This window comes from Desulfosoma caldarium (assembly GCF_003751385.1).
Taxonomy (GTDB): Bacteria; Desulfobacterota; Syntrophobacteria; order Syntrophobacterales; family DSM-9756; genus Desulfosoma; species Desulfosoma caldarium.
In genome coordinates this window covers 113,841-168,927 of the sequence record NZ_RJVA01000011.1, presented here as the reverse complement: position 1 = coordinate 168,927, position 55,087 = coordinate 113,841, and the positions used below count along the sequence as shown (strand labels likewise).

Sequence of the window (55,087 nt, the reverse complement as noted above, 5' to 3'; positions counted from 1 at the left end):
GTGCGGTTCGCACCCGACGGCCACATGGAACGCCAATATCCCATTCTTCAAGTCCAAGGCGGCGCGGTGGTGCGGGTGGATTGATAGGCCATGACCGCACCATCCGCGACGGCACCGCAGCTTCAACGTCCGGTATCCGTGACGCCGGCTTCCTCAAAAGTCTTGATGTCCCGAAGGACGCGCGCCGAAGCTTCCACCAGGCTTATCGCCAAGGCCGCTCCCGTGCCTTCCCCCAGCCGCATGGACAGGTCCAACAAAGGGGAAAGTCCCAAGAGCTCGATCATGGCCCCGTGACCCACTTCCTGACTGCGATGGGATACAAAGAGATAATCCTTGGCGAACGGCGCGAGCTGACAGGCGATGAGCGCCCCCGCCGTGGCAATGAAACCGTCGCAAACCACGGGCGTGCGCACCGCCGCAGCGCCGAGAACCGCTCCGGCAAGCCCGGCGATTTCATATCCACCCACCTTGGCCAGAACATCCACCGGATCGGCGGCATTCGGTCGGTTAACGGCCAAAGCCCTTTCCACGGCCCGCACTTTACGATTCCAGGCGGCATCGTCAATGCCGGTGCCTCGCCCTGTGAGGTCCTTGACGGGCTTCCCCGTCAGGGTCGCGACGATGGCCGTGGACGGCGTCGTGTTGCCGATGCCCATGTCCCCTGTGCCCACCAGATGAAAACCTTCGTCTTGAACGGCGTCCATGACCAGGCGAGCCCCCTCCACTAGGCCACGAACAGCTTCATGGCGTTCCATGGCCGGTCCTTTCGTTATGTTGCGCGTCCCTTTGCCGATCTTACGTCGAATCACGGCCCAGTCCTCAGGAAGATCGGAGGCCACGCCCAAATCCACCACGCGCACCTCAGCCCCCACATGATCCGCCAAGATATTGATGGACGCCCAGCCCTTGAGAAAACTAAAGACCATCTGCGCCGTGACTTCCTGCGGGTAGGCACTGACGCCTTCTTCGGCTACACCGTGATCACCGGCCATGGTGAAAATGATTTTTCTGCTCACACTGGGCGACACGCTTCGGAAGATGGCTCCCAGTCGCGCGGCCATCTCCTCCAGCCGTCCCAAGGAGCCTCTCGGCCGAATTTGAGACCGCAGTCTTTCCCAGGCGAGCTTTTCCCAGTGCGAATCCGCCGGTTCAATACGGGCCACAATGCTTTGAAGCTCTTTTTCCATAGGCATGCCACTCCCCTCTTGATTTGTCGCTTTTCCAACAAAAAAGCCTTCGAGGTCCCAAGACCTCGAAGGCTTACCTTGAGGCGCAGGTAAACTTTCGGTCCACTCATTGTCCGGGTGGCAGGTCTTCTGACTTGCGGATCTTCTGACTCTTCGGGCCTTCCCGATTCACGACCGGAATCAGTGGCTTTTTTCCGAAGGCATCCCCGCTTACAGCGCCGGCCCAGCGTGGCGGCTTTGCACCGCCTTCCCTATTCTCCCCGTGCTCTTTTCGGGGCACCATCCCGGACGTCGCCCAGCGTACTTAGAGTCAATGCAAGCGGGCCTTTTCTCTCCTTTCCTTAATTTTCCCCAGAAACCGTCGACGTGACTTCGTGTTCGAGAAGGTTTCTCTCGACCGCTCTTGGGCCCTTCGAGGAGTTGCCTTCCTCGGCCTGCGCTCAGCCGTCCCGCTCACCGCTCATGAAGCCCCACACAGCCACAGCGACGCCTCGCCCCGCTCAAACTCTTTTCTGTAGAAAACCCGCAGGGCGCCATCTAGCCGGGCCGGTTGCGCCGCGATGACCGGTGGCCCGGTCGAACCAAACCTAGGGTTTCTTCGATGTTCGCCGCAAAAGCTTCAACGCCTTTTTGGTCTCCATCACCGGCACCACTTCGGCCACGCCTAAATCCGTCCACTGAAAGACGGCCGCCGCGAGATGCGTCTCATCTTCTGCTTCGAAAAGCCGAAACACGCGATGCCCCGTCACATCGAACCACTCCCCCTTCATGGCCGTTCCCGGCACTTCGGGAAGTTGTTCCGTACGCTGAATGACGCGGTCGCGATCTTCCGGAGCGTAGCTATAGATGGCCATAAACAGCATCACAAGCCTCCTCTTGAGAGATCTGCCCAGCACATCTTTTTTGTCCTATATACTCCAAGGCGTTCCTGATCTGTCAAGGAACGATTTGAAGGCCAAAAAGCCTTGACGGCTTCATGACATGCTCACTAGAATAGCGGGCGTGAATGGAATCACAAACTCAAACTGTATGAGGGAAAGGAGGTGACACCGTGAAAGGAAAACGTTGGTTTGGCCCGTCGGTTTGCGTTGCCGTGGCTCTGTTTGTGGGAGCCCTCATGGCCGTGGCGGCGGACGCTCCGGATGTGATGACCATGAATTCCACCCTGTGGCCCAGCCACACGAAGGCCCTCGTTGAGTTCGCGCACAAGAAGCACGCCGAGGAGTACAAGATCGCCTGTACGGAATGTCATCACAAGTACGAGGGTGGCCAGAACGTATGGAAGGAAGGGGATCCTGTGCAAAAGTGCCAGGAGTGCCATAATGAGCCGACCATTAAAGGGGAAAAGAAACTGCCTCCCGAACAGCAAAAGCTCAACTTGAAACTGGCCTTCCACAACAATTGTCAGGGTTGTCACAAGAAACTGAAGGCCGAAAATCCGCAAACCACCGCTCCGACCACGTGCGTGCAGTGTCATCCTAAGAAAGAAGGGTAGAAGTAAAAGGCCTCTCGTAGGCCACCTGCCGCCAAACCCTTCTCCTTGGGCATTTTCCGATTCGGTGGAGAAGGGTTTGGTCTTGACCAAAACCATTTCAAAGAGGGGCTCACCCTTTGAATCAAAAGAAAACCCGAGAGACACATATCTCCCGGGCCTTTCACTCACTCGGCCGCTTGCCTCCACGTGCCATACACTCTGCCACGCCTTGCACCGGTTCTGATGCACAGAGCCGCATGTTTACACTCGAGGCATTCAGTGCGGTTTGTGGCGTACGCTGGCGTTTCTGGCCCTCAAATCAAGAGCGCCTCAACACCCTTGTGAAAGAAGCGGGGCGAGAACTGCGGTAAGTTCTTAAACCTCTTCCACCGTGATGGCATCGTTTTCGCAAACTTCCACGCAGCTTTCACACCCGAGGCATTCGTCTTCATTGACGGGCTCGGCTTTGCCGTCCACGAGTTCGTACACGTCCACGGGGCACACATCCACGCACTCGCCGTCGCCAGTGCACTTGTCCTTGTCTACCGTCACCTTAAACATCGCTGATCATCCTCCTCTTGTGATCGTGTGGAATTTAACCGACTAGCCCAACATCCGTCCGTGTCGCAAGGCCTACGCCGCCTAGGCGTTTACTGACTGGCCAGAGCAAAGTCAAGAAAAAAGGCAGCACCTTGATTGGGGCGTGGCCACTCGTGATTCTTTTCTCATGCTCCAGGACCAAAAAAGCCCGCTGGGCTCCTCCGGGTTATGAAACCTTCCATCAAGGTCTTTCCGAAGGGGACTCTGCCCCCTCGGCATGCAAATCGTGATTACACACAGCCCGTTGGCTTCGGCAGGCCGGCCATCTTACAGGCACCCTTGCCCGGTCCGCTCGGAAACAGCTCGTAAATGTATTTAAGCTTGTAGCCGGTCACTTTCGTCAGAATGCGCACCATGGGAGCGATTCCGTGTTTTCGGTAATAGTCCTGCAGAACGTGGATGACCTTCCAATGCTCTTCCGTCAGCTCCTGAATCCCTTCCGATTCCTTCACGTACTCGACCCATTCCGGGCACCAGTTGTCAAAGCTGTCAATGAACCCATCTTCGTCCAGATTGAAGACCTTCCCTTTGTATTCGATCTGTGCCATAGAAACATCCTCCTTTGTTTTTTAATCTTCCGCCGATAACTCATGCGGAACTTTGTCCAACCAGCGGCCGAGAAGCCTCACCCTTGCTGGAGCTCAGCATATCTCGACGCACCCGGTATTGCCAAGCCGCTTCCACGAGCCCCGGCGCCCACACGGCACACCCCATGGCATGAATGTGCGTGTACGTTGCAAGTACATTTTTATAACACACCCCGTCTCGCCCCTCCAAGACCCCGAATCCCTTTTTGATGCGAAAAGCCCATTCCAATGGGCCGTTCACGTCCACGACGCGCGAATAATGAAATTCGTGCCCTCTGAGCTCCGTTCCCGCCTGGAAGAATGGGGTGTCACGGACGACGTCCACGAGGGTGTAACCGTGCCCTTGAGGCTTTTTGCCCATGGTAATGTAAAACGGCAGAACCCCCACCATGGGATACTCGCTTTCGCCCCTTCGAACACCACGGCTGAGATACATCAACCCGCCGCACTCTGCATAAACGGGCAGTCCGTCTTCCACCGCTTGGCGAACCGATGCTCGAAGCGTCTCATTGTCAGCCAGCTGGGACAGGTGCATCTCCGGGAACCCTCCGCCCACGTACAGAGCGTCCACATCGGGCAACGTGGGCGTGTGCATACTGTCAATAAACACCAGCTCGGCGCCGGCTTCTTGAAGAGCTTCAAGATTTTCCGGGTAGTAGAATTGAAAAACGCGATCCTGAATCACGCCGATGCGCACCCTAGGCCGAAAACGGCCCCGGCGCCTGGAACCATCGTCCACAGCGGTAGGGCGACCCAGAGGCTCTGCCGATTTTGCGATGCCCAGCAGTGCCTCCACATTCACATGACGCCGCATGGACTCCGCCAGCAAATCCAGTGTGCCCTGCAGGCACACGTGCTCGTAGACCGGCACAAGGCCCATGTGTCGCTCGGGAAAGGGAATGCCCACATCCTTGGGCAATGCCCCGAGTACAGGAACATTGCACACTTTTTGAACGGATTCAACAAGAACCCTTTCGTGCCGGGCGCCGGCCACCCGATTGAGGATGACGCCCGCAACCCGGACCTGGGTATCCAAATGCTGGCATCCCAAAACCATGGCGGCCGCGGTGCGCGTCACCTTAGTGGCATCCAGCACAAGGATCACCGGCGCTTTGAGCAGTTTGGCCAGTTCAGCCGAAGAACAGGTTCCATCGGCGTCCAGACCATCGTAAAGACCCCGGTTGCCCTCAATGATGGCCACGTCGGCGCCTTGGGCTCGGTTCACAAAGGATCCGAGCAGTCTGCCGGCGGACATCATGTAGGAATCCAGGTTGTAGCAGGGCGATGAGGCCGCATGACTCAGCCAGCCCGCGTCGATGTAGTCCGGGCCCTTTTTAAAGGCCACCACGCGCATCCCTAAGGAGCGGCTCATGACGGCGGCAAGGCCGGTCGCCACCAGCGTCTTGCCGGCCCCTCCTCGAAGGGCGGCGATCATCAAGCGCGGCGTGCAATGCAGAATCATGGCCTCACCACGGGCCGGCCGATCCTTGGCAGGATCGGCCGGCCTGTTTAGGTTTAAAATTTGAACTGCGTTGTGGTTCGCCACGTGGTCATGGCGAGCCTGTAGTCGTCGATGTGTTCGTGGCGGAATTCCAATCCCGTCTTTTCAAAAAACCTTTCCCACCCGATACGTTCAATCCATTCACCAACGCGCTCATACCGGCGCGCGTCGGAGGCGTAGGTCTCAAGGATCTTCTTGATCGTCTGGACCGTGGTGGGCCAACGCGGCGGTTCATTGGGAATGTAGGGCACCGCCAGCTTGGAGAACATGGGCGGGACTCGGGAGTTGGACACCTTGCCGCCAACCCACAGGGCGATGCCGTCGCCTTCCCCGTCCGCCAGAGGCAGGGCCGGGCACATGGTGTAGCAGTTGCCGCAGAACATACAGCGGTTCTCGTTGATTTCCACGCTCTTATAATCCCCCACCTTCTTCGGCTTGATGGCCGCTGTGGGGCACGCGGCGATCACCAACGGGATTTCGCAGACGTTCTGCACTCGTTCATGCTCGATGATGGGCGGTTTGCGATGCACACCCAGGATGGCAATGTCCGAGCAATGGACTGCGCCGCACATGTTCAAGCAGCAGGCCAAAGAGATGCGCACTTGGGCGGGCAGCTTGTGTGAGCCGAAGTATTCGAACAATTCATCCATGACAGCCTTGACGATCCCCGATGCATCAATGGCAGGGGTGTGGCAGTGCACCCAACCCTGGGTATGAACGATGTTGGTGACGCTGGCACCGGTCCCGCCAATGGGGAACCAGTTCCCTCGACTCTTGAGGTCGTCCATGAGAGGTTTCAGTTTGGACTTGTCGTCCACCATGAATTCCACATTGTTGCGTGTGGTCCAACGCACGTAACCGCCGCAGTGTTTGTCGGCTATGTCACAGATTTCGCGAATGAGGTCCACGGACATAAGCCGTGCGGCCCCCACCCTCACTGTATACACTTCGGCACCCGTCTCAGAGACATGGACCAAAACCCCAGGCTCCAAGATCTCGTGATATTTCCACTTTCCGTAATTGTCCTTGATGAAGGGGGGGAAAAACTTATCATATTTCGGAGGACCGATATCGGTAAGGCGGTCTTTCATGATGTCGGTGGGATCAAAAGGCATGGTATCACCTCCTATGCATGATGCCGTTCACGGAATGACTTTGCATCGCGTTCCCAGCCGCCAGGAACATCCGCAGGATCGTAGAAGATATACGGGTTATAGCGCGTGGTGTTGACCATGCGCGGATCGGGCTGCACTTCCACGGCCTTGAGGAACTCACGCAGGCCAAGCCGCTGAATCAGCTCACCCAATCGCTCACGGTTCTTACCGTGTTCCATCCACCAATCCCACATCTTTTCCACGAATTCATGGAATTCCTCGTAGGGCGGCTCCATCTTCATAAAGGGAATGATAACGCTGGACAGCTGCGCCCCTTCCAGAATCGGCGCTTTGGCACCACACAGGATGGTGGCTCCCACGTCGGTGCCCGGCCTCAAAGCGCGCGGCATCACGTTGATGCAGTGCATGCAGCGGGTACAGTCTTCATCCCAAATCTTGAGGTTTTTGCCGTCCCATTCCATGCACCGTGTTGGGCACAAATCGATCACTTCTTTTTGAATGTCCAGTTTTCGTTTTTCAACACCGTGGGATCCCCCATTGGGGACCAGTTCGCCACCGACATAGGCGCGCACGGCTTCTTGGTCGATACGGATTTTATCCCGCCAGGTACCGATGATAGAGCAGTCGGCGCGGGCGATGGCCGCCACGCAGTCGTTGGGGCATCCGGAGGCCTTGAACTTAAATTTATAAGGGAACATGGGCCGATGGAGCTCATCCTGGTAGCGCATGGTAATGTCGTAGATGATGTCCTGGGTATCTAGGCACGACCATTCGCACCGGGCTTTGCCCACGCAGCCTTCAGGCGTCCGCATATTCGACCCTGACCCCCCCAGGTCCATACCCAGTTCATGGGTCAGCCGATAGAAGACGGGTTCCAATTGGTCCGTCGTTGTCCCCAACAGGATCAGGTCACCTGTGGAACCGTGCATGTTGGTCAAGCCACTGCCGTGTTCTTCCCAGATGTCGCAGAGCTTCCTCAGCACTTCCGTCGTGTAAAACTTGCTGGCCGGCTGGTTCACACGCATGGTGTGAAAATGGGCCACGTTGGGGAAAAGATCCGGCCGGTCACAATAGCGCCCGATGACACCGCCGCCGTAGCCGAACACGCCAACAATACCGCCATGTTTCCAATGACCTTCCTTGTGCTCGTAGGACATTTCCACGAGTCCCAAAAGGTCTTCACACATGGGTTTTCTGGCCGCCACTCGCTTAATGTCGGTGACAAAGCTCGGCCATGGACCCTTTTCCAGTTCATCAAGCATTGGGGTCGCATGCTTCAAAGCCATTCCTTTACCTCCTTAGAAAGAGTGAAACAAACGCGAGTGATCCATCCTCTGGTTCCCGGTGGGCAGGGTTCGCCGACACCCAGCCGTGTGCCCACTTCCGACTCACAGCTTCGCCATGCAGGAGCGCACACACACCCCTGAGCCCTATTTCATTTTTTCCTCTTCGACCGCTACGTCGTCCTCGCCCGGCAACATATAGAGGGTCGTGCTTCCACTGGACCAATATTTCACCTTTCCTTCTTCTACAAGCTCGTTGATGACCTTCTTGGCTTCGCGCATCTTCAACTCCGGCACGGCCTTGCAGAGGTCGTTAAAGTAGAGTTTGGTCTTTTTTTGACTTTTCATGTACTCAAGGATCTTTGCTTTGGCCTCTTCGCTCATGGTTCTCTCCTTTGTCTTAGACAGCCGCAATGAGGGCTCCCGAGCCCTCACGAATCATTACCCTCACCATGGGCAGATGAGAAAGTGAATCTATTCACTCGCCGCTCAACCCTCTATAAACTTGGGCTTTAAGCTTTGTCAATAAAAAACCCGTCGGATCGCCCGCGTATCATGGGCACTGTCCCTGGGCTGTTGCGGGTGTCCATCTCCATCTGAAAAATCGAAAACGTAACCCCGCCATTGCGACATCGCAGCAAGCCCCTACCATTTGGAACCGCGTCTTGACACCGCATGATGGCCTTGTTAGGCTCCTCGGGTCAAGCCGAGCCACAGCGTCTTTGAGACGCCGTGCCATGCCATTGATAAACCAGTGTCCTTTGACGGATCACCCTTGGGACCGAGGATAACCATGGGCGAATCTTCCCGTGACGTAAAGACGCAGGAATTGGAACTCAATCGGTATATTCGATACCTTCGAGAACGCCTCTTCTTTGAGCCCGATTCCCCCATCTTTCATTACAACCTCGGTTTGGCGTATGCGCGTAAGGGACAGCGTGCCGAAGCCATCGCAGAGTTTCGCCAGGCCATCGCATGCGATCCCTCTATGGCGCAAGCCTACGTCAACCTGGGAGGGCTCTATTTTCAGGAAGGGGATCTGGACAAATGTATTGAGGCCAATCAAAAGGCCGTGGAATTGGACCCGACTCTGGCCATGGCTTACAGCAATCTCGGCTTTGCGTATCTTCAAAAGGGAGACCCCGAAGCCGCCATTGCCGCCTGTCAAAAGGCTGTTGCCTTGATGCCCGAACTCTTGCAAGCCCACAACAACTTGGCCGTCGCCTATTTGCAAAAAGGACAGTGGCAGGAAAGTATCGCGGCCTCCCGGAAGGTTTTGGACATCAAGCCCGATTTCGCCCCGGCACATTTCAACCTGCATGTAGCCTACGAGGCCCTGGGGGAAAAGGACAAGGCGGCCACGTATCGCCGGCAAGCCGAAGCCTTAGGATACCCCATGGCGCCATAGAGGCCACCCGGGACTCCAAATAAATTGTGAGACACCGTAAATAAGGAGAGGCCACCGTGATTTCGGCTTTGGAAGAGCCGCTGGAGGTTTTTAAAGACCGCTGGGTCGTTGTGGAATACCATGTAACCCTTGAAGATGGAACCGTGGTTCTTGGGGGAGATGAACCGGCAGCGCTGAATTTCGCCGTCGGTTACGGTCACGTTCTGCCGGCTCTGGAATCCCGCCTGCTGGGACACAAGCCCGGGGAAACGCTTGAGTTTGTCATTCCCGCTGAAGAAGCCTTTGGCCCCTATGATCCTCGCCAGGTGAAGCGCCGCTCCTACGAAGAATTTCCTCAGGGTCGAACACTGCAGCCTGGTAAATGGGTGGTGGCTTCCAATGACCGCACGGGCGCGCAATACTGCTATTACGTTCGGTCGAAAGATGCCGACGGCATCGTTTTGGATTTCAATCATCCGCTGGCCGGAAAGGATCTTTACTATCACCTGCGCATCGTTAAAGTTCGGGACTTGACCCCCGATGAATTGATCGAGCTTCGGCCTTGCCAAAGCACATCCTGAAAATGCGCGCAGCCTCCTCGAAAATGGCCTTGAAGGGATCTTGCGCAGTCACCGAGTGAGAGCGTCGCGCGGGGAATTCTGTCTCACAACGGGTGCCGGTCCTTCAAAAGCTATTGTCGGTCCGGCTCTTACCGGCGATGCCCTTTGGCGTCATGCCCCCTTGGAGGCAGACTCCGCAGGTCTTTGCGACCCAAACCTTTCAGCCTCTTTCCCATCGCGTGCGTTCAAACCAGCAGCAAAACGCCTTGACAGCCATGGCCCTCGGGTCTTGGCGCAGCAAACCACGACACAGATCTAGCAGTTCCTTGTGGTGTCTACGCAGCCGCTCATCCTGCTCCTGGCTTTGAAAGAACTCCGCCAGAATCATGCCGGCTTGCAGGGCCGTGGCGCTGCGGATTTGTTCCCGAGGGTCCTTGGGTTCCTGAAAAGGGTCCCAGTTTTCATAGCCCATTCTCAAAATGCGCTGTTGGCCGCGCGGAGACATTTGATCGAAAATGGCTTTTTTGCGGCGTTCGTATTCTTGGCGATCTTCCATGAACGAAGCTCCTGTCATGGCTCATTCCAAAAGAGTTTGAGTCGAATTTTTTTGAATTCTCGTGTGCTGAAAAGGATGCGATATTGGCCGAGATCAACGGCCTCTGCAAGTCTATGGGCGATTTGGTGACACTCCTCTTCGGTTTTTCCATGGATCATGGCGTAGAGATTGTAAGGCCATTGGGAATGGGCCGGCCGCTGGTAGCAATGGCTGACTTCGGGAAACGCCGCCAGAATGGTTCCCGCATGGTCGATTCGCAAAGGGTCGCATTGCCAGACCACCATGCCGTTGGCACCAAAGCCCACCTGCCGGTGATTCAGCACGGCAGCGAAACGCCGGATCCAGTGGCGAGCGAGCCATTGGCGAATGAGGGCCATCAGATCGTCACCGCCCATGTTCAGATGCTGCGCCATGCTGTGAAAGGGCCGGGACTCCAGGGGTAAATCTTCCTGAAGGCATCGCACCAGCCTTATGTTTCGTTCGCTCACCTGAAAGCCCTGGGCGCCTTCCAAAGAAATTTCCGACAACTCGGTGGAAACGAGGTCGGTTTCGCCATCTTCCAAAACATCCAGCACCACGGCCAGTTTGTATTTTTTGACCGCAGGCAAAATAAGGGTCGGCCATCCTCCGGCCTCATGGCTCAGCCGGGCCACAACCTCGTTCAAACTCTTTCCGGGAGGCACCGCAATGGTAAACCACAGGTTAAACGGTGCCGGTCGAAGGTAATTGTGGCTCACTCCCGGATAAGCGTTCACCGCCTCGGCCGCCCGTTCCACATAAGATGTGGGCACGGCCATGGCCACCAGGCTGCTTTGGTAGCCAAGGGCCCCCGTGTTGAAGATGGCGCTGATCTGACGGACCATCCGCCTGGCCTTGAGGCTTTCAATGCGCCAAATCACCTCATCTTCTCGAAGCCCAAGCCTTTCTGCCAACACGGCATAAGGGCATTCCTCGATGGGAAAAGAGCGTTGGATCTGGTCCAAAAGGCGCCGATCGATGGTGTCCAAGAAATCCCCTTTCAGGATAGGCATCTCGTCAAACACACCTGGGCAACTTCAGTTTCTCATGATAAACATTTTGAGCCGTTCACGCCAAAACCTTTCACGCTCGGGAGACACCCATGTCGCTGAAAATTCTTTTCTGCGCTTCGGAAGCCATCCCTTTTGCCAAGACGGGCGGCCTGGCCGATGTGGCCGCATCTCTGCCCGAGGCTCTCAGTGCCCAGGGCTGCGACGTGCGGCTCTTTCTGCCGCTTTACCCGTCCGTCGAACGCACCCCTGACGCCCTCAAGGTTGTGGCCGAGTGGATTCCCATCTCCGTGGGCGTGCATACGTACCATGTGCATTTTTGGCAATGGTTGGGACCGTCGCCATACCCCGTCTATTTCATGGAAAAGGATGAATTCTTTCACCGCCCTCATCTCTACGTGCATCCCCTTCGCGGCGACTACGAAGACAACGCGGAACGCTTCATCACTTTTTCTCGTTCTCTCTACGCCCTGTGCAAACATCTGGACTGGATTCCCCACATCGTTCACCTGCACGACTGGCAAACAGCCTGCGCAGCCGCCTACCATTACTTTCACTGGCGCTACGACGCCGCCTTTTCTCGCGTCCGCACGTTGCTCACCATCCACAACCTTGCCCATCAAGGCCTCTTTCCGGAAAGCTATTTCGGCCTCACAGGGCTTCCTCTGGAAGCCTACACCATCGAGGGCATGGAATTCTTCGGTCAATGCAACTTCCTCAAGGCCGGGATTGCCTACAGTGATCGCATTTCCACCGTGAGCCCAAAGTATGCCAGGGAAATTCTTGACCCCAAACAGGGCTTTGGCCTGGATGGTCTCCTGCGCCGTCGCCGGAACGACCTCATCGGCATCCTGAACGGCATCGACACCACGCGATGGAATCCATCCCACGACCCCTATATTCCAGCGCCTTTTGATGCCGAGCAATTGGACGGCAAGCGCGTGTGCAAGGAAAAAGTCCTCGAAGAGCTCGAGTTTCCTGCGTCGGTTCGTCAAGATCCTTTGTGCGTGGTGGTCAGCCGTCTGGTGCATCAAAAAGGCATCGATCTGATTCTGGAGGCGTTGGACGACATGATGGAGCTTTCCGTGTGCCTGGCCGTCCTGGGCACCGGTGACCCTCACCTGGAACGGCTTCTCCTCCAAGCCCAGTCGCGTCATTCTGACCGTATTCGTGTGGTCTTGGATTTTGACGAAGCCCTGGCCCATCGACTGGAAGCCGGGGCCGACATCTTTCTCATGCCTTCTCGATACGAACCCTGTGGTCTGAACCAAATGTACAGTATGCGTTACGGAACAATCCCTATTGTGACTGCCACGGGAGGTTTGGACGATTCCGTGGTGGACGCAGCTCAAAATCCCCAAATGGGCACCGGCTTCAAATTTTATGAGCACACCAAGGAGGCTTTTCTCGAAGCCCTAAAGGCGGCCTTGGAAGCCTATCGTGACTCGGAAACGTGGCGCCGGCTACGGCAAAGGGCCATGCGGGAGGACTTCAGCTGGCCTCGAGCGGCGCGATCCTACATGGCCCTCTATGAGGAGATGCTTGGCGACTAGCTACGCTGCGGACATTGGTTCCAAGGCCTCAATCGATGGGAACGTGTTCAAGCGCGCACCGTTCGCCAAATGTTTGCGGAAAGGTCCCAAAAGTTAAAGAGAACGGGCGCAGGCTTCTTGGTTTCAGACGCCGTGGGTCAGAATACGGTCCATGAACAGGGTCGCCAGCCCGAGAAAGAAGAAAAAGCCTCCCGTGTCTGTGGCCGCGGTGACAAAGATGCTGGATCCCAATGCGGGATCCAGTTTGAGTTTTCGCAAAATGATGGGAACGAGCGCACCCAAACACCCCGCCACAATCATGTTGAAGATCATGGCCAGCCACATGATCAGGGCAAGCCATGGATTGTGATGCCATGCCAAAGTGATCATGGCGAGCAGTGCCCCGCACAGCGCTCCATTGAACAAACCCACCGTCATTTGTCGGAGCACGACCATCCACTTCCCCCTGTCCTCAATCTCTCCCAGGGCAAGGGCGCGAACGACCACGGTCAGCGACTGCGTTCCAGCATTGCCTCCAAGACCGGCCACCAAGGGCATGAGAGACGCCAGCACGACGAAATGCGCAATGGTTTCCGAAAACAGACTCACCGTGTAGGACGCAATGAGGGCCGTGCCCAGATTCACAAAAAGCCATGGGGAGCGAAGTTTGACGGAGCGCATGATGGGCGAGGAAATCCGCTCATCGGTGTCCAGGCTGGCCAGCAGATACATGTCTTCTGTAGCTTCTTCCGTAATGACGTCAAAGATGTCGTCGTAGGTGATGATTCCGACGAGGCGATTTTCATCGTCCACCACGGGCATGGCCAAGAAGTCGTAATGCCGCATTTCCTTGGCCACCAATTCAATGTCCATGTCGACGGGAACGGAAATGACTTGGCGGGACATGATGCGCTCCACCGTGCTTTCCGGCCGGGCCATGATGAGGTCTCTAAGAGACAGGATGCCGATCAAATGACGCGACGCATCCACGACATAGGCATAGTAAATGGTTTCTTTTTTGGGAGCCTGCAGGCGCAATTCGTCCAAGGCCTCTCGAACCGTTTGGGTGGCCTTGAGGGAAGCGTAGTCGGTGGTCATGTACGCTCCCGCGCTTTCTTCCGGATAGGTAAGAAGCTTTAAGAGATTTTGCCGTTCCGCCTTAATGAGCAGCGAAAGCAGCTGGTCTTGAAAATCCTCGTCCAGCTCCTCCACCAGGTCGGCTCTTTCGTCTGGTCGCATCAAAGAAATCAGACGAACGACGGTATCTCGGCTCAGATGAGGCAAAGTCTCTTTTTGCACTTCAAAAGGAAGAAACTCAAAGGCGGCCAAAACCTGATGGGGGCCGAGAATCTCCACGATGTGAGCGATGTCTTGCGGTTTGTATTGGGCCAAGAGCACGGCGGCATCGGCCGGGTGCACGCTATCCAAAGCCTGCTGCACCACTTCCCACGGCTCCGTGATCGCTCCCTCATGGAGCAGACCGTCGGGACTTCCCTGCAAACTCATGAAAACCTCTCCTCGGTTTTTTCACCGTCGGCATCTTCTGAAAAAGCCTCGCTCTGCTAACAGAATCTGCGCCTCTTTTCAATGGCTCTTCCTCAGTATTCCCCCAAAAGTGCTTGACAGAACCTGGGCCCCCTTCTAATGGCAGCGTGTCTGGCAGAAAGACAGCCCATGGCGAAAGGGCTTTGATCCAAAGCTCAACCCAAAGTTTCACAGACAAAGGAGACGTGACGATGAACGACATCAACGCCTACGAAAGGCTCGCCCGCCATCTTGACCGACTGCCCGCAGGATTTCCTCGCACAGAGTCCGGCGTGGAATTGAAAATCCTACAAAAGCTCTTCACGCCCGAAGAAGCCCAACTGGCCGTGCTGCTTTCCTTGAAGCCTGAGCCGGTGAACGCTATTGCCGAACGCGCCCAAATGCCCGTCCAAGAGCTCGCACCCAAATTGGAAGAAATGGCTCGCAAGGGCCTCATCTTTCGCTTGCGCAAAGACACGGAAGTCCGTTACATGGCGGCTCAGTTCGTCATTGGCATCTGGGAATACCACGTGAATGCCCTGGATGAAGAACTCATCGCTCTGGTCAACGAATACATCCCGGTCTTTTTCAAAGAAAGTATGGCCCTAAAGACGCCCCAGCTGCGCACAATCCCCTTGCCCCGCTCCATCACTCCAGAACAGCACGTCATGCCCTATGAAGAAGCACGCCGCATCATCGAGGAACAGGACAAGATCGTCGTGGCGCCGTGCATCTGCAGAAAAGAACACGCGCTGGTGGGCAAAGGCTGCCAACGCCCTCTTGAAACCTGCCTGGTCTTCGGCACCGGAGCGCAATATTATGAAGACAACGGGTTGGGACGCCCCATTGACCGAAAGGAGGCGCTGAGGATTTTGCACATGGCCGAAGAACAGGCCCTGGTTCTTCAGCCGTCCAACGCTCAGAAAGTGATGAATATTTGTCTGTGCTGCGGCTGCTGCTGCCAGATTCTTAAGAACCTGAAAAAGCTTCCCACGCCTTCCGAGTATGTGGCGAGCAATTATCGGGCTCGAGTTCGCCCGGAGGACTGTATCGGCTGCGAGACCTGTGTGGAGCGCTGTCAGATGGAAGCCATTTCCATGGTGGAAGGGACGGCCCACATCGATTCAAAACGGTGCATCGGCTGCGGAGTGTGCGTGCCCACATGCCCTCAAGAAGCCATCGCCTTGGAATCCAAACCGGAAGATCAGAAAAAAACGCCGCCAGCTCATCCGTTTGACTTGTACAAAATCATGGCCATGAAGCGTCTGGCATCATGACCTGGGCCCATGGCCAACGAGAATTTTTTCGGGGCACGGTGCGCCCTGCCTCGAAGCCCTTTCACATTTTCGGCACAGGCCGCCCGAAAAGGCACGCCGCAGAACGGCACGGTGGCGTCATCGGATGCTCCAGGAAGTGGAGGGGGCTATGGATTCGAGGGCTTTTTCTCAAAACCCGAGTCCTCGAAATCTTTCTCGAACGTCTGTAGGGCACAAGTGTGTGGGAGCGACACTCTGCGGTTTCACCGCTCGCATCGCTCCCACAACGAAGCTTCTCGGGCAGACATGAAAGGTTCAATGCGTCAAAGAACGCCGATGGCCCATCAGAGGGGATACACGTTTCCTGACTCTAGAATTCTCCAGCCGCTTCGCGTTTCGCCCAACAGCAGGTTAATCTGCCAACCCACCTTGCAATGGTCCGTAATGATTCGCGGAACCTTGACCTCCAGAGGGCCGGTTTCCATCGTCACGCCCGAAAGAACAAGAACACCAGGCCGAATCTCTTCCACGACAAAGTAATCGTCCAGCTCATCGTGCCAGGTGCGGGGCGGATGGGTTTGGGAAAAGTCGTAAAGGAGCCGAGCCAGTCGTTCGGCGGCGGGAAGCTCCCGGGATGCCTCGCTGGCCAGCTCCATCGCCTTGCGAGCCTCCTCCTTTGGAGCGTAACCCTTGGACACCAGCCATTTCATGAGCGCCTTGGTCACCGTTCCCGCCGCTCGCAACAGCGACTCCGACGCCATGACCTTGCGAATCATGAAAAAGGTCAGAAACGTGGAAACCCCAGACGGAATCTTTTCGGGGCCGAAGATGACGCAAAAGGTCTGGTCCTTATAGTCCGCCAGGCGCCGATACAAAGTGTTTTCCCCGGCCGTGGGCAGTTCCTGATAGCCGTAAAGATTCAACGACGTGTGAAACAGCGAGATGACCTCCTCATAGCGTCGAAATGTCTGAGGTTTCAGCCGCCTTTTTTGGTCCGCAAGGAACTCGGCAAAAATGTCCTCGATATTGGGCTTCGCCATCGAGGGAAAGGAAATGATGTTACCTTTGGCATCTACTTTGTTTTTCATCGACACTCCACACCGGCTTTGGGAAATGACAACCTGCCCGTGAGGGCTAGCCGCTTATACCTTTCTTCCACAATAAGGGCAATACGCAAAAGAAGGTTCCAAGGTTCGACCGCACGATGGACACCGAATCGTCACAGGCGGTGGCGGTGCCGTCTCGGTCGGCCTTCCATAAAAACCCTCTTCCGGTGGGGCCGCGTACCCGCACCGATCGCACATGAGCAAAGGTTGACCTTTTTTGACTGGAAAAAGAGGAACAAAAAACAGACTGAGGTAATGGTCGATGCGTTTCAGGCGCGCTTGAGCCAGCCCACAGGATGGACACAAACGCGGGGTCTCATCCAGCATCTTGGTCTTGGGCTGAATACCTCCAATAAAGAAAAACACGATCCTTCATTCTCCTTGAATGCCTCATACATTGAAACGAAAGTGGATGATATCCCCATCTCTGACCGGATAATCACGGCCTTCGAGGCGAACCAGGCCCTGTTTTCGCGCGGCGGCATAGTCGCCGACTCTCTTGAGATCTTCGTAGGCCACCACTTCCGCACGAATAAAACCCTTTTTCATGTCCGAGTGCACCACGCCGGCGGCTTCCACGGCGTGAAGTCCACAGGGAATCGTCCAGGCCTTGACTTCGTCTTCTCCCACCGTAAAGAAGGTCCCAAGGCCAAGGAGCTGAAAAGAGCGCCGAATGACACGGTCCATGGCCGATTCACCGATGCCGTAATCTTGGCGAAAAATGGCCGCATCGGCTTCGCCGAGTTGGGCCATTTCCATTTCCAGGCGCCCTCGAACCACCAGGACGTCCTCCATGCCTTTCAAAGCCTCGGGAACATCGGCGGTGTCATCGTCGTTGTTGACAATCACGAGGACCGGCTTGGCCGACAGGAACGTGTAGCCCCTGAGTTCCGGCGCCGTCGCTAGGCTGGGCTGCGTTCGTAAGGGCTTCTCCTGGTTGAGCAGCTCGGCACATCGCTGAAGGAGCTCCATTTCCATGGCGGCCGCTTTTCGTCCTTTTTTCATTTCCGCCTCGATACGTTCCAGGCGTTTTTCCACCGTGGCCAAATCGGCCAAGAGAAATTCCTCCTCCAATTCGCGAAGGTCACGAGCCGGGTTCGGTGCGCCGAGCATGGGATCGGAAAAATTACGTACCACCACAAGAAACGCTTCTACCGGCCGCATGTGCGTCAGCAACAGAGCCATGTAGTCTTTTTTCTTTTCGGCAACGCCAGCGATTCCTTGAAGGTCCATGTAGGTCACCTGCGCCGGCGTTGTCTTGCGGGGCCGATACAGGGCCGTCAACCATTCGAGGCGGGCATCGGGAACCTGCACAACGCCCATAACCGGTACAACCCGGCCGGAAGCGGCACCGGATTCGCCGCTGCGCTGCGTCAGCGCGTTGAAAACGGTGGTTTTTCCGGATCTACTCAGCCCCACAATGCCCAGTTTCATGTGCATGCCTCTCGATCTTGCCCATCCAGGTCCTTTTTTGCATAATTCCTTGTATGAAAACCCGTGCCCTATTCATACACCTTTCACCGGACTTGAGCAATGCACTGCTCAGAGCCGCCGCCGTCATGGAGGTGGAAGGAACCCTGGACGGCCCAGCTCGACACCAACAATTGGACGCGCTGGTCCACGAATGGCACCGAAACGCAAAGACCGACCCAAAAGACAAAGGAAAAAGCTTTGCCCACGGCATGGCGACATGGCCATCGGTATCCCCAAGAACTCGCGCCAGAGTAGATGCCTTAGTTCACACTTGGAAAACCCTGGACCTGCAGGTGGTGAGCTGCCATTTTCCTTCCGGCCATGCCCTGGAAACCTGCCCGAAGTACCTCTTTACGTTGGGAACGCTTCCAAAACCCACGCCCCTTCTCTGTGCAGCCTTCAATTCCCGAAAGGGCAAGCACACATGCCGCCGGGATTCGTGGGTGGAAGCTTTGAGGCAGGCCTTTGACCAAAATGCCAATCAGCCGGTCGGTTGGGTGAGCAGCCTCGGCACTCCAGTTTATGATTTGACCTCCTGTTGGGCGCATAGACAACGAAAACTCGTTGTCTTGGTGGCCATCCCATCTCGAACACGACCTGCCGTTCCCGAAGGGTTGGGCTATTTTCCCAGTCTCAAACCCTCCTGGATCCTGTGTTGTCTGCCGGGCCGACCCGCCTGTTCCCCCGCCCGTTACGCGGTTTGTCGGGATCGCCTCGTCGCCGCCATAGCGGATCAATTCTTCGTCTTGGCCGTCCGTCGTGAAGGAAATCTTTTTCAAGTCCTCAGCGACGAATTGAAGACCCAATCCAAACCCACCTGGGTCTTTTGTAGCGCACAGGAATCACCGGAAACCGAAGGGAACCGAGCGCTTCTTCACTCCTTTTCTCACTGCACGCCTCTACGGCTCGGAAAGGTTGCATCCTTTGCTCATGGCCACCGCCGGGAACCACTGCAGGATGCGCCGCATACCTTGCCCTTCACGGAAAGTGGCTTTCTTTATCATTACACCCGTTCCTGTCCCGGGCCGTGGCCGGGCCAGACCCGTTGTGAGTGGGCCGAAGATCTTTTGCAAAACAGGCCGTGGGCCGACCACACGGCTCTGGACACCTTGTGGCACATACTATGGGAAAGGCGTCTTCGCGCCAGTGGACGTTTGATTCGGCAAGGCATTCCCGTGGTGTCCTGGACACAGGTCGCTCCCTTGAACCTATCGCGGCTCACGCGATGGAATCCGGCGCTCATTCGATGGACCTTTGAACCTTACGGCGTAGCGGTGAGAAAAGACGTCCTGAAAAGGCTTGGAGCCAAACCGGTCATTTATGCCTCTGATAAGGACTTCGCCAAGATTGCCCCAAAGGATCGCTTTCGGTTTCAGTTGCACCGGCCCGGCCAGGTTTCATGGAAAGTGGAGAAAGAATGGCGGCTTCCTCGGGACCTCCTGCTGGATGCGCTGGCCCCCGACACGTGGTGGGCTTTTGTGCCAACGGCCCAGGAAGCGCGTCAGCTCGAAGAGAACCTTGGTTATCCGTGCCGCATCGTGCCCTTGACAGCCTTCAGCACAACGTCTTCGGATCGGCGCAAAAGGTGAAGGACGCTGTGTTCTTTGTCCCCGCGCGTCGTACCCAAGGCACGGCGATACCTTAAGGAAATCAGGGGACAAGCCAGGGAGGGGTCTTCTCCAAGGGGGCTAGGGGTTCGGAATCGTCCTCCTTTTCCGCACGGCGTCGCGTCAGCTCCAGGACCTCAACGATGGCCTTCAGAAGATCATCGAGCCCTTGTCGCGTGAGCGCAGAAATCGCCACGGCTGGGTGTCCCAGGCTTTCATAGATTTGAAGGAGCCACTCACGATCCCTGGAATCGCTGACCAGATCCATTTTGTTCAGGGCCACCAGGCGCGGTTTGTGCGCGAGTTTTTTAGAGTACTGCAAAAGCTCTTTTTCAATGATGTGGTACGGCTCCAGGGGATCATGCCTGGGCACAGCCGCGGCGTCCACCACGTGAACCAGTACGCGGGTTCTTTCAATGTGCCTCAAGAACCGAATACCCAAACCCGCTCCTTGGTGCGCTCCTTCGATAAGGCCCGGAATGTCGGCCATGACAAACGGGGAAGCATCCCCATAGGCCACCACGCCCAGATTGGGCACCAGTGTGGTGAAAGGATAATCGGCGATTTTCGGGCGAGCAGCTGAAACGGCGGCAATCAACGTGGATTTACCGGCATTGGGAAATCCCACAAGGCCCACGTCGGCGAGCAGTTTCAATTCCAAAACAAGATCCTTGGACTCCCCTTCTTTGCCTTCTTCGGCGATGCGAGGCGCCTGCCGTGTGGAGGACACGAACCGAGCGTTGCCTCGCCCGCCTTGGCCACCTCGAGCCGCCGTCCATCGCATTCCCGGGCGATTCAAGTCCGCCAAAACCTCTCCTGTGAGGGCATCCTTGACCAAGGTGCCCACCGGAACCTGCAAGACGAGATCCTCTCCACTTCGGCCGTGTTTGTCTTTGCCTTGTCCGTGTCGCCCTCTTTGAGCTCGATAGGACCGCTTGTAGCGAAAATCCAGCAGGGTTTGTTTGCGATCCGTGGCCTCAAAGACGACGTCCCCGCCCTTGCCCCCGTCGCCGCCATCCGGTCCGCCTCGGGGCACATACTTTTCCCGGCGAAAACTCACGCACCCATTTCCGCCGCGTCCGGCGTGCACTTCTACCCGGACTTCGTCCACGAACTTCATGGCCGGCTCCTGGCAAAAATACAACGGGGGAGCCACAGCCCCCCCGTTCGATGTTTCTTATCGTTCAATGAAAAAACGTGGTCTTTGACCCCTTTTCAAAAGCCGAAGACGATCTCTCGGCGCCCCGTCGTGTGCTTTCGCAAGTCCTGGTCGCGCCATGATCGAGAGAGAGAATCTTTGAAACAATCCCAGAAGCTCAACGCGGCCACACCAAAGGGGCTTTCTTGGGGGCGCCCTTCTCACCGCCCTAAAGCCCCCTTCTTGCCGTGCAGCGGCCTTTGAAGAAGGGATGCCATCCTATCTGCACGCGTCCAGTGCCCTGCAAGCGGCCTCGTTGCGGTTCGCGCCGCCCTCGAACGTTTCCTCCAAAACTCCCTTGTCGTGCAGCCAGCTAAGGGGTCTGAGCCGCTACGGGGTAGACACTGACTTGTTGTCGCCGCTTGTCCTTGTACTCAAAGGCCACCACCCCATCAATCAACGCAAACAAGGTGTAATCCTTGCCCATACCCACATTTTTTCCGGGATGGAATTTGGTGCCCAGTTGCCGAACCAAAATGTTGCCGGCACGCACACGCTGTCCACCATACTTCTTGACGCCTCGCCGCTGCCCGGCGCTGTCTCGGCCGTTTCTTGAACTCCCGCCTGCTTTTTTATGTGCCATGGCTTAAGCCTCCCCATTCCCGGCCGCCTTTGGTTCCTCACCGGGGTCCTGCGATGCCATCGGCGCACGGTCTTCAATGCCTTCAATCTTCACTGCCGTATAGGCCTGCCGGTGCCCCTGCCTTTTCCGGGAATCTTTGCGCCGCTTGTATTTAAAAATCAAGATCTTGCCGCCCCGACCTTGCTCCACAATGCGCGCACGCACCACCTTGGCCTCCACAAGGGGACGCCCCACATGAATTTGGTCGCCATCGGCCACGAGAAGCACACGATCCAAAAGGATCTCATCGCCGGCTTCTCCGGGCATTTTTTCCACCTTAAGCAACGCTCCGGGTTCGGCTTTGTACTGTTTTCCTCCACACTCTACGATTGCGTACATCGGCTCGTCCTCCGCCCTCAACCTTATTCAGCGTCTCCGCTTTCGGCCTGCCACGACAAAAAAAGCGGCCCAAGGCCGCTCGGTGACCGGCGCACGGAGCGCCTATCTATACTCGAGCGCGCGTGCCTTTCCGTGTGAGCCTCTCTTGAAACTCTCTCAGCTTCTCACAGTCTTCCAGGCACTTGTTCTTGTCCTGGTCCTTCTTGTCACAGTCCAGACAAGGGCTTCGCGGTTGCATACCGTGCGGGCTCCTTCCAGAAGCGACGTAACGAGGTTTTATAAATGGCCTTCCGGGAAGCTGTCAAGGCTTTTCCCACAGGCGGCGTAAACACATTGGCCTTCACAAACGCTGCGGAGTGGCATAAAGAAACGTTAGTTTTTGGGAAGAACAGGGCATGGCGACTTCTAAAAAATCAGCAAAGGGTACTCCATGATGATGGAACACAGAAGCTCAGAGCATGTCTTTTACCGAAACCTTCGCAAGACTTATCCTGTGGTCGATCGCGGGGAAGGAATTTTCATTTGGGACACGGACGGCCGTCGATACATCGACGGTTCCGGTGGCGCGTGCGTGGTCAGCATCGGCCATGGGGTGCCGGAAATTTTGGAGGCCATGAAGGCGCAAGCGCAACGCATTTGCTTCGCTCACAGCAGCCATTTCACCAGCGAAGCGGCCATGGAATGCGCCGAGCTTTTGACCCGTATGGCCCCGGATCCTTCCCTCAATCGCGTCTACTTTCTGTCCGGCGGATCGGAAGCCGTGGAAACGGCCGTTAAGGTCGTGAGGCAATACTGGAGGGAGGTGGGCAAGCCGGACAAATACAAGGTAATCAGTCGCTGGACCAGTTTTCACGGCAACACTACAGGCGCTTTGGCCCTCGGTGGGCATACCGGCCGGCGGCGCCATTACCTGCCCCTGTTCCTGCACACGCCTCACATAGAACCCGCCTACTGCTATCGGTGCCCTTTCGGACGAGAACCCGCCTCGTGCCATCTGGAATGTGCCGATCAATTGGAACGGACCATTAAGTACGAAGGTCCGGATGCCGTGGCAGCCTTCATCGCCGAGCCTGTGGTGGGCGCCACAGCGGGGGCTCTGGTTCCTAAGGACGGGTACTGGCAACGCATTCGCGAGATATGTGATGCCTACGATGTCAAGCTTATTGCCGATGAGGTCATGACGGGTGTCGGCCGCACGGGTCGGGAGTTTGCCTTAGATCATTGGGGGGTGATCCCGGACGTCATCGTCACGGCCAAGGGACTGAGTTCAGGCTACACGCCTTTGGGCGCCGTCGTGGTCAAAGAAGAAATCCACGAAGCCATTCGGCGCGGAACAGGAGCTTTCGTGCACGGGCATACCTACTGCCAGAACCCCTTGTCCGTGGCCATCGGTGCCGCAGTTCTGCGCTACATTCAGGACCACAAGCTCGTGGAACGATCGGCGGCCATGGGCGAAGTGCTTCTGAAGCACCTTCAAACACTTCGAAAACATGCCATCGTCGGCGATGTGCGCGGCCTCGGCCTGTTTGCCGGCATCGAACTGGTTCAGGACCGCGACACCAAGCACACTTTTCCTCCCGCCCTCAAAGTCAATGCTCAACTGGCCCAGGAAGCCTTTCAGCGAGGCCTGATCACCTATCCTGGATCCGGAGGAGCCGACGGAATTCATGGGGATCATCTGCTGCTGGCGCCGCCCTTTGTCATCGACGAGGAGGGCATTGATCAAATGACACGCATTCTCGATGAGGCCCTTGCCGTCGTTTCTTCCCGACTCCTCTGACCACGGCAAACCTCCGCCCACTTCCGTGCAGGTTCTCTAAGGGGGCACGCTCAGGTCGTGCCCCTTTCCCATAAGGCATCCCGAGTCACGGCATCGCGTCCTAGAGCCCCATCCCAGGAACGCCTCGTCTTTGAGCCTCGCTCTTGGCAGCCGACACGAAGGGTCCTTAGATTCTGTGGAATTCAAATCTGGGAAGGCTAAGGCGTTTCTCTAAGGCTTTCAAAAGGCCGGTGGCCAGAGTGACGAGCAAGAGGTACACAACGCCCAGGGCGGCAAAGACTTCGGTGTACTTAAAGGTGGACGAAGCGATGATTTTTCCTTCGCCCGTCAGTTCGATGCAAGTGATCATGTAGGCCAAAGACGAGTACTTGATCAGGTAAAACCATTCATTGCCGCAGCCGGGCAGAGCGCGCCACACGGCCTGAGGCAAGATGATCTGCACGATGGTTTGCAGGCGGCTCATGCCGATGGCTTGCGCGGCGAGAATTTGCCCCCGTTTGATGGATAACAAGGCACCTCGAATGTACTCGGAATGATAGGCCCCACTGCAGAGCGTAAAGCCCAGAACCGCCCCTTGGTAGGGTGTTAGGTAGAATCCCACGCGAGGCATGCCGAAATACCAAATGCAGCGCTGAACCAGCAAAGGAAATCCTCTGAACACGGCCACGTATATATCCGCCAACCAGCGCAGGGGAGGCGCCGCGTACGCACGGCACGAACCGGCCAGCACAGGCAAGGCCCAACACGACCGAAGGAAGGAACAGGCACAGCGACACGGCGGTGCCTCGAAGGAGGGTCGGGATCAGTTCAGAGGAAAGGAAAATCAGTTCCTCGGAAATCACGGCCTGGCACCCAACTGGTCAATCTTGGCGCAGAATTCCCGCGTGCGGGCGCACCGCGCCTCGTCCAGAATGGCGTTTGGCGGCCCCTGTTCCACGATACGGCCGTCTTCCATGAAGATCATTTCGTGAGCCAGAGCCCGGGCGAAGCCGATCTGGAGTGTGGCCATGATCATGGTCATGCCGGACGCGCCCAAATCCCGAATCTTCGCATGCACCTCTCCAATCAATTCTGGGTCCAGGGCCGAGGTCGGCTCATCCAAAAGCATCACCTTGGGGTCCAAAGCCAAGGCTCGGGCAATGGAAACCCTCTTTTTCTGCCCGCCGGAAAGTTCAGCCGGATACTTCCTAGCGTGATCCGCCGTACCGACCCGTTCCAGTTCACCCATGGCGCGCCGATGTGCCTCTTTGCGGCCCATTTTCTTCACGCGCACCAGGCCGATTTCCACGTTTCCCAGGGCCGTGAGATGATCAAAAAGGTTGAATTCCTGAAAAATCATGCCGACCTGCTGCCGATAAGCGCACAGTTCTTTCCTGTTGCCGGAATCAATGCGCCGCCCCTCCAAAACGATGCTTCCTGCGTCAGGCATGGCAAGAAAATTGATCATCCGCAACAGGGTGCTTTTGCCTGCACCGGACGGGCAGATGAGGACCTTGATTTCGCCGCGCCGCACCGAAAGGGAAACGCCCTTGACGAGTTGTAGTGCTTGCAAACCTTGCGCACCTCAAGAATGGTATCTCATCACTCGTAGCCCTTCATGCGCACCCTTTTGTGCACCGCAGCCATAAGACGAGTTCCCACCTAGATAAGAATCATGACCAGAAGGCCCGCGCTGATGTAAATGGCCAGATGTTGATACGTACGAGAGGCCACATGGTGGGCGCGCGCCATAATTTACGCGACCCCCAGGGCATAGGTCACGGCGGAATCTTTGTGCAAAATCGCATACTCATTGGACCAGCACGGAACGGCCAGGCGCAGGGCCTGCACTAGAACCACAAACACCACCGCCCGAAGGTCGCTCATGCCCATGGCCCGCGCCGCTTGCATTTGGCCTGTGGGCACCGACAAAAGGGCGCCTCGAAGAATCTGGGATTGATACGCTCCGCTGATGCACTCGAGAACAATGATGGCCACGGAAAAGGCGGAGAGCTCCAGCACCAAAGAAGGAAAAATGCCAAAATAGAAAAGAAACAAAAGCACCAGGAAAGGAACGCCTCGAAAAAACCACACATATAAACCGATGAGCCACCGAAGCCACTTGGGGCCGTAAACCAAGCCTACAGCCAAAGGCAACACGACAGGGAACCCAAAGGTCAACGCCCCCCGCAATCACCACCGAAGTGACCTAGGCGCCTTTGAAAACGTAGGGAAGCCCTTCCTTGAGGACTGCTAAAGAATCCATGACCCTTGAAAGCCCGCATCTTTAAGGGTGATCGACCCAGCCGGCGCTCCTGGGGTAAGGGAGTACGCGGATGAAAAAGCGGCTTCTGATACCATTGTCTACATGCTGTTTCAAGAAATCCGAATTTCCAACGATCCGTCTCCGGTTAAGAATCCACGGTGGAAAGATGATCGGCGGGCTTGTGGCATTGGGTTGCGCAAAATCTTATTTTTTGTTAATAGCTGAAAAGCTTTGGCGAAGGTACAGGGTGTCTGGCTAATTGGGAAGGTATTGGGGGTCGCGTTCCTCATCGCCCAGCGCCGGGAGCTTGTCTCAAAGTGGAATGTGGATGAGCAGCGCTCTAACAACGGTCCACAAGGCACCGTTGTCCCTTAAGGTTGAGCCAACTGGGTACAGTCCATCAAGCTCCCAAGGCCGGCCGCACAAATGATGCACTTCGCCAAAGGAAAAGGCACGGGGTTTTCATCGTGAACGATCGGTTATCGAACAAAGGAGGAAGCCCATGAAGCGTACCGGAATGTTTCTTGCCTTGGTCTTGTTGCTGGGAACGGCTTTGGTTGCCGGGGGGGCGGTACCTTGTCAAGCCAAAACAGTTTTTGTCACCATCGGTACAGGCGGCATCACCGGTGTGTATTACCCGACGGGGGGTGCTATTTGCAAAATGATCAACAGCAAAAGGGACACCTACGGCATTCGCTGTACCGTAGAAGCCACGGGAGGGTCCGTTTTTAACATCAATGCGGTCCTGGCGGGAGACCTGGAGTTCGGCATTGCTCAGTCGGACCGACAGTATCAGGCCATCAATGGCGAGGCGGAATGGAAGGATAAGGGGCCGCAAAAGGATCTCAGAGCCGTGTTCAGTCTGCACCCTGAATCGGTGACCTTAGTGGCCGCCGAAGACGCCGGCATCAAGACTCTTGCGGATCTCAAAGGCAAACGCGTTAACATCGGAAACCCCGGCTCGGGACAGCTGCAAAACTCCATCGACGTGCTGCAAGCATTCGGGATGGACTGGGAAAAGGATATTAAGGCAGAACAAGCCAAAGCAGCCGAAGCCCCTGGGCTGCTTCAGGACGGCCGCATCGACGCTTTCTTCTACACTGTGGGACACCCCAGCGGCGCCATTAAGGAAGCCACGGCGGGCCATCGCAAAGTGCGGTTCGTGCCCATTGAAGGCGCCCCCGTCGACGCCTTGATCAAAAAGTATCCCTACTACGCTAAGGCCACGATCCCCATCGCCTTGTACGAGGGAGCCGGCAATAAGGAAGACGTGCCCACAGTGGGAGTCAAAGCTACGTTTGTGACTTCCGCGAAAACCCCCGATGATGTGGTTTATGCCATTGTCAAGGAAATCTTTGATAACCTGGAAAGTTTCAAGACCTTGCATCCGGCCTACGCTGTTTTGACCAAATCCAATATGTTGGAAGGTTTGTCCGCTCCGTTTCATCCGGGCGCGGAAAAATACTTCAAGGAAACAGGCCTGCTGAAGTAACCCGGTGCCTGGCGGTGGCGCCAATAGGCGTCACCGACTTTGGGTTTTCAGATCCCGTTGAGATCTTCAAGACCATGGCACAATCCGACGGGCGGTTCAAGGATGTTGCATGGCGCTTGATCCCATGAATACGGATGGCGGTCTCGCTCTTGCCCGGAAACTGGCCGAAGAAGAAGCCGGCACCGGCCGCGCTCAACGCGGCGTTGCGAAATTCGTGGTCAGCACCGTCGCCGTCTGCTGGTCCCTTTTTCAGCTGTCCATCGCCAGCTGGCTCATTCTGGACTCCTGGTACATTCGGGCCATTCATCTGGCCTTTGCCATTTTTATTGTCTATGCTAGTTTTCCCATGTTTCGAAAACCTCGCTTGGGCATTCGGTACTGGGCCGCTACGGACCGAGTCCCCATCATGGATTGGGTTCTCGCCGTCACCGCCGCCATCGCCTCCCTCTACGTTGTTCTGGACTACCAAGGCATCGTGTACCGCTACGGCGCTCCCATTCCCCGCGACATTTTCATGGGCATCCTTCTCGTCGTCTTGCTTTTGGAAGCCTCACGGCGCACCATCGGACCGGCCCTTTCAGTCATCGCCACGCTATTTATTTTGTATGCCTTTTTGGGGCCCTACATGCCCGACGTCATCTCTTTTAAAGGGGTGTCTTTGAATCGGTTTGTGGGTCAAATGACCATGTCCACCGAAGGCATCTATGGCATACCTTTGGATGTTTCCGCCACCATTGTCTTCCTGTTCGTCCTTTTTGGCTCCATGTTGGAGAAGGCCGGAGCCGGGCAATTTTTTATTCAACTGGCCTTGAGTCTACTTGGAGGGTTTAAGGGCGGGCCTGCCAAAGCGGCCATTTTGAGCAGCGGACTCACGGGAATGGTTTCCGGATCCAGCATCGCCAATGTGGTGACCACGGGCACCTTTACCATTCCGCTCATGAAACGGGTAGGCTATCCGCCTAAGAAAGCGGCAGCCCTTGAAGTGGCGGCGAGCACCGACGGCCAGTTGGCCCCTCCCATCATGGGCGCTGCTGCCTTTATCATTGCAGAATACGTAAACCTCCCCTACATTGAAGTGTGCAAGGCCGCAGCCATACCTGCCTTTGCTTCCTATGCGGCATTGCTGTTCATCTCGCACCTTGAAGCGTCCAAGCTGGGACTTCAGGGTCTTCCCCGAGAGGAACTGCCGCCTTTTTTCAAAACGCTTCTCGGTGGACTGCAGTACCTTATTCCTCTCGCCATGCTCATCTACGAACTTGTGATCCTGCGGCACACGCCCCAAAGGTCCGCCTTCAACGCCATTTGGGTTCTCGGTCTGCTCATGATCGTGCAGCCCTGTGTGCGAGCCTACAAAAGCAAGGAGTCTGTAGGGGCCGCTTTTAAAAAAGGTTTGCTGGACATTATCGCCGCCCTGAATGCGGGGGCTCGCAACATGGTCTCTGTGGCCATGGCCACGGCGGCCGCCGGCATTATCGTGGGCGTGGTGGCCATGGGCCTGGGCGGATTAATCAACCAGGTCGTGGATGTGTTGGCCGGCGGCAACATCTACTTGCTTCTCGGCATTACGGCCCTTGCCAGCCTCATCATTGGCATGGGGTTGCCCACCACGGCCACCTACATCGTGATGGCTTCCTTGACCGCCCCGGCCATCGTCATGGTCGGCGGGTCCTACGGCTTTGAAGTGCCGCTGATTGCCGCTCACCTCTTTTGTTTCTTTTTCGGCATCCTGGCCGATGACACGCCTCCCGTGGGTCTTGCAGCCTATGCCGCTTCGGCCATAGCCAAGTCCGATCCGATTCGCACAGGTTTGCAAGGCTTCACGTATGACATTCGCACCGCTATTCTGCCCTTCATGTTCATCTTTAACCACGACCTCATTCTTTATGGCATCTCCAGCTGGTCGCAAGGGCTTCTGATCTTCGCCATGGCCTGCCTGGGCAACTTTGCCTTTGCCGCCGCAACGCAAGGCTGGCTCATCACTCGAAACCGCATTTATGAAGTGCCGCTTCTGCTCGGCGTCACCCTTATCATGATGCGGCCCGATGTGATAGCCCCTCGGCTGGGGCTCGATTACGCCCACCGCCATTGGGCATATCTCGTCGGTTTGGCTCTTTTCGGGTTCATTTATTTCCTTCAGAAACTTCGAAGCCCACGACAACCGGCCTAACATGTCGTCTCAAAGGACCAAAGAGCGTACACCATGGAAAAACTCATCATCACCGTCGCTTTGACCGGGAACGTTCCCACAAAGGCCATGAACCCCCATGTTCCCATGACACCGGAAGAAATCGCTCGGGATGTGCGCCGATGTGCCGATGCGGGCGCCGTGCTCTTTCACGTGCACGCCCGAGACGACAACCAACGCCCGACACTGGATGTGCGTCGTTTCAAGGAAAACGTTCGGCGCATCAAGGACCTCGCTCCGGAAGTGATCGTCCAGCTGTCCACGGGAGCGCGCGCGGGTAAGGACTGGGAAGCTCGAGCGAACCCCGTCAGGCTGCTTCCGGAAATGGCTTCTTTTACCACGGGATCTAACAACTTGCCCGGCATTGTGTATGAAAATTCTCCCCAGTTCCTTGAGTTTCTTGCGGGGGTTTTCAACGAAACGGGGGTGAAACCCGAGATCGAGGTCTTTGAAACGGGCATGATCAACAATGCCCTTTATCTGCAGCGCAAAGGCCTCATTCATCCGCCGCTGCACTTTGACTTCGTGCTCGGCGCTCCGGGATCCATGCCCGGAACCGTCAAGAATCTTCTGTTCCTCTCGGAAAGCATTCCTCCCGGGTCCACGTGGAGCGTCGCCGGCATTGGCAAGGCAGAAATTCCCTTGGCCACGGCTGCCATTGTCATGGGCGGCCACGTGCGTGTCGGTTTGGAAGACAATCTCGTTATGCCGGACGGTTCTCCGGCCACCAATGCCAAGTTGGTAGAAAAAATCGTGCGGATCGCCCGAGAGACGGGACGCGAGATCGCCTCACCAGACGAGGCCCGTAGAATTCTTTCCCTGGACCCAGCACGAAAAGATCTCATTCTGAGCAACCTGGACTGAGCCCATGTCCTTTTGGGGGCGTCGACAGGCCATGGGATGGGCCGCCGCCTTGCTGGGCGGCAGCGTCTTGGCGTCCCGTTTCATGGGATTGGCCCGGGACAAGGTTATTTCCTATTATTTCGGGGCCAGCGAAGAATCGGACGTTTATTTTGCAGCGTTCGTCATTCCGGATTTCATCAACTACCTTCTGGCCGGTGCCTATTTTTCCATCACCCTCATTCCCTTACTTACGGAACTCTTCCGAAAAAGTGATGAAGAGGCTTGGCGTTTTTTTTCGGCAGTAACCCTTTGGACGGCGGTGACCTGTTCCGTTTTATGCGCTTTGGTTATCCTTTGGGCCCATCCGTTGGCCCACTGGGCGGCACCGGGTTTGAGTCCTCAAGCGGCAACGCGACTGGCCTTTTTTCTGCGCATTGTCGCTCCAGCCCAGGTGTTTTTTCTCCTCGGCTCCTGCTTCAGCGCCGTCTTGTATTTTCGCAAGCAGTTTCAGGCACCAGCCCTGAGCCCGCTCATCTACAACGCCTTCATTATCGCGCTGGGCTTGCTCATGCGCCGATCCGGCATGAGCGGTTTTTGTTGGGGCGTACTGGTCGGGGCCTTTGTGGGCAATTTTTTGCTGCCTGTGATGGCCGTCAGGTACGGAGGAGGTTTTCGGTGGCAATGGACGGTGTGGCATCCGGCGATGAAGAAATTCTTCGCGCTGGCCTTGCCCCTCATGGTGGGTCAGTCTGTCGTGGTTCTCGACGAACAGTTAATGCGCGTTTTCGGATCCCTGGCCGCCATCGGCGCCATCAGCTGGCTCAATTATGCACGACGCATCATGCTCGTTCCCGTGGGCGTCGTAGCGCAGGCGGCCGGCACGGCATCCTATCCTTATCTGGCCGAAACCTACGGCTCGGGAGACATGGACAGATTTTTTGAAACACTCAACACCGCCTTTCGAAATACCCTTACCATCCTTATTCCCTTGTCACTTTGGATGATCCTCACCGCCAAGCCCATCATCGTGCTCGTCTTTCAACAAGGTCGATTTAACACGGAAGACACGGTCCAAACCGTGTGGGCCCTTCGCATTCTTTTGGCTGTCGTTTTTTGCTGGGGTATTCAGCAGATTTTGGGTCGCGCCTATTATGCACGGCAGGACATGGTCACCCCGGCGGTCATCGGCACCCTGTGTACCGTGGCCGTGATCCCCTTCTACTATATCGCCGTGGTTCAGGCGGGCGCACGAGGCGTTGCGGCCGTGAGCGCATTTTCCGTGGCGCTCTATACCACCCTGCTTTGCCTATGGTGGCGCCATCGATTGGGGTCTCGGGCCTTTCAAGGCCTATTGATCTCATCTCTCAAAGTCACCTTCGTGACTGTCGCTGCCGCCGTCCCCTCTGCGGCAGCCTTGTTCTGGACGACCCAATGGAACCTGACCAACCCTTATGCTCAGGCTCTATGCCAGTTGGCCCTTTCCGGTTTGGTTTTTGCCTTGGCATTTCTCGGCTTGGGCAGGCTCTGGGCCAAGGACTCCATCAGTCCCCTCTGGGATCGTCTGCCTCACGCCATGCGGCGCCGTTCCAAATTCCCACAATAGTCCCCGAGTGGGAAGGGTCGTAGCCGCCCATGGCCTCCACAAGTCGGCGAAACCTCTCAGACACGATAACTCGCAGAAGGGCCTGAATCTTCGCGTCGTTCCAGCAGGCTTCGGGCACCACCAGGTCGTAGCGTTCTTCGCACACGGGAACAAAATCCAATCCAAGAGCCTTCGCCGCAGCATAGATGGCCATGCCGCAGTCGGCACTTCCACTGAGCACGTTCACCGCCACGGCCATGTGCGTATACTCTTCCCAGTCGTACCCTTGAAGACCCTCCGGGCTCCTACCGATTTTTGCCAGCTCATAATCCAAAAGAATGCGCGTACCCGACCCAGTTTGGCGATTCACAAAACGCACGTCGGGTCGAAACAGATCGTGAACACTTTGAATCTTTTTCGGATTTCCCGGCGCAACCACCAGACCTTGGCGACGCCGAACGAGCTGCACCAAACGTACGGGAATTCCCTGAAGGTGCCGTTCCACATAGGATCGATTGTAGTCGCCGGTTGCCGTGTCCAGAAGATGCGCTCCGGCACAGTGCGCCTGGCCTCGCTTCAGTGCCAGAAGCCCACCAAGGCTTCCCACGTTGCTGGATGAAAGATGCAGCCTCGAGTCCACCCGTTTGAGTTCCGATGCCATCACATCCACCGTGTTGTCGTGACTGCCGATCATGACCAGGGTGTGTTCCAGGTCCTCTTCGGCACGCAACAAGCGAACTCGAACGGCTTCTCCTTCGTTGATGCCTTCAGATTCCTGCGGAATTTGCACCAGCCCATCTGCGCGAACCAACGAGGTGATGACCCCCGCGCCCCGCTGCAAAGGCATGGCCACAAGGCGGTCCTGCACACGGCCTACAACGACGCGAAGGAATTCCTCCAAGCCGAGTTTGGATGGCATCTTGCGGCCCATTTCGGCTTCCACGGTGGTCCAACCCGGTTCGGCCAACCCCTGCATCCAGTATAGGAGGGGACGAACGAACTGCTCAAAAGCCACAATGGCCGATACAGGGTAGCCGGGAAGCCCAACGAAAGGCTTTCCCTCAAGGATTCCCAAAAGCACGGGTTTTCCCGGCATCATGGTCACGCCGTGGACAAGAAGCGTGCCCAGATCCTGAACCAGAGAAGCCGTATAATCCTCCGAACCGGCGGATGATCCCGCGTTAAAGATGATGAGGTCGGCTTCTGAGGCTGCCGCCTGCTGCATGCTAGCGCGCAGGGTGGATGGATCGTCGGCAATACCGGCCTGCAACAGGGCAAGGCCTCCTTCCTGCGTCACCATGGCGGCAATGACCGTGCCGTTGAATTCCACAATCTGTCCCGGTGCCGCCTTGGCCGCGTCCTGAGCAGGAACCAGTTCCGATCCCGTAGGTTGAATCCACACGCGTGGCTTGGCATACACGGAAACCGTGGAAACGCCAGCCGCCAGCAAAGCGCCAAGATCCGCAGGGCGCAGGCGGTGCTGCTGAGGCAGGAGCAGTTCCCCGGCCACGATGTCTTCACCCACCTTGCGCACATGCTGCCAGGGAAAAGCCGCACTGCGAATCTCAAGGGTGTGGGCATCCACGGGGTCAACGTGTTCAATCATGATGACCGCGTCGGTGCCTTGAGGCAAGGGGTCACCCGTATCCACGGCAAAGGCCTGTTGGCCGATGGTGAGGTGCTTAGGGCGCACAGCGCTGGCCCCGAAGGTGTCAGAAGCTTTGACGGCGTAACCGTCCATGGCCGCACCATGGTAATGGGGCACCGACAGGCGGGCGGTGACAGGCCGCGCCAAAACGCGCCCCAATGCAGAAATCACGGGCAGTTCTTCCACTGCCGTTCGCCGATCCTGCACGGCGCGGCGCCACTTGTTCCGCGCCTCCGCAAGGGTATGCATCTCCAGATAAATTTTTCTTTTCATGCAAAGCTCTTCAATTGCTGCTACACGCGTTGAAAACCAAAACGATTCCAGAACTCTCGGCGATACCGACGCACAGACCCCAGATGGACCTCAGCCACATGCACCTGCTCCAAAGCATCCAGCTCCAGCGTCACCCAATCGTCCAAGGTGTCCAAGCTTCGAAACCAGCGTCGAAACGCCGCCTTGTCCAAAAAGCGCGGCGGCTGAAGGACAAAACTTCCTCCACCGTGTTGATGGTAGCGTCGACCCCCAATCATGGCGTTGTAATCGGCCGTGTTCACGCCCACCACGGCAAAGAAATTATCAAAGGCTCGCACCAGAGCCCCGGTTTTCCAGTGACCTCGCAGAATGGGAAAAATGCTGATGTTAAAGACAATCTCCACGCCTTGATTGGCCAGCTGCGTGGCAGCGTCCGGTTGCCCCCAAAAATCGATGCAGACGGGAAGACCAATTTTTCCAAAATCCACCGAAAAGGCTCGAAACACTCCGTCGCCCGCCGTGATGTGCAAATGATCCCGTTCCAAAGCCCCCACGTTGGCCTTTCGCTGCCGGCCCAGAAGGCGACCGGAACGGTCAAACAGGGTGGCCGTGTTGTAAAGGCGGCCTCCATCCTGTTCCACCAAACCCGCCACTATGTAGGATCGCAGATCCCGGGCAGCCTCGGCCAACACCTCTTCCCCGGCAAAGGGAAAGTATTCGGGAAAGCACACCATGTCCAGCTCATGTCCCCGAATTCTTTCCAAAAGATGCAGGCCGTGAGCGATATTTCTCGGATCGTCGAATTCCGCGTAGGGCTTGGGCTGCACCAAAGCTACACGAATTGTGTCTTTCACCACTGCTCCTTCAAGACGTTTCGGTCGAAGACGGGGAATTTATCCACTGAAGATCGGCGTAATAGGGAAAATGGTCGGAAGGATACCTGCCTTCAAAGTGGTCCCTTACAATGTGCGCTTCACGCACGTGAAAATGGCGAGAAATCAGAATCCAGTCCATGCGACTCTTTTGTGGCACTCCGGAAAACCCATGGTGCGTTTTTTCCGCGTCCCCTTCCCCTCTGCCGGCCACACGCCAGCTGTCCTGCAACCCCACGACCGAATGGGTCAAAAGGCGGTGAACCGTGGATTCCGGCCCATCGTTGAAGTCCCCCATGACAATATGGGCACCGAAATGCTCCTGTACCCATTGGGCAAGGATGCGCGCCTGCTCTACGCGGGCTTCGGCACCCATATGGTCCAAGTGGGTCACAGAGACCCACAAATCGGCTCCCGTGCTCTTTTCCACTACTCTGGCCCAACTCATCATTCGCGGAAAGGCACTGTCCCAATCCTTGCTGCGGTGTACTTGAGGGGTTCGAGACAACCAAAATTCGGCCCCGTCCACCACCGTACCCCAATCCTTGCGCAGAAAAAGGGTAGGGTACTGGCACGTGTCGTCTAAAACGCGGTGCGGTGCATGAATGGCATAGTCCTGAAGAGCCTCCGCCAAATACTGCAGCATGGTCCAGCGACCCTCCTGGGTTCCCAAAACGTCAGGCCGGTATCGTCGCACGATGGCCACCACCAGATCGCGGCGGTAAATCCAACTGTTTTGTCCGTCCCTGTCGTTTTCAAAGCGCAGGTTAAAGGTCATGACACGCATGGCATGCCTGCCGTTTTTTCCCCCAGTGCTGTGACGTTTTGCCCTGTCCAAGATCGCAGATTCGGCGCCCTCTGACAACCCATTTCCCCCACTTTTTTCCTTCATGTTTCGCTCTCGTTGTGCCGATGAAAACAATGGATGGGCAAGAGAATTGCCTCAAACAAGAAGACAGAACGGGCTCGGAAACCCTGCCGGTAAAGAGAAGCACCCTCTCGAGTGTTTGGAACTAAGGGATTCTGGCCACCAATGCCGTGCCCAGGGTGCGAAAGCTCTCAGGGCCACGGCGTTTTCGGCTGTGCGGCCAAGGGCCTGTTCGAGCACATTCAAGGAGGCAGAACATGGAGGCGACCATGAGTGTTGGGGCTTGGTTTGGCTACTTGTTCCTGTGGACCTTGGGGTTGACCGCAGCGTTGTGGACGGCTCAGCAGCTTGCCGCGGAACGACGCCCCTCACGTCGCAAGTGACCTGTGCGGGACGGCCAAAGGGGCATGACAAAGCCCTTTTGACGCAACATACCAAGTCCAGGCTCTCGCGGAACACCTCCCATGCCCTGCTGCATAGGAGGTCTCATCATGAATGCCTGCCACAACGGCACAAGCCGCCACCCAGAAACGTCCGAAAACCTTTTCGTGGACGACTTCTTTCGCAGGCAACAGGCTTGCGCCGAAGGCCATGCCTCTTCCTACGGCGACAACCGCGATCAACTCTTTAAACGGTTTCGATTGCGCCTCGACCCAAGCCACCAGAGGTATGTAACGGGCTACCAGTGGTTTTGCCGCGTCTGTGAAAACCCCAGCGCCAGTGAAGAAGTGTGGTTTCCGTGTCGTCAAAAATTCGTCACCGTCAAAGTGGTTTGCCATTTAGGCTGCCACAACCACTGGCGTCTCAAGATTCACGCGCACAAACCCATGAGCCTCGCTTCCGTGTGCTGACGCCATCAAGACCGATCATGGCCCGCCCTTCAAAGCCTGTGAGCATTGATGGCGTTTTCGACCGCTAGGGTTCGGTTCGGCGTTTGGCTTTGTAAAAATCCATGAGGAACTCCGCTTCAATGGGCGAGAGATCGAAGCGCAGAATCGCCTCGCAAACGATCTTTTGCACGGGTTTGTCCGGGTTTTCCTGCACACAATTGGACACCCACTTGACGGCTTTGCGGATGGCTTCCCCTTCAGGCATGACGGTCGTCATGAGCCAGGTCCCCTTTTCTGCGATAGTCCAAAAAATTCTCGGCATCTTTTCAAGCCATTTGTACCTTTTTTCACCGAATCTTTAGCATTTCTTCGGCCGCTTGTCATGCCCGTTTCAAGGCCTTGGAACGACAGGTGGGTGAGCGCCCTCTGGACGGAAACTCCTTTCAATCCTACCATAAGGTCATGAATCTGTTTCGCGGGGCCTTTTGACGCGAGACATTGTTGGCACTCACTATGAAGGAGTGAATCATGAAGAAGAAACTGGCAATCTGGCTGGCGTTATGCGTGATATGGGGTGCAGGGTGGAACGCGGCCGCGGCGCAGGGCGAAGCCTGGTCCTTTGATCCTTTCCACAGCAGTGTGACCTTTACCATTCGGCATATTCTGGCAAAAGTTGCCGGAACCTTTGATGAGGTGCAAGGTCACATGGTTTTCGACCCGGCGCGGCCCGAAGCGGGGGCCGTCACGGTGACCATTCCAGTCAATTCCATCAACACGCGCGTTGAAAAGCGAGACGCCCATTTGCGGTCTTCCGATTTCTTCGACGCCGAAAAATATCCCGTCATGACGTTCGAAAGCACGCAAATCCTTTCGGGAAAATCTACCACCGACTTCATCGCTCGAGGCACCCTCACCATTAAAAACGTCCGTCGCCCTTTGGACTTACCATTCCGCTATCTCGGCTCCACCGTTCATCCCATGGATCCATCGAAAGAAATCATCGGTTTTGAAGCTCACACGACCATCGACCGTCTGGAATTTGGCGTGGGCAACGGCGAGTTTTTTCAAAAAGGCCTGATTGGCAAAGAGGTATCCATCGCCATTTATGTGGAAATGCTTCGGGACCGAGTTTCAGCCAAGTGAAAGCTGGCGGCTGATCTCATCAGGGCAAGAAGGTGTGAAGAAATGACGATGCAACCCTATCTGGAACCGACGGCTATTCTGGACTGGAAACATCCTCGAGTGCTTGAGTTCGCCAGTGAGGCCGTCGGGAACGCCACAAATTCTGTGGAAAAGGCCGTTCGGTTGTACGAAGCGGTGCGCGACCGCATTCGCTACGATCCCTACTCGCCCTTTTATCGACCAGAACATTACCAGGCGAGCGAGGTTTTGAGGCGAGGCCGAAGCTTTTGCATTCCCAAGGCCGGGCTTCTTTGTGCGCTGGCTCGGTCCCAAGGCATTCCGGCCCGCGTGGGTTTCGCCACCGTGAGGAACCACCTGGCCACGAAACAGCTCCTGGAATACTTGGGCTCAGACCTCTTCGTCTTTCATGGGTACACGGATCTTTTCCTTGAGGGCCGCTGGGTGAAGGCCACGCCGGCTTTCAACAAGGAGCTGTGCCTGCGGCACGGGATCGAGCCCTTGGTTTTCGACGGTCAAAGAGACTCCTTGTTTCATCCGTACAACAAGCAACAGCAAAGGTTCATGGAATACGTGGCCTATCATGGAGTCTATGCCGACATTCCGGTTCAAGCCATCCTGGACGCGTGGAAAGCAGCCTATGGAGCAAGGAGGGTTCAAGGGTGGATCGACGCGATGGAAAGCGCCGACCCCAAAGCTTTGCGACATTTTGAACACGAGGACGTGGTATCATGACCCTTCAACCAGGCCGCCGCCTGTTGCACGCCCCTACGAAAACGAGCTTTCATGGGGCAGCAGTGCTCGGTGAGGGCAAGACCTGTGGAACGCCCTCGGCCATGACCGCTCACGCCTTTTCATTATCTTAATGAGTGTGGGCTGTTGCCCATGCTCTTTGCCAAGAAAGGATCATGCCTCATGACCGTAACGATCGCCAAAACATGTATTCCTTTGGAGCGATGGATGCTGGAAAACGTCGTGGATCTAAAGGACCGACCGGATACCCTCACCTTCGATGAAGCCCGTCGAATGGCCGACCATGAAGCCCAGAAGCGTTTAAAAAATCCCATGCTTCTTGCCTGGTACGATGGTCGGCGAGGTTTTTTTTCACCCAACGTAGAATGCTGTGAACCTTCCCGACCAGCATGGCTCGTGTATGCCCAATCCCGCGGCGCACAGTGCACCATCACCGTCAACGGCTTGGACTACGTGTTCCTTTATCGGTCCACAGAGCCGGATTCCGCGTGATGAAGATGGCTCACTAGGGGGACACTCCGGCTTTTTGCATCAGGGTGACCGCATGGACAATGGGAACGGCGAAACTGATGCCGCTTGGGGATTCCAAGGCTTTTTCTTTGCCTTGGGTGAGCAAAACCTTGTTCACGATTCCCAGGACTCGGCCCGTGTCCGGGTGAAACAGAGGACTTCCACCGTTTCTCGGATACGCCGTGGCATCCAACTGATACACGTCAAAGGCCTTCTTGAGCTTCTGCACGAGATCGGGGGTCAGGGATTGTCCGGATTTGACCGGAATCATCATTGGGCTCAAGGCGGAGATGATCCCCCGGTGGGTCACCGGGTAAAGGCCGAGCACCACGCCGATGAGAAATCCGGTAAACGCGATGTCCTGACCTTCTCGAACTAAGGACGTATCCAGTCAGCGGTGGCAAAGGGCCCCCCTGCATGCGCAGCAGCACCACGTCGTGCTCCGAGTCCCGAGCCACCTCCTCCAGCTCTCTCCATTGCACGTGGGGACCTCGACCCACAGAGGCCGCAAGAACTTCTCGATGCGTCTTGTCCAGCTCTTTCGGAAGAACATGAGCGTTGGTGAGAATGTGCCGTCCTTGGGCCACGACAAATCCCGTGCCCAGGAAAACCGACGGCGGGCGCCGCAAGGCCTGATACGTACCCACCGCCACGACGGAGCGACGAACCTGTGCCGTGGTTTCTGAAAGGCCTCCGTAAGCCTTGTTCAGGCCCACAACCAAGGCCAAAAGCAAGAAGCCTTGCAGGCCGTTCTTGAACACTTCGCCCCTCTTGCTTTGGAATGATTGTGCCCGCGGACGAAAAAATCGAGGACACGAGCACGTCAAGGCTCGTTTTCGCGGGGTTGGCGAGCTTCGCGGCCCCCGTCCCGAAAATGTTTTCGTGCCTGTCAAGCGGTCGACGCGTCACGGCCCAGAAGTCCAAGCAGAAAAGCTCGAACGTTCTTTCCCAGCACCGTATGGTTATAGCCTCCTTCAAGGGCGGCAAAGCATCCTATGCCAAGGCGTGCACAGGTCGCGCGTATCATGGCCCCTATGGCCGTGTAATCTTCGGTTAAGAGCACGCCTCCCCAATCTTGTTGGTGCGCATCAAAGCCTGCGGACACCGCAAGGATGTCGGCCTGAGCTTCCGACAAGTTTTTTTCCACCAGGCGAAGATATTCTTTTCGGTCTTCGGTTTGAGGGTTCAGAATCGCGGCGTAGCCCTTATCCCCCAAGATATTGACGGTGCCATCGCCGTAGTGAAGGTCGAAATCCAGAATGTAGGCCGTTCCAATGTGACGGTGGTGCCTGAGGTATTCCACGGCGATGGCCACGTTGTTGTAATAGCAAAAGCCCCAGGAACTGTCCGCGGAGGCATGATGTCCAGGAGGACGCACCAGAGCAAAGGAAGGCCTTTGCAATCCTTCCACGGCGGCCATCACGGTGGCCCCTGCGGCCAAGGAAGCCACACGGTCCAGCCCCTCTCGAATGACCTCCTGAATATGCCGGGGCGTGTGCACTCTTTGAAGATCTTCCCAAGAAGCCGGCAGTGCCTCGCGAAATTCGCTCACATCGGCAATGGCATCTCGAATGCATTGCATGCGTCCCGGCGCTGCCGCCGGATCCTGAGTATAGGATTCCAAGAAAAGATCATGGGTGAAGACGGGAATGCGAGGCTCTCTCATCCTGGTCCTCCACGGGTTCGGCCACGGCCTCCATGAGCTTTCGCACATGTTCCACGCCGGCTTGACAGTCGTCATCGTTTGTGCCGGCTTTCAGCTCTACGATCAAAGGGCAGCCCAGGCGGCCTGCCAGGCGGACCACGGGCTCCAGCTGAATGTGTCCTGAGCCGGGCGGCAGGTGATCGCTCTGGCCAACGGCATCGTGAACATGAATTCCAACGAGTTGGTCTTGGCAGGCATTCAAGGTTTCCATGGGGTTTCCCCAACCAAAAATTTCCATGAGGTGTCCATGCCCGGTATCGTACCAGTAGCCTATCGGTGCCCCCTCCAATTCATGCAACAGAACCTGGTACTCTTCCATGTTTGGCATTTCATGGTAGTGGGCTCGGTTTTCCAAACCCAGCATAACGTGAAGCCTTTGGGCTTCTCGAGCCAGCCGGTCCAGGCTCCAGAGCAGTGCATCCAGAAAAGGCGTGCGTCGAGCCTGGCGCTCGGCCAATTTGCGCTCTAAGAAGGCCTGGTATTCTGGGGCTTGCACTCCGACCCTTTCCCGCAAGGCCGTCAGGGTGGGCAGTTCCGCGTCCATGGCCACGCGACCGCAGTGCAGCACAACATACGGCGCTTCCAAGGCATTGGCATGTTCCATGGTCTTGAGCGTCCACTGCACCGCGCGAAGCCGCTCCTCTCGATCCGTATGGCTCAAAAGAAACGGCTCGGCACACACCCGGTCCCAAGGCACGGGATCGGGCACAGGGCAAAAATTGTGAAGGCTGACCACCTGAATCCCCGAACCCTTTAACGCCATGGCCACCTGCTGAAACAGGGGCGCGGGCACACGATAGTCCAATTCCAGGGCGGCCACATTCAAGGCTTTGCAGCGCTCCACCAAGTCTCTTCCGTGGGTCACCTGTCCCGCCGCCCACGACGTGGAAACTCCAAGGACCATGATTCGTGCCTCTCAGGAAAGCGAACTCATGTCAAAAACGGCCACCACGGGCGTATGATCACTGGGCTTGCTCTGCCCCCGTGGGCCAGTGTCCACAAAGCATTCCGCGCACCTGTGCGCCATGGGTTCCGTCACCAGCATGTGATCGAGTCGCCAGCCCAGGTTGCGATCAAAGCTTTTGGGCAACCGGTAATCCCAAAAGGTGAACTGCTTGGCCTGCGGATGCAGGCGCCGCAAAAGATCCACCAAACCCCAGGCCATGATTTCCTTCAGCTTGGCCCGTTCTTCGGGATGAAACCCCACTTCGCCTTCGAGACGTTTGGGGTCGTAGACATCGATGGCCTCTGGTGCCACATTGATGTCCCCAGTCCAGATCAAGAGATCCTGCGGAGAAAAGCGTTCCTGAATCCACCGGCCCACTTGATTCAAGAAATCCAGCTTGTACTGAAATGCAGGATCGTCGGGGGAACGCCCCTGAGGCACGTAGGTGTTGATGACCCATACGCCCTGCACCTGGACGGCCAAAAAGCGCGCCTCACGGTCCAACAAGGGGTCGCCGGTTTCCATGACCACGGACTCTGGCGTCTCCTGTGTCAGCACCGCCACCCCGTTAAAAGATTTTTCTCCCTTGACCAGAACCTCATATCCCAGCGCCTCCAAGGCTTGTCGAGGAAACACCGCATCCTGGCATTTTGTTTCCTGAAGGCATAGCACGTGAGGATGCTGCTCAGAAATCCATGCCAGGAGCCGGTCCAAGCGCGCCCGCACGCCGTTGACATTGAAGGTCGCCACTTTCCACAGCATTTTCTTCCCTCGCTCACCAGCTTCGCCGCACAACGTATTCTTCGGGAAGTTCCGACAAGAAACGGCTTGGCCTCACCAAATCCCCCTTTCGAATCATGGCATGGGACAGATAAAGTTCTCCAACGGCACGCGTCATGGCCACATAGAGAAGCCGCCGCTCCTCTTCAAGACCCTGAAGACTTTCCTCGCCTGGGCCTTCGGCGGAAGCGCCTTCGACGTGCACGGAGCGCCAGTGGGGAAGCAGGCCTTCTTCAATCCCAATGACAAAGACGACTTGAAACTCCAGGCCCTTGGCCGCATGAAAGGTGGCCAACCGTACCCCGGCTCCCGCTTCCGCATCGTCTTGGTCTTCGCGAATCAGGGCACACGATTCCAGATAGGATTCCATGTCCGCGGCCTGACGCGCTGCCTCCACCATCTGCTCGATATTTTCCCGTCGCGCGACAAAATCGTCCTCTCCTTCGCTGATTCCCCGAAGGTACTCTTCATATCGGCAGGTTTCCACGACGGTTTGTATGGCTTCGTGGGGCTTGAGTTCTCGAAGGTTTTCCAGAAGCTTTAGAAGCTCCTCCATGGCCGCGGCGACTTTTTTGCCGAGCAGTCCTCGTTTTAAGGCGCGCCGACATTTTTCCTGAAGCGGTGTGCCAGACCCTCCGGTGGCCAAAATCTTTTTCAGGGTGGCATTGCCCAGTCCCCGTCGCGGCACGTTGATGATGCGCTCAAAGGCCACATCGTCCTTGGGATTCAAGGCACTCATGAGATAGGCGTGAATGTCCTGCACTTCGCGGCGTTCAAAAAAACCCCGGCCTCCCATCATGGTGTAAGGCACCCCCTTGTGCCGCATGGCCCGCTCCAACACCATGGAACAGAACTTGGTTCGATAAAGCACGGCCATGTCCCGAAAGGGCACACCCTGGTCCAGATGCAAAGCCCTGCAACGATGCGCCACCCATTGCGCTTCGTCATTGTCACTGGGAAATTGACGCACTTCCACGGGCTTTCCGTCGCGGCGGCTGAAGCACTTCTTTTCGATTCGAGAGGCGTTTTGGGCGATGAGGGCTTCCGCGGCCGCCACAATGGGTCGTGTGGATCGGAAGTTTTCTTCGAGCCGAACGATTTTGGCATGAGGATAATTTTTGGGAAAATGGATGAAAAAGGAGGGATCCGCTCCACGAAATTGATAAATGCTTTGGTAGTCGTCTCCCACAACCGTGAGGTTGCCATCGCGAAGCAACAAATCCATGATGCGGCACTGCACGGCGTTGGAATCCTGAAACTCGTCCACCAGCACGTAATCAAAAAGGTTCTGGCAGCGGCGTCGCACGGCTTCGTTCTGGGTGAGAAGCTCTCGCGTCAAGGCCAGAATGTCATCGAAATCCACGGCATTGTGTTGGGCCAGAATGCGGTTGTACAGCTCAAACACTTCCTGAAGGCGGAACAGGCGGCTTGGTTGCGCCAAATAGGCCCACGGATCCTCACTGTTCTTGGCTCGAGAAACGACGGATCGATAGGCATTGAGGTAGGCAGTATCGATGTCCAGTTCCGCCAAAGCCTTTTTCATGTCCATGCGCTGCTGGTGTTCGGAATGGATGCTCAAAGGCCGCGTGTAACCCAAGAGCTCACAATGTTCTTTGAGAATGTGAAAACAGGCGCTGTGAAAGGTGCGCACCCAAGGAAAGGCTCGGGCGGGCCGCCCCGTCATGGATTCCAGACGCCGCTTCATTTCTTCGGCGGCCTTGTTGGTAAAGGTGATGGCCAGGATTCGCTCGGGATCGTATCCCAAGGCGTTGACGAGGTAAGCGATTTTGGCGGTCAGGGTTCGCGTTTTGCCGCTTCCGGCACCGGCGGCGACCAAAACGGGCCGGCCGATGGATTCCACGGCTTCCTGCTGCGGGGGCGTGAGTCCAATGTCCATGAAGAATCCTCTGTCCTCTCTTCAGCGTAGAGTGATCCCAAAGCTTCAAAAATAAATCTTAGAAGCAACGGGGTTGAACTGCAACCCATCCTTGTGAGCCCGTGCGCGTTTGTGGTAGCATGCACGCCAACAATGGGGCATGAAGAGAGAGGTCGAATCGGTTATGAATCGCGAGGGAGCACCTGTGGAAAAGATCACGTTGGAGGAAGTGCGGCATGTGGCGGAACTGGCCCGGCTCCGTCTCAGTGCCGAGGAAGAGTTGGCCATGACGCAGCATCTCAACATGATTTTGGAATACATGGACAAACTCCACGAAGTTGACACCTCCCAGGTGCCACCCACAACTCATGCCATAGAGCAGGAAAACGTGTTTCGGCCCGACGCGGTTCACCCTTCCCTGGATCGGGATCGCGCCCTGTCCAATGCGCCGCAAAGTGACGGCGCCAATTTTGTGGTTCCCCGAGTCATCTAAAGTGGACAAAGGAAAGGAAGTGTCGTCCGTGACCCACCTGACCATTCATGGGCTCAGAGAAGCTCTTTTGGCAAAGCAATGCAGTGTGACGGAAGTGGTTCGTGCGTACCTGGATCGCATCCAAAGACTGAACCCTCAACTCAATTGTTTCCTCACGGTCACGGCCGAACAGGCCCTCAAAGACGCCCAAGACTACGATGCAGGCCGCAAAAGCCTTACGGCTTTGCCCCTGGCGGGTGTTCCTTTGGCCATCAAGGATGTTCTGTGCACCAAAGGCCTTCGCACCACCTGCGGATCCAAGATTCTAGAACATTTCAACCCACCTTACGATGCCACGGCAGTGGAACGGTTGAGGGCGGCGGGAGCCATCCTTTTAGGAAAAACCAACATGGATGAGTTTGCCATGGGCTCTTCCAATGAAAATTCGGCCTTTGGCCCTGTCAGAAACCCATGGGACATGAACCGTGTGCCGGGAGGGTCCAGTGGCGGGTCGGCCGCCGCCGTCGCCGCCGACCTCTGCGCCGCCGCCCTGGGAACGGATACCGGAGGCTCCATTCGTCTGCCGGCTTCCTTTTGCGGCATTGTTGGGTTGAGGCCGACCTATGGTCGCGTGTCCCGTTACGGCCTCGTGGCTTTCGCCTCCTCCCTGGATCAAATCGGACCCATGACGAAAGATGTGCGCGATGCGGCTCTTCTTCTCTCCGTGCTGGCCGGCCACGATCCCAAAGATTCCACATCCATTGCGCAGCCGACGGATGATTACATGGCCGCGTTGACGCAGCCCATTCGAGGCCTTCGCGTCGGCTTGCCCAAGGAATACCTCAACGAGGGCGTGGATGCCGAAGTGGCGGCAGCCACCGAAAAGGCCTGCCGCATCTTTCAAGAACTCGGAGCCGATCTCTGTGACGTGTCCCTTCCCCACACCGATTACGGCGTGGCGGCCTACTACATCATTGCACCGGCAGAAGCCAGTTCCAACCTGGCACGGTATGACGGCGTCAAATACGGCTACCGGTTTTCCGAAGCGCGAGATCTACTCAGCATGTACAAGGAATCCCGCAGCCGAGGATTCGGCACCGAAGTGAAGCGGCGCATCATGCTGGGAACCTATTGCCTGTCCTCCGGCTACTACGATGCCTACTACCTCAAAGCCTCCCAGGTGAGGACTCTGATTCGCCAGGATTTTTTGAGAGCCTTTGAGCACTGTGACGTGCTACTGGGCCCCGTGTCCCCCACGGCGGCTTTCGTCCTGGGTGAAAAAACCCAAAATCCTCTCCAGATGTACCTCATCGACGTCTTCACTCTGCCGGCAAGCCTCGCCGGAATCCCCGGCCTGTCCCTTCCGTGCGGCTACACCTCGCAAGGCTTGCCCATTGGAGTCCAGATTCTGGGACCGCACCTGGGCGAAGCCACCGTCTTGAGAGCTGCGTACCACTTTGAACAGGCCACAAAAGAAGAACGGCGCACCCTCACCCTGTGAGGCTCTGAAGTCAAAGCCTTCCTCGGCCCATGGCTTGGAGGCTTTCGCTGTGTCAATCGCTTGACGATTTGGTGACAATTCTATAGCTATAGGAAACGTCTTGGCGAATATGGCCCTCTTATGGCAAAAGGCGAGCCATGGCCCCTGAGGACAAAGCTTCTCCGACGAAGGCCCAGCTTGTTTTCGGTAAATTGGTCATTCGATACGGATTGGCCACGAAGGAAACCGTGCAAAAGGCCTTGAAAACTCAGCAGGCTCTGGCGTCGGCGGGCGAAAAAAAGCTTTTGGGAGAAATTCTCGTGGACATGGGGGTCATCACCCCCACTCAGATGAAGGCGCTTCTCAAGCTCCAGCGTTTCTTCAAGCTTCGAGAACAAGAAAAACCTCTTCTGCACTATGCGGTGACCAAGGGCTTTTTGCTTCCGCAAGAGGAAAAGCGCGCCCTGGGGCGCCAGATGGAACTCTTCAAGCGGGATAGAAAATTCTATTCCATCGAGCAGGTCCTTTACGAAGAAAACATTCTGGACCACGGCGCCATTCAGGCTTTAAAGGACGCTTTTGCGGCATCCACGGCACCACCCGCTGAGGCTGTCTCCCTTGTGTGTGAAGCTCCCGAAACGCCCCCATCCACGGAGACCTTCCTTTCCAGCGAGCGCCTTCAGGCCCTTGAGGACGTGTTTGACGTGGTGGTGTCTTCAGATCGCCTGGAAGCCTCCCTGGTGTGGAGCCAAAAGCCTCCGTCGAATCTCACTCTTGCCGAGCTGCGCGCTTTTATCGAAAAACGCGGCATCTGCCATGGGATCACGCTTCCTTCGGACATTGTGCCGAAGATCCTTTCCCGCCCCGGCGTCAAAGGATCCATCGTTGTGGCACGCGGCGATCCCCCTACACCCGGGCGTGACGCCTCCATTCAGTACCACTTCGACACGGACCCTCTCAAGGTCGGCCGCCTCCGCAAAGGGGGATCTGTAGACTTTCGAGATCGAGGGGAAATTCCTGTCGTTCGCGAGGGGGACCTTTTGGCCGAAAGAATTCCGCCAACCCCAGGAACACCCGGCACCGACGTCTTCGGTCATCCGATCGAACCACCCAAACCCTTGGACATCGTGCTGCGCGCTGGAAAAGGTGCGCTCCGTTCCGCAGACGGCACGCAAGTTTTTGCCGCGCGCACCGGACGCCCTCAAATCAGTGCGGACGGCAAAATCAGCGTCCACTCCGAATTGGAAATCGTCGGCGATGTGGACCTGAAAACAGGCCATGTGGTCTTTGACGGTGATGTGAAAATCTCCGGCACCATCACCGCGGGTTTTCGCGTCAAGGCCGCCTCGGTGACCGCCTCGGAAATTCACGGGGGGAAAATTCTCGCCGAAGGCAACGTGATGATTTCCGGGGGCGTCATCAATGCCTCTATCCATGCCGAGGGTCAGGTCAAGGCGCGGCATCTTGCGGGAAGCACGGTCTGCGCCTGCGGGGACGTGGCCGTTTCCAGCAGTATCGTGGACAGCACCGTCGAAACCTCCGAATCCCTGCTTGCCCCCACCGCCACCGTTTTGTCTTCTCAAATCACGGCCGCTGGAAAGATGCTTTTGCTTCATGTGGGCTCGGAAAAGTCCAAGGCCTGCCGACTTGTTGTGGGCGAAGACCCGATTCTGAAAAGAAAATTGAGCTCCCTGCGGGACCGCATGCAAAAGCTCAAGGATCGAACCCTGCGATTCAAGAACGTGGAAACTCGACAAAGAAAGGCTCTGAGCCGCACTGAACTCGCCATTGGAAAAATGGTGCAGTTTCAGGATCGAACCCTTTTGGAAATTCGAAAGCTTGAAGAGGACGGAGTCGCCGTCAAGAGCGCCTCGACCCGGGCACACCTAGAAAACCTTCATAAGGCCATTCAGGACACCGAACCAAAGGTGGAAAAACTTTTTCAAGTGCAGGATGCCCTCAAATCATCTCTTGTTCGAGTGGTCGACCGCCGAACACAGTGCGCTCGAGACCTGGCCGACCTGGAAGAGGAAGTGCAAGGCCTCATGCAGTGGGCCAAGATGAAAAAGGACCGTCCAGAAATTAGAGTGGGCGGCACGGTGGCTGCGGGAACCGTGATCATCGCGCCGGAATCCTCGTGGAAAGCGGTGGAAAGCGTGCAGGCCGTGCGCATTTTAGAAAAGTCCATTGAGGATCCGCAAACGGGCGTTGTCAAAAAGAAAGTGATTTTGTCCGGACTGTCTTAAACTGTTCCGAAATCGCCGTTTCGCCATTCCCCTTCTCGCCACAACTTTTGACCTTCCTGCAGCATATTGAGGTACGCTTGACCGCTGAAAACGGTAGTATCTGCACGGCCCATGAAAAAACCGCGTTCTCGTAAAGTTCGCCTTGATCTAGGCGAGGGCGGCGCACGCCGCGACCTCAATTCTGCCATCTTAAACCACTTCATTCCCTTTACAGGAACGGTTCAGGCTCGACCCAAAAGTCAAAGCCATCCGGAACGCTCCTTTGACTCCTTCAAGGATCGGCCCAAGCCGCCATGCCCTGCATCACCACAGCCCGCTGAAAAACGAACGCAGTGCTCTTCGGGGAAATCCACGTGCGCCGGTAACGCCCTGAACAAAGGGTCTGAAGCCCTACAGAGGGAAATCGCCGCCCGTTTTGACGCCGTGGACAAACGGTTCGAGGTCGTCGCCAAGCATTGTGAAGCCATGGATAAGCACCTTACCCGACTCCATTGGACCATGGGATGAGGTTTTCCCCGATGATCGCCTTCACGATTTTCTTGAAGATCTGGTCTTAGGACTTCACCAAGAATGTCGATTTTCCCCCAAGCATCGCGTCCCCTGCAGCCGGTCGTCATGGCCGGGGAAAGGCGCCACGAGGCACCACGGTAATGCCTCGAGGGGTCACCACAAAGCGCGTGCGATCTTCCTGGGGTGTGACGCCGATTTCGGTGTGGGGAGGAATCACGTTGTCCTTGTCGATGATGGCTTTCTTGATGCGGCAATGGTGCCCTATTTCCACGTGGTCCATGATGACCGATTCGTCCACTTCGGCATGACAGTTGACAATCACGTTGTAGGACAAGACCGAGTGGCGCACAATCCCTCCACTGATCAGGCAACCGGGGGGCACCACGGAATCCCGGGCCGTGCCGGCACGCAAAGATGCCGGGTCACCGCCGGAAGCCACGAACTTGGCCGGAGGCACCTGCCGCTGCAGGCCTCTCAAGGGCCAGCGTCGACCGTAGAGGTTAAAAAAAGGCGCGATACCCGTCAGGTCCATGTTGGCATTCCAGTAAGCATCCAGGCTGCCCACATCGCGCCAATAGCTGGAATCCCGCGTAGGATATTGGGTCTTAAAATGGTAGCCCGCTTCCGGGTCATAGACGGGCACCTCATCCTTAATGAGATTGTACCGCCGGTAAGGATAGGCGTAGACCTTGGCTTCCCGCACCAGTCGAGGAATGACATCCCGACCGAAATCTTCGTCGTCACTTTCCTTCAGCACGCTCAAGAGCACGTCCCGCTTGAAGATATAGATTCCCATGGAGGCCAGGCTTCGGGAGGCATCTTCAGGCATCGGTTTGGGGTCCTTGGGTTTTTCCTCAAAACCACGGATGCGATATTCGGCATCCACTTCGGCGATGCCAAACGCAGAGGCCGTGGCACGGTCCACTTCCAGAAGACTCACCGTCACATCCGCTTCCTTTTCCTCGTGGAAGCGTCGAAACAAGGTGTAGTCCATCTTATAGACATGATCTCCGGACAAGATGAGCACATGACGGGGGCTTTCCCTTTCGATGAGGTACAGGTTTTGGCGCACCGAATCCGCCGTGCCCCGGTACCAATCTTCCCCCAGCCTTTGCTGCGGCGCGACAACTCTCAGATAATGGCCCAAAGCTCCCGAAAAGATGTTCCAGCCATCTTCCAAATGATCCACCAGAGACTGGGATTTGTATTGGGTAAACACCAGAATCTTATAGAGTTGCGAATTCACGCAGTTGCTCAAGGGAATATCGATCAGCCGATAGATACCGCCAAAGGGAACCGCCGGTTTACATCGGTCCCGGGTCAGGGGCATGAGTCTCTCTCCGCGCCCGCCTGCCATGATGATGGTCAGAATGTCTTTCATGCACAGCACCCTTAGAATGATGTCATTGGATGAGACGCCGAATGTCCGAAGGCAACTGATGGTCACGATAAACGATCGAGCCCGTCTTGTCCACCACCACGAATAGAGGAATCCCGCGCACATCAAAGGCTCTGGTGACGGCACCTTCGGCATCGTAGAGGACCTTGAACGGCATGGGGTGCGCTTTCTGATATTTCTTCACGCGTTCAAAAGAATCTCCCGTGCCCACATTGATTCCCAGAATTTCCAGCTGATCTTCGGGCATCTTCTGTCGCAGCTTAACCAATTCCGGCTTGACGGCCTGGCACGATGGGCACCAAATGGCCCAAAAGTATAACAGAACCGGTTTCTTGCCTCGAAATTCGCTCAAAAGCACCCGTTCTCCGTCGGTGCTCGGCAAATCAAAGTCCTGTTGGCCGCTTACGCTTGCCCCGCCCACCAGCCCCAGGATCTTGTCGATCATGGACTGGGCAAAAACGGGCGTCGAAGCCCACAAACACATTCCCACCATGCACCCCATCAGTAGGGCCCGTTGCCTTCGCACTTTCACAACCACATCTCCCCTGCTTTGACAAAGAAATATTCCGCCACTCCTATCATGACCAGCGCAAAAAGGCGCTGGATTCTTCGCATCCACAGTCCCGATCGTGGCAGGGAGGCCAAAAGGCCCGTAAAGGTTCCCACCAGGATGATCAACACCCCCATGCCATAGGAAAATGCGAGGAGCATCAAGGTTCCCCATAGAAGATGTTGTCCGGTGGCGACCACGGCCAAAAGCCCGCCCAGAATGGGCGTAGTGCAGGGTCCCACCACCAGGGCCGAAGCCCCACCCACCAGAAAGCTGGATAAGGCGTCATGGCCGGCCATGGGCCGCACCTGAAGTCGACTAAAAAAGCCGATCGAAGGTACGGGAATCACCTCCAGCATCATTAAGGCCAAACACAGACACAGATTGCCGACGGCCAGAAACACCCATGGGTTCATGGTGAGAGAACCAAAGAGGCGCCCGGTGAGCGCCGCCATAAGGCCCAAGGCCGAATAGATCAGCGCCATGCCGCTCACGTAGATGAGGGATAAAAGGAAACCTTTGAGGCGGCGTCCCTGAGCTCGGCTTCCGATGAAAGCCACCGTAATGGGAATCATGGGGTAGGTGCAGGGGGTGAACCCGGCAAGTACCCCTCCCAAGAAAGCCAGAGGGACTCCAAACCATGGCGCACTGACGGCCACCGATTCAAAACGCTGCATCCATTCCATGGATGTTCACTCTCTCCATCGGTCCTGGCCCATGCGCGACCCCCATGGATGACAGGGCCCTGGGCCGTTTGCACCGCGCCTTTTCGGGACGCCGTCAAGGGTTGCATTCCTCGGCCCAGCGCGGGTCCATGACACAGTTCAAGGCCCGACGACTCTTGAGACGTTGACCGGACTGCTCTTCCACCCAGGCCGCAGCGGCCCGCACGATCTCAGAAGCCATGCCCTTGCGCAGTCGAAATCTCCAGATTTTTTCCACAGGCCCTTGCAGCATAGCATGCAACAAAATGGCAGATCCCTTGTCCAACGTGATGGCCCCAGCATGGTTCAGCCCATGAGCCTGACAGGCAAACCGACCCGCACCCAAAGACAGGGTCCAGGTGGAACTCTCACCGAGCTTTCGCCCACACTGGCCGCAGGACTCCAGAGATGGCAAACCACCCACGAGATGAATTCCCCGCACGAGAAAAAGGGCGGCCACGTTGACCGGATCGCGCTCAGTGCCCAACCGGGCAAGCGCCCCGCACAAGAGCGCGTAGAATTGGGTATTGGGAAGGTTTTCGGGGTGAAGGCGAAGCGTGGTTTCCACAAGAAGGCCTGCATAAGCCCAACGTGAAGGATCGGATCGCAAGCCCAGGTTGCCTTCCACCAAACGGCAGGACTCCACCCAGGCAAGCCCTCTTCGCTGTCGAAAGCTCAGCCGAACCACGCTGTTGGGCTCAAAGGCGTGCACAAAACGTTCTCGACTGCGTCGAGCTCCCTTGGCCAGGGCGCGCACAAGCCCCGAAGCCAGAGTAAAGAAGGTGACGATGCGGTCAGACTCGCCGTAATCACTGGCATGCAAGACCACCGCTTCCGTTTCGATTAGGTTCATGAACAATTCAGGGATTTTCCAGGTAACGAGCATCGGGAAGCTTCACCCGCAACACCTCTCCCCTTTTGCCCAAGGGTTTGAGCGATGTGCCGTCCCACGAGACGCGAATTCCTCCGGCATTTCCCGTCCAGATTTGGGCAGACTGGGAAAGGGTCCACTGGGCACTTTCTCCGGGCTTGAGGATGCGGCTATGGGGTTTTTCGTCATCCACCTGCACCTGAATCCAGGCTTCTTCGTCCGCCACGATGTGCAGAGTATGCGGGGAAGCCGAACCCACCGTTCGATCGGTCTCCGATTCCGCCACCTTTGGGCCAGGTAAAGGGGCCGTGCCGCCAGCTTCGTCCGTCGATCCTTCGGGCTTGGATAAAGGCATGCCCTCAGGGAGCCGAGGTCCCGTCTCGCCCGTTCCAGACTCCGGCAAAAGGGCGGGAGATTCCCCTTCCGGCAAAACGCCCGGCCGGACCGCCGGAGTGGTCAAAGAGCCTTCCTTAAGATCCCCGGAGTCTTCTTTTAGGGCCAGATCTCCCGGCAGTTCCTCCTGTGGGTAAATGGCCTCGAGGGTCGATTGGGCCTTTTGCGCCCTTTTCAACTGATACTTCGGCCACCACACGGCCCATAACCCCGCCACGGTCACGCCCAAGGCCAAAACAAGAAAAAGGATAAGGGATGGGCCGCTTTTCTTTCGCGTTCCTTTCATCCAGCTTTGGAATCGTTGCAGTCTTTCCCCTTCGTTATCGTAGCGGCGAATATCCGAACCATACTCTTCCAAGATGGGTTGAGGATCCACTCCCAGGGCTTGACAGTACACCTTGAGAAATCCTCGAATGAGCAGAGGCGTTCCGATGACTTCATATTCCCCAGCTTCCAGAGCCTGCAGCATGCGCACGCTGATCCGCGTGTGCTCGGAAAGCTCTTCGAGGCTAATCTGTTGCCGCTTCCGCTCACCTTCGAGAAAAGCTCCGATATCCCTAAGAGCGTCCATGGACATCCCTTCTCCTCATCCGGCGAAAGCTGCTCACTCCGCCACCCTTTAAGATCCCGACGTTGGAGGATCCAAATGAATCTGGATATAGGACTTGGCCTCCAGGTCGCGAATCCATTGATCATACTTGCGATTGACTTCCATGCGAAACAGTTCTTGGCGTACCTTTTCCTTCACCCTTTCGTCCACCTCTCCCAGCTTAGGCCTCTTCGCGTCCAAAAGCTTGATTATATAAAACCCGTCGGCCGATTCCAGGACGTCACTCACCTGGCCGGGCTCCAAATTGCGCGTCGCCTGTTCCAAGGCCGGAACCATGTTCTTGGCCTTGATGGTCCCGATGTCTCCCCCATTCTGAGCTTCAGGCCCCTGGGAGTAGGCGCGGGCCAGATCGGCAAAATTCTCGCCTTGACGAATCCGATTGAGAATTTCCTGGGCTTTCAACCGCACCGCCTGTCTCGCTTCCGGAGCCTTAGGGGCCGCAAGAAAAATGACCGCCAGATGTCTTTCTTCCTCAGGACTTCGCACCTCACGGCTCAGAGCAGATTGAACCTGTTCGTCGGTAATCAACGTCTTGGACTTCAAAACCCTTTCGATCAATCGAGCCCTTTCCATGTCCTGGCGGATCATCTTTTTGAACTGCTCCAAGGAGCGGCCTTCCCTCTGAAGCATTGCTTCCAACTGCTGACGGCTCATATTGTTGGCACTCTGAATAGACGCCAAGGCTTCCTCCACTTCCGAATCGGTCACCGTGATCTTAAGCCGCGCGACTTCTTGAGCCGTCAGTTTGTCACGAATCATCTGGCGCAAGACCTCTTTGCGCAGAGCGTCCGCGGGGCCTAAGGGAGCGGCGTTGTGCAGGTGCCCCGCCGCCTTGACTACGTCCTCAACGCGGCGTTGCAGTTCGCTATTCAAAATCACATCGTCGTTGACCACAGCCACAATCCAATCCACCGTCTCGGCACGGCCCACCTTCGCCACGCTCAGAAAACTCCACACCGCCAATAACCCCACCGCCATGGCCTGCCACACGCTTGGTCTCATCGCGCCCCGCGTCCTTTCTGGTCAGAAGAACTCGCACCCCTTACGCCCGCCGAAAGGTCACGTTCAACGGGAAATGTTGGAACTAACCTATTGAATTGACTATGGTCTTTACCATGATCCACAAGCGCTTGCAAGATTCTTTTCAGCCGAACCAGGGCTGCCAAAGGCGTGCGGACATCCAAGTCCACGTTCATCTTGCGTTCCCCTTGCATGGTGATCGAGCACTTGGCATCGCACAGGCTTTCCATGATGGAATCCAGGCGCGGCATTTCCATGAAGGTGAAGGTAAACAGAGTGCCTGTGCCTTCGAGGCGCGTGATGCGCAGGGCTTTCATGAGGAGCCGCAATCGGGCCAGCAGAAGAAGTGATTTGGCTTCATCGGGCAGAGGTCCACAGCGATCTCTCCATTCCTTGGCAATGTCGTCGATTTCCTGTTGAGTTTTCGCTCCGGACAACCGTTTGTAAGCCACGAGCCTTTGGTCCGCAACGGGCATGAAAGGGGTCGGCAGGTAGGCGGCAATGGGTAAAGCGATCTCGGGGTCCGGAAAGTCTTCTTCCACCGCTTCGCCTTTCATCTTACGAATGGTCTCTTCCAGCAGTTCCAAGTA

The 55,087-nt window shown here is 56.5% G+C and carries 59 protein-coding genes and 1 riboswitch (2 of these 60 only partly in view); of the genes, 21 read left to right on the top strand and 38 right to left on the bottom strand.

The features are described 5' to 3' along the window. Positions 1-84, top strand: the end of a protein-coding gene (locus tag EDC27_RS06665) for an ABC transporter substrate-binding protein (protein ID WP_123289837.1). 1,836 nt of this gene lie to the left of the window's left edge; only the last 84 of its 1,920 coding nucleotides appear in the window; the start codon falls outside the window, past its left edge; it ends in the stop codon at positions 82-84. Between the two features lie 38 nt (positions 85-122). Here EDC27_RS06665 and cobT read toward each other — a convergent pair whose 3' ends face one another. Further along, positions 123-1,187, bottom strand: coding sequence for a nicotinate-nucleotide--dimethylbenzimidazole phosphoribosyltransferase (cobT, locus tag EDC27_RS06660; RefSeq protein ID WP_123290123.1), 1,065 nt, complete (start codon positions 1,185-1,187; stop codon positions 123-125). Positions 1,188-1,290: 103 nt separating this feature from the next. Next, a riboswitch (cobalamin riboswitch) is annotated at positions 1,291-1,486 on the bottom strand. A 288-nt stretch (positions 1,487-1,774) separates the two neighbouring features. Then, complete coding sequence (locus EDC27_RS06655; RefSeq protein WP_123289836.1) at positions 1,775-2,050, bottom strand: DUF3303 domain-containing protein; 276 nt, start codon at positions 2,048-2,050, stop codon at positions 1,775-1,777. Between the two features lie 188 nt (positions 2,051-2,238). Between EDC27_RS06655 and EDC27_RS06650 the strand changes: the two genes are divergently transcribed. Further along, a complete protein-coding gene (locus tag EDC27_RS06650; RefSeq protein ID WP_123289835.1) occupies positions 2,239-2,682 on the top strand; it encodes a cytochrome c3 family protein in 444 nt (147 codons plus the stop codon). Positions 2,683-3,036: 354 nt separating this feature from the next. Here EDC27_RS06650 and EDC27_RS06645 read toward each other — a convergent pair whose 3' ends face one another. The 6 genes from EDC27_RS06645 to EDC27_RS06620 all read right to left on the bottom strand — a co-directional run bounded on the left by EDC27_RS06645 (position 3,037) and on the right by EDC27_RS06620 (position 8,131). Continuing rightward, the gene (locus EDC27_RS06645) at positions 3,037-3,222 is read right to left on the bottom strand and encodes a ferredoxin (protein WP_123289834.1); all 186 of its coding nucleotides are present in this window, start codon (positions 3,220-3,222) and stop codon (positions 3,037-3,039) included. A gap of 269 nt (positions 3,223-3,491) precedes the next feature. After that, the gene (locus tag EDC27_RS06640; protein WP_123289833.1) at positions 3,492-3,809 is read right to left on the bottom strand and encodes a TusE/DsrC/DsvC family sulfur relay protein; all 318 of its coding nucleotides are present in this window, start codon (positions 3,807-3,809) and stop codon (positions 3,492-3,494) included. A 40-nt stretch (positions 3,810-3,849) separates the two neighbouring features. After that, complete coding sequence (locus EDC27_RS06635; protein ID WP_123289832.1) at positions 3,850-5,310, bottom strand: cobyrinate a,c-diamide synthase; 1,461 nt, start codon at positions 5,308-5,310, stop codon at positions 3,850-3,852. Positions 5,311-5,363: 53 nt separating this feature from the next. Next, positions 5,364-6,464 carry a dissimilatory-type sulfite reductase subunit beta gene (gene dsrB, locus EDC27_RS06630; RefSeq protein ID WP_123289831.1) on the bottom strand — a complete coding sequence of 367 codons (1,101 nt, stop codon included), beginning with the start codon at positions 6,462-6,464 and terminating at the stop codon, positions 5,364-5,366. Between the two features lie 11 nt (positions 6,465-6,475). Beyond that, the gene (gene dsrA, locus EDC27_RS06625; RefSeq protein WP_123289830.1) at positions 6,476-7,750 is read right to left on the bottom strand and encodes a dissimilatory-type sulfite reductase subunit alpha; all 1,275 of its coding nucleotides are present in this window, start codon (positions 7,748-7,750) and stop codon (positions 6,476-6,478) included. Between the two features lie 144 nt (positions 7,751-7,894). After that, positions 7,895-8,131, bottom strand: a complete 237-nt coding sequence (locus EDC27_RS06620) for a dissimilatory sulfite reductase D family protein (RefSeq protein ID WP_123289829.1) — start codon at positions 8,129-8,131, stop codon at positions 7,895-7,897. Positions 8,132-8,540: 409 nt separating this feature from the next. Here EDC27_RS06620 and EDC27_RS06615 point away from each other — a divergent pair, with 409 nt between their 5' ends. Both EDC27_RS06615 and EDC27_RS06610 read left to right on the top strand, forming a co-directional pair. After that, positions 8,541-9,155 (top strand): tetratricopeptide repeat protein, encoded by a 615-nt coding sequence (locus EDC27_RS06615; RefSeq protein ID WP_123289828.1) that lies wholly within the window; start codon positions 8,541-8,543, stop codon positions 9,153-9,155. A 56-nt stretch (positions 9,156-9,211) separates the two neighbouring features. Continuing rightward, on the top strand, positions 9,212-9,715 hold the full coding sequence (locus tag EDC27_RS06610; protein ID WP_123289827.1) for an FKBP-type peptidyl-prolyl cis-trans isomerase: 504 nt from the start codon (positions 9,212-9,214) through the stop codon (positions 9,713-9,715). Positions 9,716-9,914: 199 nt separating this feature from the next. Here the strand turns inward: EDC27_RS06610 and EDC27_RS06605 are convergent, their stop codons facing one another. Both EDC27_RS06605 and ahbA read right to left on the bottom strand, forming a co-directional pair. After that, positions 9,915-10,250, bottom strand: coding sequence for a hypothetical protein (locus EDC27_RS06605; RefSeq protein ID WP_123289826.1), 336 nt, complete (start codon positions 10,248-10,250; stop codon positions 9,915-9,917). Positions 10,251-10,264: 14 nt separating this feature from the next. Then, complete coding sequence (ahbA, locus tag EDC27_RS06600) at positions 10,265-11,281, bottom strand: siroheme decarboxylase subunit alpha (protein WP_123289825.1); 1,017 nt, start codon at positions 11,279-11,281, stop codon at positions 10,265-10,267. A gap of 89 nt (positions 11,282-11,370) precedes the next feature. Between ahbA and glgA the strand changes: the two genes are divergently transcribed. Continuing rightward, entirely contained in the window at positions 11,371-12,831 is a 1,461-nt protein-coding gene (glgA, locus tag EDC27_RS06595) for a glycogen synthase GlgA (protein WP_123289824.1), read from the top strand. A gap of 123 nt (positions 12,832-12,954) precedes the next feature. Here glgA and mgtE read toward each other — a convergent pair whose 3' ends face one another. Next, positions 12,955-14,316 (bottom strand): magnesium transporter, encoded by a 1,362-nt coding sequence (mgtE, locus tag EDC27_RS06590; RefSeq protein ID WP_123289823.1) that lies wholly within the window; start codon positions 14,314-14,316, stop codon positions 12,955-12,957. Between the two features lie 230 nt (positions 14,317-14,546). Here mgtE and EDC27_RS06585 point away from each other — a divergent pair, with 230 nt between their 5' ends. Continuing rightward, entirely contained in the window at positions 14,547-15,611 is a 1,065-nt protein-coding gene (locus EDC27_RS06585) for a DUF362 domain-containing protein (protein ID WP_123289822.1), read from the top strand. Between the two features lie 323 nt (positions 15,612-15,934). Here the strand turns inward: EDC27_RS06585 and EDC27_RS06575 are convergent, their stop codons facing one another. The 3 genes from EDC27_RS06575 to EDC27_RS06565 form a co-directional block, all read right to left on the bottom strand. After that, complete coding sequence (locus EDC27_RS06575; RefSeq protein WP_123289820.1) at positions 15,935-16,678, bottom strand: type III PLP-dependent enzyme domain-containing protein; 744 nt, start codon at positions 16,676-16,678, stop codon at positions 15,935-15,937. Between the two features lie 54 nt (positions 16,679-16,732). After that, positions 16,733-17,023: a zinc ribbon domain-containing protein gene (locus EDC27_RS17025; RefSeq protein ID WP_407923343.1), complete on the bottom strand. Its 291-nt coding sequence runs from the start codon at positions 17,021-17,023 to the stop codon at positions 16,733-16,735. 63 nt (positions 17,024-17,086) lie between these two features. Next, the gene (locus EDC27_RS06565) at positions 17,087-18,136 is read right to left on the bottom strand and encodes a DUF933 domain-containing protein (protein WP_211334801.1); all 1,050 of its coding nucleotides are present in this window, start codon (positions 18,134-18,136) and stop codon (positions 17,087-17,089) included. Between the two features lie 47 nt (positions 18,137-18,183). On the opposite strand from EDC27_RS06565, the gene EDC27_RS06560 reads away from it, so the two are divergent. Continuing rightward, the gene (locus EDC27_RS06560) at positions 18,184-19,758 is read left to right on the top strand and encodes a hypothetical protein (protein WP_123289818.1); all 1,575 of its coding nucleotides are present in this window, start codon (positions 18,184-18,186) and stop codon (positions 19,756-19,758) included. A 61-nt stretch (positions 19,759-19,819) separates the two neighbouring features. Here the strand turns inward: EDC27_RS06560 and obgE are convergent, their stop codons facing one another. The 4 genes from obgE to EDC27_RS16745 form a co-directional block, all read right to left on the bottom strand. Next, positions 19,820-20,896, bottom strand: a complete 1,077-nt coding sequence (gene obgE, locus EDC27_RS06555; protein ID WP_123289817.1) for a GTPase ObgE — start codon at positions 20,894-20,896, stop codon at positions 19,820-19,822. Between the two features lie 391 nt (positions 20,897-21,287). Beyond that, on the bottom strand, positions 21,288-21,557 hold the full coding sequence (gene rpmA / locus EDC27_RS06550) for a 50S ribosomal protein L27 (protein ID WP_123289816.1): 270 nt from the start codon (positions 21,555-21,557) through the stop codon (positions 21,288-21,290). Between the two features lie 3 nt (positions 21,558-21,560). After that, positions 21,561-21,935: a 50S ribosomal protein L21 gene (rplU, locus tag EDC27_RS06545; RefSeq protein ID WP_123289815.1), complete on the bottom strand. Its 375-nt coding sequence runs from the start codon at positions 21,933-21,935 to the stop codon at positions 21,561-21,563. Positions 21,936-22,041: 106 nt separating this feature from the next. Continuing rightward, the gene (locus tag EDC27_RS16745; RefSeq protein WP_281273123.1) at positions 22,042-22,173 is read right to left on the bottom strand and encodes a hypothetical protein; all 132 of its coding nucleotides are present in this window, start codon (positions 22,171-22,173) and stop codon (positions 22,042-22,044) included. Between the two features lie 192 nt (positions 22,174-22,365). On the opposite strand from EDC27_RS16745, the gene EDC27_RS06540 reads away from it, so the two are divergent. Beyond that, the gene (locus EDC27_RS06540) at positions 22,366-23,715 is read left to right on the top strand and encodes an aspartate aminotransferase family protein (RefSeq protein WP_211334800.1); all 1,350 of its coding nucleotides are present in this window, start codon (positions 22,366-22,368) and stop codon (positions 23,713-23,715) included. A 166-nt stretch (positions 23,716-23,881) separates the two neighbouring features. Here EDC27_RS06540 and EDC27_RS06535 read toward each other — a convergent pair whose 3' ends face one another. The 3 genes from EDC27_RS06535 to EDC27_RS06525 form a co-directional block, all read right to left on the bottom strand. Further along, positions 23,882-24,445, bottom strand: a complete 564-nt coding sequence (locus EDC27_RS06535) for an amino acid ABC transporter permease (protein ID WP_245994364.1) — start codon at positions 24,443-24,445, stop codon at positions 23,882-23,884. Positions 24,446-24,553: 108 nt separating this feature from the next. Next, a complete protein-coding gene (locus tag EDC27_RS06530) occupies positions 24,554-25,267 on the bottom strand; it encodes an amino acid ABC transporter ATP-binding protein (RefSeq protein ID WP_123289814.1) in 714 nt (237 codons plus the stop codon). A gap of 182 nt (positions 25,268-25,449) precedes the next feature. Further along, positions 25,450-25,854: an ABC transporter permease subunit gene (locus EDC27_RS06525; RefSeq protein ID WP_211334798.1), complete on the bottom strand. Its 405-nt coding sequence runs from the start codon at positions 25,852-25,854 to the stop codon at positions 25,450-25,452. A gap of 608 nt (positions 25,855-26,462) precedes the next feature. Here EDC27_RS06525 and EDC27_RS06520 point away from each other — a divergent pair. From EDC27_RS06520 to murJ, 4 genes are all read left to right on the top strand, one after another. Continuing rightward, positions 26,463-27,452, top strand: coding sequence for a TAXI family TRAP transporter solute-binding subunit (locus EDC27_RS06520; RefSeq protein ID WP_123289813.1), 990 nt, complete (start codon positions 26,463-26,465; stop codon positions 27,450-27,452). Positions 27,453-27,561: 109 nt separating this feature from the next. Further along, positions 27,562-29,619, top strand: a complete 2,058-nt coding sequence (locus tag EDC27_RS06515; RefSeq protein WP_211334797.1) for a TRAP transporter permease — start codon at positions 27,562-27,564, stop codon at positions 29,617-29,619. Positions 29,620-29,652: 33 nt separating this feature from the next. Then, positions 29,653-30,501 carry a BKACE family enzyme gene (locus tag EDC27_RS06510; protein ID WP_123289812.1) on the top strand — a complete coding sequence of 283 codons (849 nt, stop codon included), beginning with the start codon at positions 29,653-29,655 and terminating at the stop codon, positions 30,499-30,501. Between the two features lie 31 nt (positions 30,502-30,532). Then, positions 30,533-32,083, top strand: coding sequence for a murein biosynthesis integral membrane protein MurJ (gene murJ, locus EDC27_RS06505; protein ID WP_123290119.1), 1,551 nt, complete (start codon positions 30,533-30,535; stop codon positions 32,081-32,083). Here the strand turns inward: murJ and EDC27_RS06500 are convergent. From EDC27_RS06500 to EDC27_RS06490, 3 genes are read right to left on the bottom strand one after another with little or no spacing between them, the layout of a single operon-like run. After that, positions 32,022-33,983 carry a molybdopterin biosynthesis protein gene (locus EDC27_RS06500; protein WP_123289811.1) on the bottom strand — a complete coding sequence of 654 codons (1,962 nt, stop codon included), beginning with the start codon at positions 33,981-33,983 and terminating at the stop codon, positions 32,022-32,024. The two genes, murJ and EDC27_RS06500, sit on opposite strands and share 62 nt — an antisense overlap. A 20-nt stretch (positions 33,984-34,003) precedes the next feature. Beyond that, positions 34,004-34,816: a carbon-nitrogen hydrolase family protein gene (locus EDC27_RS06495; protein ID WP_170161651.1), complete on the bottom strand. Its 813-nt coding sequence runs from the start codon at positions 34,814-34,816 to the stop codon at positions 34,004-34,006. A 10-nt stretch (positions 34,817-34,826) separates the two neighbouring features. Further along, positions 34,827-35,621 carry an endonuclease/exonuclease/phosphatase family protein gene (locus tag EDC27_RS06490; protein ID WP_123290118.1) on the bottom strand — a complete coding sequence of 265 codons (795 nt, stop codon included), beginning with the start codon at positions 35,619-35,621 and terminating at the stop codon, positions 34,827-34,829. A gap of 338 nt (positions 35,622-35,959) precedes the next feature. Here EDC27_RS06490 and EDC27_RS16740 point away from each other — a divergent pair, with 338 nt between their 5' ends. Beyond that, a complete protein-coding gene (locus EDC27_RS16740; protein WP_281273122.1) occupies positions 35,960-36,085 on the top strand; it encodes a hypothetical protein in 126 nt (41 codons plus the stop codon). 108 nt (positions 36,086-36,193) lie between these two features. Beyond that, positions 36,194-36,553, top strand: a complete 360-nt coding sequence (locus EDC27_RS06485; RefSeq protein ID WP_123289809.1) for a hypothetical protein — start codon at positions 36,194-36,196, stop codon at positions 36,551-36,553. 64 nt (positions 36,554-36,617) lie between these two features. Here EDC27_RS06485 and EDC27_RS06480 read toward each other — a convergent pair whose 3' ends face one another. Then, the gene (locus EDC27_RS06480; protein WP_123289808.1) at positions 36,618-36,809 is read right to left on the bottom strand and encodes a hypothetical protein; all 192 of its coding nucleotides are present in this window, start codon (positions 36,807-36,809) and stop codon (positions 36,618-36,620) included. 251 nt (positions 36,810-37,060) lie between these two features. Between EDC27_RS06480 and EDC27_RS06475 the strand changes: the two genes are divergently transcribed. The 3 genes from EDC27_RS06475 (at position 37,061) to EDC27_RS06465 (ending at position 38,917) form a co-directional block, all read left to right on the top strand. Next, positions 37,061-37,675 carry a YceI family protein gene (locus EDC27_RS06475; RefSeq protein ID WP_123289807.1) on the top strand — a complete coding sequence of 205 codons (615 nt, stop codon included), beginning with the start codon at positions 37,061-37,063 and terminating at the stop codon, positions 37,673-37,675. Between the two features lie 42 nt (positions 37,676-37,717). Next, a complete protein-coding gene (locus tag EDC27_RS06470) occupies positions 37,718-38,407 on the top strand; it encodes a transglutaminase-like domain-containing protein (protein ID WP_123289806.1) in 690 nt (229 codons plus the stop codon). A 180-nt stretch (positions 38,408-38,587) separates the two neighbouring features. Next, positions 38,588-38,917 (top strand): AF1514 family protein, encoded by a 330-nt coding sequence (locus EDC27_RS06465; protein WP_148045701.1) that lies wholly within the window; start codon positions 38,588-38,590, stop codon positions 38,915-38,917. 13 nt (positions 38,918-38,930) lie between these two features. Here EDC27_RS06465 and EDC27_RS06460 read toward each other — a convergent pair whose 3' ends face one another. The 6 genes from EDC27_RS06460 to EDC27_RS06435 all read right to left on the bottom strand — a co-directional run bounded on the left by EDC27_RS06460 (position 38,931) and on the right by EDC27_RS06435 (position 44,263). Further along, the gene (locus tag EDC27_RS06460; RefSeq protein ID WP_123289804.1) at positions 38,931-39,137 is read right to left on the bottom strand and encodes a hypothetical protein; all 207 of its coding nucleotides are present in this window, start codon (positions 39,135-39,137) and stop codon (positions 38,931-38,933) included. Position 39,138: 1 nt separating this feature from the next. Continuing rightward, the gene (locus EDC27_RS06455) at positions 39,139-39,696 is read right to left on the bottom strand and encodes a S1 family peptidase (RefSeq protein ID WP_170161650.1); all 558 of its coding nucleotides are present in this window, start codon (positions 39,694-39,696) and stop codon (positions 39,139-39,141) included. A 128-nt stretch (positions 39,697-39,824) separates the two neighbouring features. Next, positions 39,825-40,601, bottom strand: coding sequence for a histone deacetylase family protein (locus EDC27_RS06450; RefSeq protein ID WP_170161649.1), 777 nt, complete (start codon positions 40,599-40,601; stop codon positions 39,825-39,827). Further along, a complete protein-coding gene (locus EDC27_RS06445; RefSeq protein WP_123289802.1) occupies positions 40,567-41,544 on the bottom strand; it encodes a sugar phosphate isomerase/epimerase family protein in 978 nt (325 codons plus the stop codon). Before EDC27_RS06445 ends, EDC27_RS06450 begins: the two co-directional genes overlap by 35 nt. 12 nt (positions 41,545-41,556) lie before the next feature. Further along, a complete protein-coding gene (gene xth, locus EDC27_RS06440; RefSeq protein ID WP_123289801.1) occupies positions 41,557-42,348 on the bottom strand; it encodes an exodeoxyribonuclease III in 792 nt (263 codons plus the stop codon). A gap of 13 nt (positions 42,349-42,361) precedes the next feature. After that, the gene (locus tag EDC27_RS06435) at positions 42,362-44,263 is read right to left on the bottom strand and encodes an ATP-dependent helicase (protein WP_123289800.1); all 1,902 of its coding nucleotides are present in this window, start codon (positions 44,261-44,263) and stop codon (positions 42,362-42,364) included. 184 nt (positions 44,264-44,447) lie between these two features. Here EDC27_RS06435 and gatC point away from each other — a divergent pair, with 184 nt between their 5' ends. The 4 genes from gatC (at position 44,448) to EDC27_RS06415 (ending at position 48,947) form a co-directional block, all read left to right on the top strand. After that, the gene (gene gatC / locus EDC27_RS06430) at positions 44,448-44,735 is read left to right on the top strand and encodes an Asp-tRNA(Asn)/Glu-tRNA(Gln) amidotransferase subunit GatC (protein WP_245994311.1); all 288 of its coding nucleotides are present in this window, start codon (positions 44,448-44,450) and stop codon (positions 44,733-44,735) included. A gap of 28 nt (positions 44,736-44,763) precedes the next feature. Beyond that, entirely contained in the window at positions 44,764-46,215 is a 1,452-nt protein-coding gene (gatA, locus tag EDC27_RS06425; RefSeq protein ID WP_245994308.1) for an Asp-tRNA(Asn)/Glu-tRNA(Gln) amidotransferase subunit GatA, read from the top strand. A gap of 137 nt (positions 46,216-46,352) precedes the next feature. Next, positions 46,353-48,440, top strand: a complete 2,088-nt coding sequence (locus EDC27_RS06420; RefSeq protein WP_123289797.1) for a DUF342 domain-containing protein — start codon at positions 46,353-46,355, stop codon at positions 48,438-48,440. Between the two features lie 111 nt (positions 48,441-48,551). Then, entirely contained in the window at positions 48,552-48,947 is a 396-nt protein-coding gene (locus EDC27_RS06415; RefSeq protein WP_123289796.1) for a hypothetical protein, read from the top strand. A 106-nt stretch (positions 48,948-49,053) separates the two neighbouring features. Here the strand turns inward: EDC27_RS06415 and glgC are convergent, their stop codons facing one another. The 7 genes from glgC to mfd all read right to left on the bottom strand — a co-directional run. Further along, entirely contained in the window at positions 49,054-50,331 is a 1,278-nt protein-coding gene (glgC, locus tag EDC27_RS06410; RefSeq protein ID WP_123289795.1) for a glucose-1-phosphate adenylyltransferase, read from the bottom strand. A 22-nt stretch (positions 50,332-50,353) separates the two neighbouring features. Beyond that, positions 50,354-50,881 (bottom strand): peroxiredoxin family protein, encoded by a 528-nt coding sequence (locus tag EDC27_RS06405; protein ID WP_148045700.1) that lies wholly within the window; start codon positions 50,879-50,881, stop codon positions 50,354-50,356. Continuing rightward, the gene (locus EDC27_RS06400; RefSeq protein WP_123289793.1) at positions 50,878-51,585 is read right to left on the bottom strand and encodes a cytochrome c biogenesis protein CcdA; all 708 of its coding nucleotides are present in this window, start codon (positions 51,583-51,585) and stop codon (positions 50,878-50,880) included. The genes EDC27_RS06405 and EDC27_RS06400 overlap by 4 nt, the downstream gene beginning before the upstream one ends. 94 nt (positions 51,586-51,679) lie before the next feature. After that, a complete protein-coding gene (recO, locus tag EDC27_RS06395) occupies positions 51,680-52,489 on the bottom strand; it encodes a DNA repair protein RecO (protein ID WP_123289792.1) in 810 nt (269 codons plus the stop codon). Further along, positions 52,464-53,444: a helix-turn-helix domain-containing protein gene (locus tag EDC27_RS06390; protein ID WP_123289791.1), complete on the bottom strand. Its 981-nt coding sequence runs from the start codon at positions 53,442-53,444 to the stop codon at positions 52,464-52,466. The genes recO and EDC27_RS06390 overlap by 26 nt, the downstream gene beginning before the upstream one ends. Before the next feature lie 42 nt (positions 53,445-53,486). Continuing rightward, positions 53,487-54,479, bottom strand: coding sequence for a peptidylprolyl isomerase (locus tag EDC27_RS06385; RefSeq protein ID WP_123289790.1), 993 nt, complete (start codon positions 54,477-54,479; stop codon positions 53,487-53,489). After that, positions 54,476-55,087: the end of a transcription-repair coupling factor gene (mfd, locus tag EDC27_RS06380; protein ID WP_123289789.1), read on the bottom strand. Its footprint extends 3,036 nt past the window's final position; 612 of the gene's 3,648 nt are visible here — the last part of the coding sequence; its start codon lies off the right edge, out of view; its stop codon occupies positions 54,476-54,478. The genes EDC27_RS06385 and mfd overlap by 4 nt, the downstream gene beginning before the upstream one ends.

What these genes read in the sequence shown, in the direction of transcription:
- EDC27_RS16740 (WP_281273122.1), top strand. Translation starts at nt 35,960, where the DNA reads ATGGAGGCGACCATGAGTGTTGGGGCTTGGTTTGGCTACTTGTTCCTG.
- EDC27_RS06470 (WP_123289806.1), top strand. Translation starts at nt 37,718, where the DNA reads ATGACGATGCAACCCTATCTGGAACCGACGGCTATTCTGGACTGGAAA.
- EDC27_RS06585 (WP_123289822.1), top strand. Translation starts at nt 14,547, where the DNA reads ATGAACGACATCAACGCCTACGAAAGGCTCGCCCGCCATCTTGACCGA.
- dsrA (WP_123289830.1), bottom strand. Translation starts at nt 7,750, where the DNA reads ATGGCTTTGAAGCATGCGACCCCAATGCTTGATGAACTGGAAAAGGGT.
- rpmA (WP_123289816.1), bottom strand. Translation starts at nt 21,557, where the DNA reads ATGGCACATAAAAAAGCAGGCGGGAGTTCAAGAAACGGCCGAGACAGC.
- EDC27_RS06620 (WP_123289829.1), bottom strand. Translation starts at nt 8,131, where the DNA reads ATGAGCGAAGAGGCCAAAGCAAAGATCCTTGAGTACATGAAAAGTCAA.
- EDC27_RS06640 (WP_123289833.1), bottom strand. Translation starts at nt 3,809, where the DNA reads ATGGCACAGATCGAATACAAAGGGAAGGTCTTCAATCTGGACGAAGAT.
- EDC27_RS06475 (WP_123289807.1), top strand. Translation starts at nt 37,061, where the DNA reads ATGAAGAAGAAACTGGCAATCTGGCTGGCGTTATGCGTGATATGGGGT.
- EDC27_RS06400 (WP_123289793.1), bottom strand. Translation starts at nt 51,585, where the DNA reads ATGGAATGGATGCAGCGTTTTGAATCGGTGGCCGTCAGTGCGCCATGG.
- EDC27_RS17025 (WP_407923343.1), bottom strand. Translation starts at nt 17,023, where the DNA reads ATGCTGGATGAGACCCCGCGTTTGTGTCCATCCTGTGGGCTGGCTCAA.
- EDC27_RS06490 (WP_123290118.1), bottom strand. Translation starts at nt 35,621, where the DNA reads ATGCGTGTCATGACCTTTAACCTGCGCTTTGAAAACGACAGGGACGGA.
- EDC27_RS06615 (WP_123289828.1), top strand. Translation starts at nt 8,541, where the DNA reads ATGGGCGAATCTTCCCGTGACGTAAAGACGCAGGAATTGGAACTCAAT.
- EDC27_RS06445 (WP_123289802.1), bottom strand. Translation starts at nt 41,544, where the DNA reads ATGGTCCTTGGAGTTTCCACGTCGTGGGCGGCGGGACAGGTGACCCAC.
- EDC27_RS06480 (WP_123289808.1), bottom strand. Translation starts at nt 36,809, where the DNA reads ATGACGACCGTCATGCCTGAAGGGGAAGCCATCCGCAAAGCCGTCAAG.
- EDC27_RS06645 (WP_123289834.1), bottom strand. Translation starts at nt 3,222, where the DNA reads ATGTTTAAGGTGACGGTAGACAAGGACAAGTGCACTGGCGACGGCGAG.
- EDC27_RS06500 (WP_123289811.1), bottom strand. Translation starts at nt 33,983, where the DNA reads ATGAAAAGAAAAATTTATCTGGAGATGCATACCCTTGCGGAGGCGCGG.
- glgA (WP_123289824.1), top strand. Translation starts at nt 11,371, where the DNA reads ATGTCGCTGAAAATTCTTTTCTGCGCTTCGGAAGCCATCCCTTTTGCC.
- cobT (WP_123290123.1), bottom strand. Translation starts at nt 1,187, where the DNA reads ATGGAAAAAGAGCTTCAAAGCATTGTGGCCCGTATTGAACCGGCGGAT.
- murJ (WP_123290119.1), top strand. Translation starts at nt 30,533, where the DNA reads ATGGGATGGGCCGCCGCCTTGCTGGGCGGCAGCGTCTTGGCGTCCCGT.
- mgtE (WP_123289823.1), bottom strand. Translation starts at nt 14,316, where the DNA reads ATGAGTTTGCAGGGAAGTCCCGACGGTCTGCTCCATGAGGGAGCGATC.
- EDC27_RS06415 (WP_123289796.1), top strand. Translation starts at nt 48,552, where the DNA reads ATGAAAAAACCGCGTTCTCGTAAAGTTCGCCTTGATCTAGGCGAGGGC.
- EDC27_RS06575 (WP_123289820.1), bottom strand. Translation starts at nt 16,678, where the DNA reads ATGAAAAACAAAGTAGATGCCAAAGGTAACATCATTTCCTTTCCCTCG.
- EDC27_RS16745 (WP_281273123.1), bottom strand. Translation starts at nt 22,173, where the DNA reads ATGCAACCGCGAAGCCCTTGTCTGGACTGTGACAAGAAGGACCAGGAC.
- ahbA (WP_123289825.1), bottom strand. Translation starts at nt 11,281, where the DNA reads ATGCCTATCCTGAAAGGGGATTTCTTGGACACCATCGATCGGCGCCTT.
- glgC (WP_123289795.1), bottom strand. Translation starts at nt 50,331, where the DNA reads ATGAAAGACATTCTGACCATCATCATGGCAGGCGGGCGCGGAGAGAGA.
- EDC27_RS06520 (WP_123289813.1), top strand. Translation starts at nt 26,463, where the DNA reads ATGAAGCGTACCGGAATGTTTCTTGCCTTGGTCTTGTTGCTGGGAACG.
- EDC27_RS06540 (WP_211334800.1), top strand. Translation starts at nt 22,366, where the DNA reads ATGATGATGGAACACAGAAGCTCAGAGCATGTCTTTTACCGAAACCTT.
- EDC27_RS06655 (WP_123289836.1), bottom strand. Translation starts at nt 2,050, where the DNA reads ATGCTGTTTATGGCCATCTATAGCTACGCTCCGGAAGATCGCGACCGC.
- EDC27_RS06485 (WP_123289809.1), top strand. Translation starts at nt 36,194, where the DNA reads ATGAATGCCTGCCACAACGGCACAAGCCGCCACCCAGAAACGTCCGAA.
- EDC27_RS06435 (WP_123289800.1), bottom strand. Translation starts at nt 44,263, where the DNA reads ATGGACATTGGACTCACGCCCCCGCAGCAGGAAGCCGTGGAATCCATC.
- EDC27_RS06450 (WP_170161649.1), bottom strand. Translation starts at nt 40,601, where the DNA reads ATGAGAGAGCCTCGCATTCCCGTCTTCACCCATGATCTTTTCTTGGAA.
- dsrB (WP_123289831.1), bottom strand. Translation starts at nt 6,464, where the DNA reads ATGCCTTTTGATCCCACCGACATCATGAAAGACCGCCTTACCGATATC.
- rplU (WP_123289815.1), bottom strand. Translation starts at nt 21,935, where the DNA reads ATGTACGCAATCGTAGAGTGTGGAGGAAAACAGTACAAAGCCGAACCC.
- EDC27_RS06510 (WP_123289812.1), top strand. Translation starts at nt 29,653, where the DNA reads ATGGAAAAACTCATCATCACCGTCGCTTTGACCGGGAACGTTCCCACA.
- EDC27_RS06420 (WP_123289797.1), top strand. Translation starts at nt 46,353, where the DNA reads ATGGCCCCTGAGGACAAAGCTTCTCCGACGAAGGCCCAGCTTGTTTTC.
- recO (WP_123289792.1), bottom strand. Translation starts at nt 52,489, where the DNA reads ATGCTCGTTACCTGGAAAATCCCTGAATTGTTCATGAACCTAATCGAA.
- EDC27_RS06465 (WP_148045701.1), top strand. Translation starts at nt 38,588, where the DNA reads ATGACCGTAACGATCGCCAAAACATGTATTCCTTTGGAGCGATGGATG.
- EDC27_RS06385 (WP_123289790.1), bottom strand. Translation starts at nt 54,479, where the DNA reads ATGAGACCAAGCGTGTGGCAGGCCATGGCGGTGGGGTTATTGGCGGTG.
- EDC27_RS06635 (WP_123289832.1), bottom strand. Translation starts at nt 5,310, where the DNA reads ATGATTCTGCATTGCACGCCGCGCTTGATGATCGCCGCCCTTCGAGGA.
- EDC27_RS06565 (WP_211334801.1), bottom strand. Translation starts at nt 18,136, where the DNA reads ATGCACATGAAACTGGGCATTGTGGGGCTGAGTAGATCCGGAAAAACC.
- EDC27_RS06605 (WP_123289826.1), bottom strand. Translation starts at nt 10,250, where the DNA reads ATGGAAGATCGCCAAGAATACGAACGCCGCAAAAAAGCCATTTTCGAT.
- xth (WP_123289801.1), bottom strand. Translation starts at nt 42,348, where the DNA reads ATGCTGTGGAAAGTGGCGACCTTCAATGTCAACGGCGTGCGGGCGCGC.
- EDC27_RS06560 (WP_123289818.1), top strand. Translation starts at nt 18,184, where the DNA reads ATGAAAACCCGTGCCCTATTCATACACCTTTCACCGGACTTGAGCAAT.
- EDC27_RS06390 (WP_123289791.1), bottom strand. Translation starts at nt 53,444, where the DNA reads ATGTCCATGGACGCTCTTAGGGATATCGGAGCTTTTCTCGAAGGTGAG.
- obgE (WP_123289817.1), bottom strand. Translation starts at nt 20,896, where the DNA reads ATGAAGTTCGTGGACGAAGTCCGGGTAGAAGTGCACGCCGGACGCGGC.
- EDC27_RS06515 (WP_211334797.1), top strand. Translation starts at nt 27,562, where the DNA reads ATGGCGCTTGATCCCATGAATACGGATGGCGGTCTCGCTCTTGCCCGG.